This window comes from Pollutimonas nitritireducens (assembly GCF_002849615.1).
Lineage (GTDB): Bacteria > Pseudomonadota > Gammaproteobacteria > Burkholderiales > Burkholderiaceae_B > Pollutimonas > Pollutimonas nitritireducens.
On sequence record NZ_PDNV01000001.1, the window covers coordinates 114326 to 171996 of the forward strand.

Annotated in this window: 55 protein-coding genes and 1 tRNA gene (2 of these 56 running past the window's edge); 32 read left to right on the forward strand and 24 right to left on the reverse strand. The window is 57.9% G+C overall.

Annotated elements, in window-relative coordinates:
- Positions 1-646, reverse strand: the 5' portion of a protein-coding gene (gene hpaI / locus CR155_RS00560) for a 4-hydroxy-2-oxoheptanedioate aldolase (RefSeq protein WP_102068064.1). 116 nt of this gene lie to the left of the window's left edge; only the first 646 of its 762 coding nucleotides appear in the window; it begins with the start codon at positions 644-646; its stop codon lies off the left edge, out of view.
- A gap of 76 nt (positions 647-722) precedes the next feature.
- Between hpaI and CR155_RS00565 the strand changes: the two genes are divergently transcribed.
- Both CR155_RS00565 and CR155_RS00570 read left to right on the forward strand, forming a co-directional pair.
- A tRNA-Thr gene (locus CR155_RS00565) sits at positions 723-798 on the forward strand.
- Positions 799-978: 180 nt separating this feature from the next.
- Positions 979-1770, forward strand: a complete 792-nt coding sequence (locus CR155_RS00570) for an SDR family NAD(P)-dependent oxidoreductase (protein ID WP_233213806.1) — start codon at positions 979-981, stop codon at positions 1768-1770.
- Between the two features lie 22 nt (positions 1771-1792).
- Here CR155_RS00570 and CR155_RS00575 read toward each other — a convergent pair whose 3' ends face one another.
- Positions 1793-3388 (reverse strand): GMC family oxidoreductase, encoded by a 1596-nt coding sequence (locus CR155_RS00575; RefSeq protein WP_102068066.1) that lies wholly within the window; start codon positions 3386-3388, stop codon positions 1793-1795.
- Between the two features lie 3 nt (positions 3389-3391).
- Positions 3392-4195 (reverse strand): shikimate dehydrogenase family protein, encoded by an 804-nt coding sequence (locus CR155_RS00580; protein WP_102068067.1) that lies wholly within the window; start codon positions 4193-4195, stop codon positions 3392-3394.
- A 135-nt stretch (positions 4196-4330) separates the two neighbouring features.
- Here CR155_RS00580 and CR155_RS00585 point away from each other — a divergent pair, with 135 nt between their 5' ends.
- The 8 genes from CR155_RS00585 to CR155_RS21260 all read left to right on the forward strand — a co-directional run bounded on the left by CR155_RS00585 (position 4331) and on the right by CR155_RS21260 (position 13446).
- The gene (locus CR155_RS00585; protein WP_102068068.1) at positions 4331-5077 is read left to right on the forward strand and encodes a GntR family transcriptional regulator; all 747 of its coding nucleotides are present in this window, start codon (positions 4331-4333) and stop codon (positions 5075-5077) included.
- Positions 5078-5223: 146 nt separating this feature from the next.
- Positions 5224-6426, forward strand: a complete 1203-nt coding sequence (locus tag CR155_RS00590; RefSeq protein ID WP_102068069.1) for an ABC transporter substrate-binding protein — start codon at positions 5224-5226, stop codon at positions 6424-6426.
- Between the two features lie 70 nt (positions 6427-6496).
- Positions 6497-7363, forward strand: a complete 867-nt coding sequence (locus tag CR155_RS00595; protein WP_102068070.1) for a branched-chain amino acid ABC transporter permease — start codon at positions 6497-6499, stop codon at positions 7361-7363.
- A 12-nt stretch (positions 7364-7375) separates the two neighbouring features.
- Positions 7376-9157 carry a branched-chain amino acid ABC transporter ATP-binding protein/permease gene (locus CR155_RS00600; RefSeq protein ID WP_102068071.1) on the forward strand — a complete coding sequence of 594 codons (1782 nt, stop codon included), beginning with the start codon at positions 7376-7378 and terminating at the stop codon, positions 9155-9157.
- A complete protein-coding gene (locus CR155_RS00605; RefSeq protein WP_102068072.1) occupies positions 9150-9854 on the forward strand; it encodes an ABC transporter ATP-binding protein in 705 nt (234 codons plus the stop codon). The genes CR155_RS00600 and CR155_RS00605 overlap by 8 nt, the downstream gene beginning before the upstream one ends.
- Positions 9855-9875: 21 nt before the next feature.
- Complete coding sequence (locus CR155_RS00610; RefSeq protein WP_102068073.1) at positions 9876-10874, forward strand: NAD(P)H-quinone oxidoreductase; 999 nt, start codon at positions 9876-9878, stop codon at positions 10872-10874.
- Positions 10874-11635 (forward strand): SDR family oxidoreductase, encoded by a 762-nt coding sequence (locus CR155_RS00615; protein ID WP_102068074.1) that lies wholly within the window; start codon positions 10874-10876, stop codon positions 11633-11635. The genes CR155_RS00610 and CR155_RS00615 overlap by 1 nt, the downstream gene beginning before the upstream one ends.
- 167 nt (positions 11636-11802) lie before the next feature.
- Complete coding sequence (locus CR155_RS21260; RefSeq protein WP_102068075.1) at positions 11803-13446, forward strand: methyl-accepting chemotaxis protein; 1644 nt, start codon at positions 11803-11805, stop codon at positions 13444-13446.
- 92 nt (positions 13447-13538) lie between these two features.
- Here the strand turns inward: CR155_RS21260 and CR155_RS00625 are convergent, their stop codons facing one another.
- From CR155_RS00625 to CR155_RS00685, 13 genes are all read right to left on the reverse strand, one after another.
- The gene (locus CR155_RS00625; protein ID WP_102068076.1) at positions 13539-14420 is read right to left on the reverse strand and encodes a LysR substrate-binding domain-containing protein; all 882 of its coding nucleotides are present in this window, start codon (positions 14418-14420) and stop codon (positions 13539-13541) included.
- 5 nt (positions 14421-14425) lie between these two features.
- Complete coding sequence (locus CR155_RS00630; RefSeq protein WP_102068077.1) at positions 14426-16378, reverse strand: aconitate hydratase; 1953 nt, start codon at positions 16376-16378, stop codon at positions 14426-14428.
- Positions 16379-17677, reverse strand: coding sequence for a TRAP transporter large permease (locus CR155_RS00635; RefSeq protein ID WP_102068078.1), 1299 nt, complete (start codon positions 17675-17677; stop codon positions 16379-16381). It abuts the gene before it with no gap.
- A 1-nt stretch (position 17678) separates the two neighbouring features.
- Positions 17679-18197, reverse strand: coding sequence for a TRAP transporter small permease subunit (locus tag CR155_RS00640; protein WP_102068079.1), 519 nt, complete (start codon positions 18195-18197; stop codon positions 17679-17681).
- Positions 18198-18252: 55 nt separating this feature from the next.
- Positions 18253-19260: a TRAP transporter substrate-binding protein gene (locus tag CR155_RS00645; RefSeq protein WP_102068080.1), complete on the reverse strand. Its 1008-nt coding sequence runs from the start codon at positions 19258-19260 to the stop codon at positions 18253-18255.
- 97 nt (positions 19261-19357) lie between these two features.
- Positions 19358-19999, reverse strand: a complete 642-nt coding sequence (locus CR155_RS00650) for an isochorismatase family protein (protein WP_102068081.1) — start codon at positions 19997-19999, stop codon at positions 19358-19360.
- Between the two features lie 241 nt (positions 20000-20240).
- Positions 20241-21413: an acyl-CoA dehydrogenase family protein gene (locus CR155_RS00655; RefSeq protein WP_102068082.1), complete on the reverse strand. Its 1173-nt coding sequence runs from the start codon at positions 21411-21413 to the stop codon at positions 20241-20243.
- A gap of 353 nt (positions 21414-21766) precedes the next feature.
- The gene (locus tag CR155_RS00660) at positions 21767-22123 is read right to left on the reverse strand and encodes a hypothetical protein (protein WP_102068083.1); all 357 of its coding nucleotides are present in this window, start codon (positions 22121-22123) and stop codon (positions 21767-21769) included.
- Positions 22124-22267: 144 nt separating this feature from the next.
- A complete protein-coding gene (locus tag CR155_RS00665; protein ID WP_102068084.1) occupies positions 22268-22600 on the reverse strand; it encodes a hypothetical protein in 333 nt (110 codons plus the stop codon).
- A gap of 13 nt (positions 22601-22613) precedes the next feature.
- Positions 22614-23105 (reverse strand): GFA family protein, encoded by a 492-nt coding sequence (locus CR155_RS00670; RefSeq protein ID WP_102068085.1) that lies wholly within the window; start codon positions 23103-23105, stop codon positions 22614-22616.
- 7 nt (positions 23106-23112) lie between these two features.
- The gene (locus CR155_RS00675; protein ID WP_102068086.1) at positions 23113-23298 is read right to left on the reverse strand and encodes a hypothetical protein; all 186 of its coding nucleotides are present in this window, start codon (positions 23296-23298) and stop codon (positions 23113-23115) included.
- A 40-nt stretch (positions 23299-23338) separates the two neighbouring features.
- Positions 23339-23899 (reverse strand): RNA 2',3'-cyclic phosphodiesterase, encoded by a 561-nt coding sequence (gene thpR / locus CR155_RS00680; RefSeq protein ID WP_102068087.1) that lies wholly within the window; start codon positions 23897-23899, stop codon positions 23339-23341.
- A 66-nt stretch (positions 23900-23965) separates the two neighbouring features.
- A complete protein-coding gene (locus CR155_RS00685; RefSeq protein ID WP_102068088.1) occupies positions 23966-25084 on the reverse strand; it encodes an NADH:flavin oxidoreductase/NADH oxidase in 1119 nt (372 codons plus the stop codon).
- Between the two features lie 164 nt (positions 25085-25248).
- Between CR155_RS00685 and argE the strand changes: the two genes are divergently transcribed.
- The 9 genes from argE (at position 25249) to CR155_RS00730 (ending at position 35533) form a co-directional block, all read left to right on the forward strand.
- Positions 25249-26397 carry an acetylornithine deacetylase gene (gene argE, locus CR155_RS00690; RefSeq protein ID WP_102068089.1) on the forward strand — a complete coding sequence of 383 codons (1149 nt, stop codon included), beginning with the start codon at positions 25249-25251 and terminating at the stop codon, positions 26395-26397.
- Between the two features lie 117 nt (positions 26398-26514).
- A complete protein-coding gene (locus CR155_RS00695; RefSeq protein ID WP_439650406.1) occupies positions 26515-28068 on the forward strand; it encodes an ABC transporter substrate-binding protein in 1554 nt (517 codons plus the stop codon).
- Between the two features lie 18 nt (positions 28069-28086).
- Positions 28087-29058 carry an ABC transporter permease gene (locus tag CR155_RS00700; RefSeq protein ID WP_102068091.1) on the forward strand — a complete coding sequence of 324 codons (972 nt, stop codon included), beginning with the start codon at positions 28087-28089 and terminating at the stop codon, positions 29056-29058.
- 13 nt (positions 29059-29071) lie between these two features.
- A complete protein-coding gene (locus CR155_RS00705; RefSeq protein WP_102068092.1) occupies positions 29072-29989 on the forward strand; it encodes an ABC transporter permease in 918 nt (305 codons plus the stop codon).
- Between the two features lie 9 nt (positions 29990-29998).
- Complete coding sequence (locus tag CR155_RS00710) at positions 29999-31735, forward strand: dipeptide ABC transporter ATP-binding protein (protein ID WP_102068093.1); 1737 nt, start codon at positions 29999-30001, stop codon at positions 31733-31735.
- Between the two features lie 191 nt (positions 31736-31926).
- Entirely contained in the window at positions 31927-32175 is a 249-nt protein-coding gene (locus tag CR155_RS00715) for a GlsB/YeaQ/YmgE family stress response membrane protein (protein ID WP_102068094.1), read from the forward strand.
- Between the two features lie 128 nt (positions 32176-32303).
- Positions 32304-32672, forward strand: a complete 369-nt coding sequence (locus tag CR155_RS00720) for a YkvA family protein (RefSeq protein WP_102068095.1) — start codon at positions 32304-32306, stop codon at positions 32670-32672.
- 25 nt (positions 32673-32697) lie between these two features.
- A complete protein-coding gene (locus CR155_RS00725) occupies positions 32698-34131 on the forward strand; it encodes a DUF2868 domain-containing protein (protein ID WP_233213812.1) in 1434 nt (477 codons plus the stop codon).
- Complete coding sequence (locus CR155_RS00730) at positions 34118-35533, forward strand: GTPase/DUF3482 domain-containing protein (RefSeq protein ID WP_102068097.1); 1416 nt, start codon at positions 34118-34120, stop codon at positions 35531-35533. Before CR155_RS00725 ends, CR155_RS00730 begins: the two co-directional genes overlap by 14 nt.
- Here the strand turns inward: CR155_RS00730 and CR155_RS00735 are convergent.
- Genes CR155_RS00735 through CR155_RS00745 form a run of 3 tightly spaced genes read right to left on the reverse strand, consistent with a single transcriptional unit; the run spans position 35520 to position 37675 of the window.
- Positions 35520-35996, reverse strand: a complete 477-nt coding sequence (locus CR155_RS00735) for a TPM domain-containing protein (protein ID WP_233213814.1) — start codon at positions 35994-35996, stop codon at positions 35520-35522. The two genes, CR155_RS00730 and CR155_RS00735, sit on opposite strands and share 14 nt — an antisense overlap.
- Before the next feature lie 60 nt (positions 35997-36056).
- Positions 36057-37013: a TPM domain-containing protein gene (locus CR155_RS00740; RefSeq protein ID WP_233213816.1), complete on the reverse strand. Its 957-nt coding sequence runs from the start codon at positions 37011-37013 to the stop codon at positions 36057-36059.
- A gap of 50 nt (positions 37014-37063) precedes the next feature.
- Entirely contained in the window at positions 37064-37675 is a 612-nt protein-coding gene (locus CR155_RS00745; RefSeq protein WP_102068400.1) for a LemA family protein, read from the reverse strand.
- A 276-nt stretch (positions 37676-37951) separates the two neighbouring features.
- Here CR155_RS00745 and CR155_RS00750 point away from each other — a divergent pair, with 276 nt between their 5' ends.
- From CR155_RS00750 to CR155_RS00765, 4 genes are all read left to right on the forward strand, one after another.
- Positions 37952-39373 (forward strand): DEAD/DEAH box helicase, encoded by a 1422-nt coding sequence (locus CR155_RS00750; RefSeq protein WP_102068099.1) that lies wholly within the window; start codon positions 37952-37954, stop codon positions 39371-39373.
- Between the two features lie 43 nt (positions 39374-39416).
- Positions 39417-40046: a LysE family transporter gene (locus CR155_RS00755; protein ID WP_102068100.1), complete on the forward strand. Its 630-nt coding sequence runs from the start codon at positions 39417-39419 to the stop codon at positions 40044-40046.
- A gap of 64 nt (positions 40047-40110) precedes the next feature.
- Positions 40111-41718: a peptide chain release factor 3 gene (locus CR155_RS00760; RefSeq protein ID WP_102068101.1), complete on the forward strand. Its 1608-nt coding sequence runs from the start codon at positions 40111-40113 to the stop codon at positions 41716-41718.
- A gap of 75 nt (positions 41719-41793) precedes the next feature.
- Positions 41794-42444, forward strand: coding sequence for a hypothetical protein (locus tag CR155_RS00765; protein WP_233213818.1), 651 nt, complete (start codon positions 41794-41796; stop codon positions 42442-42444).
- 8 nt (positions 42445-42452) lie between these two features.
- Here CR155_RS00765 and bfr read toward each other — a convergent pair whose 3' ends face one another.
- The 3 genes from bfr to rpoN all read right to left on the reverse strand — a co-directional run bounded on the left by bfr (position 42453) and on the right by rpoN (position 44961).
- Positions 42453-42932, reverse strand: coding sequence for a bacterioferritin (gene bfr / locus CR155_RS00770; RefSeq protein WP_102068103.1), 480 nt, complete (start codon positions 42930-42932; stop codon positions 42453-42455).
- A gap of 203 nt (positions 42933-43135) precedes the next feature.
- Positions 43136-43414 carry a (2Fe-2S)-binding protein gene (locus tag CR155_RS00775; RefSeq protein ID WP_102068104.1) on the reverse strand — a complete coding sequence of 93 codons (279 nt, stop codon included), beginning with the start codon at positions 43412-43414 and terminating at the stop codon, positions 43136-43138.
- Between the two features lie 125 nt (positions 43415-43539).
- Positions 43540-44961, reverse strand: a complete 1422-nt coding sequence (rpoN, locus tag CR155_RS00780) for an RNA polymerase factor sigma-54 (RefSeq protein ID WP_102068105.1) — start codon at positions 44959-44961, stop codon at positions 43540-43542.
- 15 nt (positions 44962-44976) lie between these two features.
- On the opposite strand from rpoN, the gene CR155_RS00785 reads away from it, so the two are divergent.
- From CR155_RS00785 to CR155_RS00820, 8 genes are all read left to right on the forward strand, one after another.
- Positions 44977-45543, forward strand: coding sequence for a hypothetical protein (locus CR155_RS00785; RefSeq protein ID WP_102068106.1), 567 nt, complete (start codon positions 44977-44979; stop codon positions 45541-45543).
- 296 nt (positions 45544-45839) lie between these two features.
- Entirely contained in the window at positions 45840-47531 is a 1692-nt protein-coding gene (gene leuA, locus CR155_RS00790) for a 2-isopropylmalate synthase (RefSeq protein WP_102068107.1), read from the forward strand.
- A gap of 134 nt (positions 47532-47665) precedes the next feature.
- Entirely contained in the window at positions 47666-47941 is a 276-nt protein-coding gene (locus CR155_RS00795; RefSeq protein WP_102068108.1) for a hypothetical protein, read from the forward strand.
- Positions 47942-48075: 134 nt separating this feature from the next.
- Positions 48076-48972 (forward strand): manganese catalase family protein, encoded by an 897-nt coding sequence (locus CR155_RS00800; RefSeq protein WP_102068109.1) that lies wholly within the window; start codon positions 48076-48078, stop codon positions 48970-48972.
- Between the two features lie 116 nt (positions 48973-49088).
- Positions 49089-50159 (forward strand): ABC transporter ATP-binding protein, encoded by a 1071-nt coding sequence (locus tag CR155_RS00805; protein ID WP_102068401.1) that lies wholly within the window; start codon positions 49089-49091, stop codon positions 50157-50159.
- A 12-nt stretch (positions 50160-50171) separates the two neighbouring features.
- Positions 50172-51467, forward strand: a complete 1296-nt coding sequence (locus CR155_RS00810) for an ABC transporter substrate-binding protein (protein WP_102068110.1) — start codon at positions 50172-50174, stop codon at positions 51465-51467.
- 2 nt (positions 51468-51469) lie between these two features.
- Positions 51470-52345: a carbohydrate ABC transporter permease gene (locus CR155_RS00815; RefSeq protein WP_102068111.1), complete on the forward strand. Its 876-nt coding sequence runs from the start codon at positions 51470-51472 to the stop codon at positions 52343-52345.
- Entirely contained in the window at positions 52342-53142 is an 801-nt protein-coding gene (locus CR155_RS00820; RefSeq protein WP_102068112.1) for a carbohydrate ABC transporter permease, read from the forward strand. The genes CR155_RS00815 and CR155_RS00820 overlap by 4 nt, the downstream gene beginning before the upstream one ends.
- A 33-nt stretch (positions 53143-53175) precedes the next feature.
- On the opposite strand, the gene CR155_RS00825 is transcribed toward CR155_RS00820, so the two are convergent.
- Positions 53176-53493 (reverse strand): hypothetical protein, encoded by a 318-nt coding sequence (locus CR155_RS00825; RefSeq protein WP_102068113.1) that lies wholly within the window; start codon positions 53491-53493, stop codon positions 53176-53178.
- Positions 53494-53601: 108 nt separating this feature from the next.
- Complete coding sequence (locus CR155_RS00830; RefSeq protein WP_102068114.1) at positions 53602-53949, reverse strand: DUF1840 domain-containing protein; 348 nt, start codon at positions 53947-53949, stop codon at positions 53602-53604.
- A gap of 106 nt (positions 53950-54055) precedes the next feature.
- Between CR155_RS00830 and CR155_RS00835 the strand changes: the two genes are divergently transcribed.
- Positions 54056-57671, forward strand: the 5' portion of a protein-coding gene (locus tag CR155_RS00835; RefSeq protein WP_102068115.1) for a phospholipase effector Tle1 domain-containing protein. 107 nt of this gene lie beyond the right edge of the window; the window shows 3616 of its 3723 coding nt (coding positions 1-3616); its start codon is at positions 54056-54058; its stop codon lies beyond the right edge, outside the window.

The window sequence follows — 57671 nt, forward strand, 5'->3', positions numbered from 1 at the left end:
AAGTCAGTATGCCTGGAGCTTTGCCGCAAGCGCGTATGCGTCGTATGGCGTCTTCGATGGCGCTCTGGACCTCAGGGTGCTTGGCGTTACCCAGATGGCCCAGGCTGGCCGATAAATCGGCCGGACCGATGAATACGCCGTCCACGCCGTCCACCGATGCAATCTTCTCGAGGTTATCGAGGCCTTCCTGCGTTTCGACCTGGACCAGCAGGCACAACTCCTGTTCGCAGGTATGTGCATAGTCGGCCTGTCGGCCGAAGGCGCTGGCCCGCATCGTCCCGCCCACCCCGCGCATGCCCCTGGGCGGATAGCGCATGCCCGCAACGGCCTGTGCGGCCTCTTCTTCGTTCTGGACGTAGGGAATGAGCAGGGTCTGCGCACCGATATCGAGGTAGCGCTTTTGTTGCACCGGGTCATTCCAGCTGGGCCGCACGACCGGCGACACCGGAAACGGCGCCGCCGCCTGCAACTGTCCAAGTACCGATCCCACGTCGTTCGGGGAATGTTCCGTGTCGAACACCAGCCAATCAAAGCCGGAGCGCGCGACCACCTCCGCACTGTAGGCATTGGCAAGGGACACCCATAAGCCCAGTTGATGCTGGCCGGCGGCCAAAGCGCGCTTGAAATGATTGATAGGTATTTGCATGGACTACGCCTTATTTGAAATCAAGAAAATGAAGAAGAAAAACAATAACGCGAAAATCTAGTAGAATGACGCCTTCGCCGGTTTAGCTCAGTTGGTAGAGCAGCGCACTTGTAATGCGAAGGTCGAGGGTTCAACTCCTTTAACCGGCACCAGTATAGTCAACAGAAGGCCAATCCTCCGGGATTGGCCTTTTGCTTTTTTGCGATGGCGCCGCACGCTATTGGCTATATCGAGCAACAACTTATCAGACATGTCACTTGGAAACCCTACGCATGGAAAAATTAAAGTCCATGCTTAAGGCGACCTCTTGCCGATGAGGCGATAATATTCTTTTGCAAACAACGGAATGGAGCATTCAGGTATTGTCCCTGGGTGATATAAAAAGCATGATCTCTTTCGCTGGAAATACAGTGCTCATTACCGGTGCGGCTGGCGGCATCGGCCGGGCGGTAGCAACCAGAATGAATGGTCTGGGCGCGAATGTGGCGCTTTGCGATATCAACCTCGACGCCCTTGAAGCCATACAAAACGAACTGGATTCCAGCGGAGCAACAGTAAGCATCCATTGCACCGATGTTTCCGACGAAGCATCGTGCGCAACAACCGTAAACGACGTCGCAGCGCGTTACGGAAGCATCAACCATCTTGTGCATTCCGCTGGCATTTATCCCGAGAAAATGGTCGCAGACATGACACAGGTCGAGTGGCGCCGCCTGATGGGCATCAACCTGGATGGCACTTTCTACATGTGCCGCGCCGTTATTCCGCACTTGGCCGAGAATAGCTCCATCGTCAACTTGGCCTCTATGGCTGGCCATCGTGGCAGCCATTCCCACGCGCACTATTCGGCTTCGAAAGGCGCAGTGACCAGCTTAAGCAAAAGTCTCGCACTCGAACTCGCACCCAAGACACGCGTCAATATCGTGTCTCCCGGCATTATCGACACGCCCATGGCGTCCGCTCTGTTGCAGCAGAAAGGCCAGGCCCTGCTTGACAGCACGCCGCTCAAGCGTTTTGGAACCGCCGATGAAGTCGCTGGCGCCATCCTATTCCTGTGTTCAGATTTGGCCAGCTTTGTGAATGGCGAAACCTTGCATGTGAATGGTGGCCTGTATATCGTCTGACCAGGAAGGACGAACAAGCCATTCAGGCCTTTGCGTCTTGCAGGATCATATCGGCACCCTTCTCGGCCACCATCATGACGGCGCCCTGTGTGTTGCCTGAAACCATCAAGGGCATGACGGAGGCGTCGATAACGCGCAGCCCTTCGATGCCACTGACCCGCAAGCGCGGATCTGTTACGGCCTGGGGGTCAACGCCCATACGGCAAGTCCCTATCGGGTGATAGATGGTTTGACCCGTGCTGCGCGCAAAGTCCAGCCATTCGTCGAACGTGTTGACGTCTTCGCCGGGATTCATTTCGTGAGATACATAGTCCTGCATCGCGGGCTGCTTGACGATGCGGCGCGCGATCTGCATGCCTTTGATGAGCGCCTCGCGGTCCGTTGGCGCGTCAAGAAAATTGGGCCGGATGGCCGGGCATTCGAAAGGACTTGAGGACTTGATATGTATGGTCCCACGCGATTCTGGACGGAGCTGTGCAACACCTATCGTCATGCCAGGCTCTTTATCGAGCACCCGATTCGCTGCATTCGCATAGCTGGCGTGGACGAAGAAATATTGCACGTCGGGTGTGGCAAGCTCTGGCGACGTCTTGATGAATCCGTGCACCAGCCCCGTGCCCAGGGTCAATATGCCTTTGCGCTGCAGGTAGTATCGGGCAACATGGCCTGCGAGCGAAACCCCACGAGACATCTCGTTTAACGTTACCGTGTTCTTGACCCGCCAATTCATACGCGTGGCGAAATGCTCGATATAGTTTTCGCCCACGCCCTTCAAGGCATGGACCACCGGAATGCCGTGGGCCTGGATCACTTCCGGATTGCCCACACCCGACAGCTCGAGCAACTGCGGCGACTGAATGGCACCAAGGCATACCAAAGTTTCACGGTTTGCCTTTACGATGACTTCGCGCCCGTCTTTACGGTAAACCACGCCCGTGCACCGCTTATGTTCGATGAGCAGGCGGACCACGTGCGCGTTCGACTCGATCTTGAGGTTCTTGCGGTTCCGGACGGGATTCAGATAGCCATCGGCGATGCTCCAGCGCCTGCCCTTATGCTGCAGAACCTGATAATAACCAAAGCCTTCCTGATCTTGATCGTTGTAATCGTCGTTATACGGGTGACCGTCTTGCGCGGCGGCTTTCAGGAATGCCTCGGCTATCGGGAAACGCTCGGCCACCTGTTCCAGATACATCGGACCGTTCTTGCCGCGCCGCGCATTACCACCCGCGTAGTTTTCCAGCTTGTGGAAATAGGGCTCGACGTCGCGGAATGCCCATCCATGCGCCCCAGCCGCTTCCCAGGCGTTGTAGTCCTGCTCTTGGCCGCGAACATAAATCATCCCGTTGATAAGCGAGGAACCGCCAAGGCCCTTACCCCTGGGCACAGCAATGCGGCGACCCTTCACATTGTCTTCGGGTTCGGTCTGAAAGCCCCAGTTGAACCGGGGGTCTGTCATCAGCTTGCTGAAGCCGGCCGGGATGGCTACCCACATAGACGATGCATCCCGTCCCGCCTCAAGCATCAGGACGCGGTATTGCCCTCCTTCGGTCAGTCGGTTAGCAAGAATGCAACCGGCTGTGCCACCACCGGCGATGATGTAATCGTAGTCGGCCATGATTCAGCCCGCCGCCGTGACGCCAAGAAATTCCGCCATCAATTCGATCTGGCATGCCAGCATGGGTGCCCCGTAATGCACCGCGCAGCCACGTTCACGGGCGGCCTGCAACATTGCGGTTTCTACCGGCTGCATGATCACTTCACAGACTACCTGGCCTGTGCGGAGCTTGGACGCGTCCAGAGGCAGGGCATCGCCTTCCTTCAGGCCCAAAGACGTCGCATTGATGACAATATCGTGACCTGATGGGTCGGACGTACCGATGTTGATGCAGGCTTGCGGGTAAAGATCCAGAACACGGCTTTTTAGGTCTTCGGCCTTGGCGACGGTACGGTTGGCAATAGTCAGGCAGCTAACACCATACCGAAGCAGGGCGAACGCTATGGCGTTGGCGGCGCCGCCGGCACCCACCATATAGGCCGTCTTGCCTTTTACTTCGTGTCCACAGGACCGCAATCCGCGCACGAAACCTTCGCCGTCCAGCATATGAGCAGTAAGCCGCCCGTCAGGTTCCCGGCGCACAACATTGGCCGCTCCGATCTTGCGGGTCAAATCGGAGGCGTCGTCGCATAAAGCCAAAATGGCGGTTTTATGCGGAACCGTAACGATAATGCCACCCAGATTCTCGAGCCGCTTCAAGCCATTGAGCACAGGCGCCAAATTGTCGGACCGCGCATGAAATGGCACGAGCACCCCGTCGTAGCCAGCTCGGGCAAAATATTCGTTCATGCGTTGCGGCGTCTTTACGTGATGGATAGGATCGGCCAGGATTCCGAACAGCTTGGTTTCACCGGTGATTTCTTTCATGACTGGGCTCCTCATGTTCTTATACAATTCCTGCCGATTACTATACCCAGCACGCTCGCCAGCGTTGGTACAATAATATATGATATATAATATACACCGCGAATTGCAAACGTACTACAGTTGGGTAGAGTTCTCATGTCCAGCCTAAAGCCTGTAAAAAAAGAAAACCTTTCCGTCAAGGTTTACAAGCAAATACGCGAAGCGCTTATCAATGGGCAATACGAGCCGGGTGAACGCCTGATCATAGGCGAGCTCGCCAGCGAAATGGGCGTTTCCATCACGCCTGTGCGTGAAGCAATCTTTCGCCTTATCAGCGAGCAAGGCCTGGAAATTCAGGCGGCCACTGCCATCTATGTGCCGTTTCTCGATTCCGAGCGCTTGTCTGAAATTCAGCAGATACGTTTTCATCTGGAAGGCATGGGAGCCGCCGAAGCGGCGCGCAAGATCACCCCCAAAGAGCTCGACGACCTCAGCGCTCTTCAGAAAGAGTTCATCAGCCTCACATCTTCAAATCCCAAACGGGCCAGCTATCTGAATCGGAAATTCCATTTCGCGATTCTGGAGGCCAGCCGGATGCCCATGCTCATCAGTACAGTGGAATCGTTCTGGGTCATTACCGGACCTATCCTCAAGGTATTCCACGTCAAGACATCCGGACTGGACTACTCCGGCGGCCAACACCGGCACGAAGCCGTACTTGATGCGCTCAAGGCACGTGACCCCGACGCGGCGACCAAGGCCATTCAGGCCGATCTCGCCTGGGGCGGCAAGATCATGATCGACTGGCTCGCCGAACGTGAAAAAGAACAGACGTTAAACCAGTCATCCAAGTCAGCGATTCAAAAAAGGTCCTGCGCTTCCAAGCCATTTACCGATCGCTAGGGAAATCCCCGATTCGCTACCCAGCAGTGCTAACTAGAATGATCGGGGAGGCGGTTTCAGCTAGAAGAACATATATCATATATTTTCCCTCCCGAAGACAATGGACGTATCCCCGATTCCTACCTTATAAAAGCAGGAGCCAATACATGTTCAAGTTGAAAAAAATAGCTATGGCGTTCGCCGCTTGCGGTGTTCTGGTAACCAGTGCGGCAACCGCCGAAGTCAAAGTTGGAGCGGTGTATCCGTTTAGTGGCGCACTTGCCTTGCTGGGTCAGGAAAGTTTTCGAGGGCTGGAGCTTGCCGTTAACGAACTCAACGAGGCCGGCGGCCTTAATGGCGAAAAAGTCACCGTCCTGAAAGCGGATGCGGTCGATCCGACGCAAGCGGTGTCCGAGACCAAGCGCCTCACATCCCAAGACGTGGCCGCCGTGTTCGGCAGCTATGCATCAGGCATTTCGTATGCCGCTACACCTGTTACCGAGCTGGCGGGCGTTCCTTATTTCGAACTCGGTGCCACGGCGCACAAGATCACGACACGGGGATATAAATACTTGTTCCGCAGCAATCCGAATACCAGCCTTTATGGCGTGTCGGTGGTGAATGCGCTGCACGAAACCATTGCTCCGGGTATGGGCATGGACAAGGACAACATCGTTATCGGGATCATCCACGAAGATGGCCCGTATGGAACAGACGTAGCTGCCACCGAGAAACAGCGTGCTGGCGAATTGGGCTATAAGGTTGCCGAAGTGCTGCCCTATTCTGCCAAGACAGTCGACCTCTCCTCGCTCATACTCAGGCTGAAGGGCGCAGGCGTAAACGTCGTGCTGCATACGGCTTATCAGAACGATGCTATTTTGTTCTTCAGCCAGGCCAAAGCGGCCGGTTTCAACCCCAACATCATTATTGGTGCGGGTGGCGGCTATTCACTGGCTGACACGGCCAAGGCCGTGGGGCCCGGCATGCATGGCGTCTTCGATCTGGACTTCCCGCAGTCTTCGATCAACCCCGACGGCGCCCCCGGTCTCAAGAAATTCCTGGATGCCTATCAGGCAACGTACAACAGTGGACCACAGTCCGGCCATAGCCTGGCCAATTATGTGGGCGCGAAAGCGTTCCTTGAAGCCATGGCTAATGCCAAATCCACCGACGCGGACAAAATACGTGCAGCGGTGCTTGCCTACAAGAAGCCCGCTGGGTCGACCGCCAATGGCTGGGCTTTCAGTTTTGGTGAAGACGGCCAGAACGAGGCGTCTACTTTCTACCTGATGCAGTGGCAAGACGGCAAGCTGGTAACGATTGCACCCAAGAACCTCGCGTTGGGCAAGCCGATCTTCACCAAGAAATAACGACCGCAGGCTGGAAAAATCAGGCATCCATCGGGATGCCTGATTTTTTCCTACTTCAAGAGGTTGCAATATGGATATTTTTGTACAGCTGCTCATCAACGGCCTGCTGCTGGGGGGCGCTTACACCATTATCAGCCTGGGGCTTACGCTGATTTTCGGTGTCGTGCGGGTCGTCAATTTCGCGCATGGCGATTTCCTGATGGTAGGGATGTATATGGTCTACCTGCTCGCCGCCAATTTCGGCTTGCATCCGTATATCGGCCTGGTTCCCATTGCCGTCATTTTGTTTGCGCTGGGCGCACTGACGCAGAAAGTAATTATCCAACCTTTACTCGACTCTGACGAACATATACAGATTTTTGCCACCGTCGGCCTTTCTACCATTTTGCTGAACCTTGCCCTGGTGCTCTTCGGCGCGAATGTGTTTCGCGCTTCAGTCGAAACCGGCACCAATGCGATTACGGTAGGCGGCTACACCATGGTCACGGGCCAAATCATCACCTTTGTCGTTGCAATCTGCCTGGCCGTCCTCTTGCATTTGTTCATGCATCACACCTATCTCGGCCGCGCGCTGCGCGCTGTCGCCCAGCATCGTTACGCAGCGATGCTGATGGGCGTTAATGTCAAGAACGTGTATATCGTCGCGTTCGGACTGGGAACAGCGTTTGTAGGCATTGCGGCCGGCTTGCTTGCGCCCCAGTATCCAGTCTTCCCGACAGTAGGTACTTACTTTGTCCTGACCGCATTTGTCATCGTGGTGCTCGGCGGCATGGGCAGCCTTTATGGCGCGGTCGCCGGCTCCATGATCATCGGTGTAGTGGACACACTGGCCGGATACTACATCGCGCCCGACTTGAAAGAAGTCGTTTATTTCGGAATTTTCCTGTTGATACTCGTTGTGCGCCCGAACGGCTTGTTTGGCTTTGGCACAGAATAGAAGGAGTGCGCCTTGTTTCCTGATTTCCGTAGCCCTAAGGCCTATGTCAGCCTGATCCTGCTGGCCGTCATGCTCCTGATTCCTGTGATCATGGGCAGTTCCTTCTGGACCAATCTGTTTGTTTTGCTGTTTGTATTCTCGGCCCTTTCGGTCGCCTGGAACATCGTGGGCGGCTACGCGGGGCAGCTGTCTCTCGGCCACGCCGTCTTCTATGGGATAGGCGGCTACACCGCCACGCTTCTCACCCAGAACTTCGGCATTACGCCGTGGATCGGCATGTTCGCAGGCGCCATCATTTCCGGCCTGGTCGCCGTGATCATCAGTTACCCGACCCTGCGCCTGAAAGGCCCGTTCTTTGCGCTGGCGACTATTGCCATCCTCGAGGTCGTGCGCTTGCTGGTCATTCATGAAGAAAGCTGGACGGGCGGTTCCAGTGGCATCAGCCTGCCACTGAACATCGGCTGGACCTGGATCGTTTTCCGCGAGAAGATCAACTACGTTTATATCGCGTTCTTCCTTTTCGTCATGGTGGTCTGGGCTTCATGGTATGTCCGCAAATCCCGCATGGGCCACTATTTGATCGCCATTCGCGAACGCGAGGATGCGGCAAGGGCTGTCGGTATCGCGACCGCCAAAATGAAGATACGGGCCGCGGTGATTTCCGCCATGCTTACCAGCCTGATCGGCACCTTCCACATCACTTACCTGACTTTCGTCGATCCTGCCTCCGCATTCTCGCTTGAACTATCGATCCAGATCGCCATGTTTGCATTGATCGGTGGCCTGGGCACGATTTCCGGTCCTATTGCCGGTGCATTCCTGGTCTTGCCTATTGCAGAGCTCGCTCGCGGATGGTTAAGCAGCGTCGGCAACGGCATGCACGGCCTGGTCTACGGCATTATTCTGGTGGTCGTCGTACTGACTATTCCCCATGGCCTAGCCGGTGCATTCGGGCCCAAGATCGAAAAACTCCTGGCTCGGCTGCCCTATCTGGGCACCCGTCGGACCAAACCCGAGTACCAGCACGACATGGATAGCGGCCATGTTCTGGACGCCAGCAAACCGGTCCTGAAGGCAGAAGGACTGTACAAGAGCTTCGGTGGTTTACAAGCTACCAACAATGTCTCTTTCGAGCTCTACCAAAATGAGATACTCGCCATTATTGGACCGAATGGTGCCGGCAAAACCACGGTATTCAACCAGATGTCGGGCTTTCTTGCACCCGACAAAGGTACCGTCTCGCTGGTTGACCGGGATGGCAACTGGACCCATTGCAAGACCCCCGACGAGTTTGCTCACAAGGGAATGGGCCGTACATTCCAGACGGCTAAGCCTTTTACGGGCCTGACCGTACTCGAAAACATCATGCTTGGCGCCTTCATCAATACGTCTGATCGCGATGAGTCCGAACAAATCGCCGTCCAGGTTGCATCCCAGACTGACCTTACCGCCTATCTGCAAACAGAAGCGCGAAACTTGACGGTGGGCGGCATGAAGCGCCTGGAGATCGCGCGCGCACTGGCGATTCGTCCAAAAATCCTGCTGCTTGACGAAGTGATGGCGGGCCTGAATCCTGCCGATCTGGAGAAAGCGGTGAAGATGTTGCGCCGCATCCGTGATTCTGGTGTGTCCATATTGCTGATCGAGCACATGATGCAAGCAACCATGGCGTTGTCCGACCGTATTATTGTCATCAACGAAGGAAAGGTCCTGGTCAGCGGGCCGCCGAAAGAAGTGGTCGAGAACCCGGCCGTTATCGAAGCCTATCTGGGTAAGGAGTACGCCGATGCTTAAAGTTTCAAACTTACATTCGGGGTATGGAAAAACGCAAGTCCTCGACGGCATTGATTTCGAAGTCAACAAGGGCGAAATTGTTACGCTCATCGGTGCCAATGGTGCAGGCAAGACCACCACGCTGAAGACGCTATGCGGCGTCATACCCACCATGTCGGGCAAAATTGAATTCGAAGGCCGTGACATGACCGGCAGTTCTACGTACGACATGGTCGAAACCGGCATCAGCATGATTCCCGAAGGTCGCCAGCTGTTCCCGAACTTCACGGTACGGGACAATCTGATCATGGGGTCGTTCAAGCGGACCGCCCGTCCAATCGTTCGGCAAAAAATGGACGAAGTACTTCAGATATTTCCCCGCGTCAAAGAGCGTCTCAATCAGCTTGCGGGTTCCTTGTCCGGCGGCGAGCAGCAAATGGTGGCTATTGCGCGCGGCATGATGGCCGACCCCAAGCTGCTGATGTTCGATGAACCTTCACTGGGCCTGTCACCGATACTTGTGCAGCAGATGTTCGATATTGTGCGCGACATTACCAACCATGGCGTCACCGTCCTGCTGGTAGAGCAAAACGTCTACCGAACCCTGCGGCTGGCCGATCGGGGCTATGTACTCGAGAATGGCGCCATTGTCATAAGCGGCACCGGCGAAGAACTGTTGGGCAACGCGCATATCAAGAAAGCATACCTGGGTCACTAATCCGTCAACGAGAATCAATATATGGCTTCTACATTCAAGTTCATCGATCATGGCAAGGGCGGCGCATCCGCCTGCATGCAAATTGGCGTCCGCGACCGACCACAGCCTACGGGCCGGCAGGTCCTTATCGAGGTGCATTATGCGGGCGTAAATCGGCCCGACGTCCTGCAACGGTCTGGCCTCTATCCGCCCCCGCCGGGGGCTTCGTCCTACTTGGGGCTGGAAGTTTCCGGCATGATCGCGGTGATCGGTCCCGACGTGCAAGACCGCAAGGTAGGTGACGCAGTCTGCGCCCTGACGCCGGGGGGCGGCTACGCCGAGTATTGCATCGCGGACGAACGCCACTGCCTGCCCATACCGAAAGGGATGGACATGCTCAGTGCGGCGTGCATTCCCGAAAATTACTTTACGGTCTGGACCAATGTGTTCGAGCGCGGCAAATTACACCACGGTGAAAAGTTCCTGGCTCATGGCGGTTCCAGCGGCATAGGCCTGACAGCCATCCAGCTTGCCCGCGAATTCGGCGCCGAAGTCTGGACCACCGTCGGCAATCAGGAAAAGGCCGACGCCTGCAAAAAGGCCGGTGCCGCGCATACCATTCTGTACAAGGAGCAGGACTTCCAGGATGTCATCCTGAAGGCCACTAAGGGCTACGGCATGGATGTCATTCTGGATATGGTCGGCGGTGAGTATATCAACAAGAACATCCATACCCTGGCGCTTAATGGACGGCTGGTGCAGATCGCTTTTCTTGAAGGAAGCAAAAGCCACGTTGATGCCCTGCCCATCATGACCAAGCGTCTGACCTTCACCGGTTCGACACTGCGTCCACGTAGCGACGAAGACAAGGAACAAATAGCGCAAGCGTTGTGCGAGCACGTTGTTCCGCTGATGGAGCAAGGCCGGTGTACGCCCATCGTCCATGCCGTCTTTCCCCTGCACGAGGCATCAAAAGCGCACGACCTTATGGAAAGCAGCCGGCATATCGGCAAAATTGCACTACAGATCAAGGACGCGTGATGAGATTCAATAATAAAGTCGCGCTGGTAACCGGCGCCCTGGGCGGCATCGGTTCGGCGATCGTAGGGGCGCTGCTTGCCGAGGGTGCCCGAGTGGGTCTGGTCGACGTCAATGCCGAAGCGGGCAAGCGCTTCGACAAGGAATTGAGTGCAGCCGGTCACCAGGTGACGTATGTAAACGCCAATGTATCCAGCTTCGCCGAATGCGAAGCCGCGTTCACTGCCATCAAGGCCCAGCTCGGCGAGGTCGATATTTTGGTCAACAATGTGGGGATTTCACCAAAGCGGGACGGCCGCGCACTGAAAGTATGGGAGATGCCCCCTGAAGAATGGGACACCGTCGTTTCAGTCAACCTGAGCAGCATGTTCTACATGACCCGCCTGGCAACTCCAGACATGATCAAAAAGCGCGAAGGTCGCATCATCAACATGTCGTCAGTCGCCGGTAAAGCATACTGCGATATCGTCGCGGCGCATTATGCGGCTACCAAAGCGGCATTGATCGGCGCAACGCGCCACTGGGCGGGTGAACTGGGCGAATATAACGTGACGGTCAATGCCCTGGCGCCGGGACGCATCAGCACGCCGCTATTGAAGATGGTGCCACAAGAAACCAACGACGCCGTCGCACAGGTTACGGCACTTAAGCGCCTGGGTACGCCCGAAGAAGTGGCCGACGCCTGCGTGTTTTTTGCCTCTGACCAGGCTCGATTTGTTACCGGCCAGACCCTGGATGTTGCCGGCGGGTGGCTAATGACCTAGCGTGCTGGTCATGCATATTTCGAAGGTCGGCATGTAAGGTTTACTAAACTTTACATATTAAATATCCAGGTAGGCCGTAACTCACCTGATCTTTTCTCTCCTCCAGCCGTAAACATCCGTAGAAACCCTAGCTAATCATAGCAAGGACATCTCCAACGGAACTCCGGATGAACAATTTCAATATCGGCACTCGACTGACTGCCGCTTTCGCCTTCATGCTCCTGCTTGTCACCATCGTTTCCGGTATAGGGGTATGGCGCATGCAGGCATCCCAAGCGATGACCGACAACATCATTGATGTGCGTCTGAAAAATGAGCGCGCTATTTCCGAGTGGAATAAGGCGATTGCCCTGAACGGCGTTCGTACCATGGCTGCTGCCAAGACCACCGACCCCGCAGTGGCGCGGTACTTCGAAGAAGATATGGCCAAGACAAGCGCCGTTGTGAACACATTGCAGGAGGCGATACGCTCCAATGTCACGGACGCCGGCGGTATCGAGCTGTTCAAGGTAATCTTGCAGAAACGCGCCCAATACCGCGACGCGCGCGCTGTCGCGCTCGAGCAAAAAGCCAAGGGCAACCTTCAGGCCGCGATGCAATTCTTCGATCGGGACATGCCTGGTTTGCAGGGAGCCTACTTGGAAAGCGTCGATAAATTGCTCGCCTATCAGCAGGAGCTGATCAACAGCGATGCCGCGCGGCTCGACTCCAATAATGAATTCGGGCGAAACCTGCTCATAGGCGTCGCCATCCTGGCAGTATTGGCCGGCCTTGCGCTCGCGCTGCTTATCACCCGGTCCATCACGAACCCGTTGCAACGCGCGCTGCGGCTGGCCCAGACCGTGTCCTCGCGCGACCTTACGAGCTCGGTCGTAATTCAAGGCAAGGACGAGACCAGCAAGCTGTTGCATGCGCTGAAACAGATGAATGACAGTCTCACCAGCGTGGTGCTCGACGTTCGCAGTGGTGCCAACTCCATTGCTACGGCATCGAGCCAAATCGCTGCGGGCAACCTGGACCTTTCCTCGCGCACCGAAGAACAAGCCAGTTCGTTGGCCGAGACGGCGGCGACCATGGAGCAACTCACCACCACAGTAAAGCAGAATGCCGACAATGCGCAGCAAGCCTGTACGTTGGCGGAAACGGCCGCACAGGTCGCGGTAAAGGGCGGCGACGTGGTGGCTCAGGTTGTACAGACCATGGGCGCCATCACAAGCTCGTCCAGGAAGGTGGCCGAAATCATCGGTGTGATCGACAGCATTGCCTTTCAGACCAACATCCTTGCGCTCAACGCGGCGGTGGAGGCGGCAAGGGCAGGCGAGCAAGGAAGAGGATTTGCCGTCGTGGCGTCCGAAGTGCGATCACTGGCACAGCGTAGTGCATCGGCCGCCAAGGAAATCAAGGGCTTGATCGACGCGTCTGTTTCGACAACCGAGGCAGGCAACACGCTGGCTGCGCAAGCGGGTGCAACGATGACCGAGACAGTCGCCAGCATCAAGCGGGTGACCGACATCATGGCCGAAATCACTTCCGCCAGCCATGAACAGAGCGTGGGTATCGACGAAGTCAACAAAGCCGTGGGACAGATGGACCAGGTTACCCAGCAAAATGCGGCCCTGGTGGAAGAAGCGGCGGCGGCATCAGCCAGCCTTCAGGAACAGGCCTCCAGCCTGGCCGGGGTAGTCGCCACCTTCAAGCTCACTGCCCAGGCCAGCGCCGTGGCCAGTACAGGTCGAACGAGTGCTCCGAGTACAGCAGGCCGGCGACCGACTGTGGCACAAGCGGCTTGGAATCTACCAAAATTATCCTGAAGCCCACATTAATATAGCTTGGAGAATTATTCAGGGCCGACTCATTAACACTTGCGCCGATCCGAGAAGGTCGGCGTTTTGTGTTCAAGTACCTACTCATCCCCGACCAACTGTTGCGCCTCTTTCAAGAATGCGCCTAACGCCTTCTTTTCATTGTCCCGGCGCATCACTCCATAGACGTCTGCCTCCACGATGGTGTCGGTGAGCTTGCATGAAACGATCGCCGGGATTCGAGCACGGGTCGATTGTGGCACGATGGCGATGCCGAGGCCTGCAGCAACCAAATACAGTTGTGCTGGCACTTCTTCAACTGTTTGTGCGATATCAGGTATGAATCCCGCTTCGGCACAGCGCTCGAAAATGCGTTTCGCAAAAGGTGAGCCGTCACGACGTAGCAGGACAAACCGTTCTTTACTCAGTTCGGCGATTCGCAGCTCCTGACGGCTCGCCAGCCGATGCCCAAGTGGAAGCGCCACAACAGCCGGATCGTGCCACAATGGCAGACTGCACAAAAGTCTGTCATCTATTGCAGCCCTCGATATGCTGACATCAATCCGACGCTCGAGAAGCGCCTCGACCTGATCGACCGGACGCATTTCATTAAGCGTTACCTGAACGCTCGGATGCGTACGGGAATACTTGAAAATGAGGCGAGGCAGCGGACCAAGAAAATGCGAGCTCGACAAACCGACCTCAATACGGCCAGCCAATCCTTGCTCCAAGGCGCGCACGCGAATGGTGGCGCGTTTTATTCGATCAAGGGTGGTGCGAGTGTCGATCAAAAAGACGCGTCCAGGTTCCGTGAGTTCCACGCGTCTGCTGGAGCGTTCAAACAACTTCACCCCAAGCTCTGCTTCCAACTGGGCAATTTGCTGACTCAGTGGCGGCTGAGAGATATTCAAGCGATCAGCCGCCCGAGTGAAATTGAGCTCCTCGGCCAAGACGACAAAATAGCGAAGCTGACGTAAGTTCAAGAGGATTATTCGTTTTCAGCCGGTCGACGCTGGTTAATTACGCCGCCGGCCTTCAATATTGTCAACTGACGGGTCGATAAAGCATGCCGTAGTTTAATGATCGGCTGGTTCGCACTACTTGTGCGAGCATGCACCTCTTCGCCAGCGGCCAATTGCTCATGTAAGTCGTTGATAGTAAACAAGGTATCTTGTTCGAATGTTGCATAGTCCAAAGGGTTATCGAATACCAGGGGCAGTATGCCAAAGCTGATCAGGTTCTGCCAATGAATGCGGGCAAATTCTTGTGCTACAACGACTCGCAAACCCAATAAGGCCGGGACGAGCGCCGCATTCTCGCGGCTGGAACCTTGGCCGTAATTTTTTCCGCCGATAATTACATGCCCGCCGGTACGGACATGACTCGATGCACGCTCATAATACGTTGGATCGATGGGCTCGAAGGCGAACTTCGCCGTTTCGTACACGTTGCTCCAGTAAGGTAATACTCTTCCGCCAGCGGGAATGATATCGTCAGTGGAAATATTGTCTCCAACAATAAGCAGCACTGGAATCGCAAGGCTATCCGGCAGTGGATCGATGCGCGGAAGAGATGGCGTGTTTTCCGTTTTTTTCAACGACTTCTTGCGAGCCTCCGCAATCGGTAGCGGCGAAATGAACACCGACTCGTTACTACTAATGCGCATCGGATCTTCAATGCGCGGGTACGGTACGTCCAGGCTGCGTGGGTCAGTTATGGCGCCGTGCAGCGCCGACGCCGCCGCCGTTTCGGGGCTGCACAGGAACACACAATCTTCGCGCGTACCGGAGCGGCCGGGAAAGTTGCGCGGAACCGTGCGTAGGCTATTGCGACCAGCCGCTGGCGCTTGGCCCATTCCTATGCAACCGTTGCATCCGGCTTGGTGTAAGCGCGCTCCAGCTTGAATGAGCTGACCAAGCTCTTTTGTTTCCGCCAGCAATTGAAGTACTTGCCGGGATGATGGATTTATATCCAGCGACACGCCGGGGGCTATGCTGCTGTTTTTCATTATGGCGGCCACCACCGCGAAATCCCGGTAGCCCGGATTACCTGAGGATCCGATGTAAGCTTGATAAATAGGCTGTCCTACGACATCTTTTACCGGAACAACACGGTCCGGGCTGGACGGCAGAGCGATAAGCGGCTCCAGTTTATCCAGGTCGATAATATCGTGCATGTCATATGGGCAACCCTCATCCCTCTGCAAAGGCCGCCAATCCCGTTCACGGCCACGTGAACGTAAAAAGCGAAGCGTTGCATCATCGCTCGGGAATACCGTCGTCGTGGCTCCCAATTCGGTACCCATATTGGCCATTACATGCCGGTCCATAGCGGAAAGGCAAGAGAGCCCTGGCCCGTAATATTCAACTATCGTATCTTTCCCACCACTCACTCCGTATCGGCGAAGCATCTCAAGAGCAATGTCCTTGGCTGACACCCAATCAGGCAAGGATCCTTCAAGCCTGACGCCTAAAATACGCGGCATCGAAATATAGAGAGGCTCGCCCGCCATGGCCAGCGCGACCTCTATTCCTCCCGCACCAATAGCCAACATACCCATGGAGCCCGCGGCAGTGGTATGGCTATCGCAACCAATCAAAGACTGACCTGGAATGCCGAAGCGCTCCATATGCACGGGATGGCTGATCCCGTTACCCGGACCGCTGTACCAGATACCAAAACGCTCGCAGGCGCTTTGAAGGAACAGATGCGAATCAGCATTCAAGTGGTCTTGCTGAACCAGAGAATGGTCAATATACTGGACCGTAGGCTGGGTTTTGACCCGATCTATTCCCATTGCCTCAAGCTCGAGCATGACGAGGGTTCCTAGCACGTCTTGAAGCAAAGCCTGGTCCATATGCAACGCAATTTCCCCTCCGGGGACCAGTTGCCCGTCTACCAGCTTGGAACGAAGCAGTTTGGTGCTTAAATTTTCTTTCATCTACATAAGCCCCGGGAGCCAGAGCGCTATTTGAGGAAACAATGACAGAATAAGAATCGCCAGTGCCTCGACAAGCACGAACGGCAAAGCTCCCCGGATGATATCGTTCAAAGAAAGCTGCGGCGCAATCCCCTTGATAACGTAAAGATTCAAGCCCACAGGTGGGGTAATGACCGCCATTTCACACGTTATGATCAGGACGACTCCGAACCATATCGGGCTGAATCCCAACGCCACGATAACGGGAAGCAGGATAGGCGTGGTAATGAGGATGACGGACACGATATCCAGGAACATCCCGATGACCAACAGGAAGATCAATACCAGTAACAGCACGATCCACGCCGGTTGAGTCAGGTCAGAGACCCAACTGATCAACATTTGCGGAATCATGAGCCGTGTCATGATGTAGCCGAACAATAAGGCAGAGATCAGAATAAGCAATATCATTCCGCTCGTGACGATAGTGGCTCGAAAAATATCTATCGTCGTTGCTACGTTGAGTTCTCTATAGAACAGCGCTACAAGAAAAGCTCCCATGGCACCTAGACCCGATGCTTCTGTGGGCGTTGCGATGCCGAAATAAATGGTACCCAGCACCAGGAGTATCAACAGAATGGGAACCCAGACTTCTTTCAACGCCCGAAGGCGCTGCGACCAGTCTATTTGCGCGGATTCCTTTGGCGCCATTCCCGGGCGCAGTTTAATCAACACTGACAGGTACAGCATCATCAGCCCGGTCAATAATAATCCAGGCAAAATAGCAGCTGTGAATAGCTTTCCAATCGATTGATCTGCCATCTCCCCATAGAGAACAAAGCCGATGCTTGGGGGGATTAGAAGAGCAAGGGATCCGGCAGCAGCGACAGAGCCGCCAGCCAGTCCAGCATCGTAGTTGCGTTTCAACATTTCAGGAATCGCTACGCGGCCTATGGTAGCGGCTCCTGCGACGCTGACGCCGCTCATCGCGCCAAAGACGGCGGAGCTGCCAACGCTAGCTACGGCAAGACTCCCCGGCAATCGATTCATCCATAAATAAAATAGCGTATAGAGACGTCCGCCGATGCTGGTGCGCGCCATTACCTCGCCCATAAGAATGAAAAGCGGAATACAAATAAGTGAATAGCTTGCCAGGCCGCGATGAAGAATCGATGGTATGACGTTAAGCCCGTCTGTGCCTCCATGCAAGAACATGCCCAGCATGCTGGATACGCCGAGCGACGCGAAAATAGGAACGCCAAGCGCCAGCAGCAACGCGAACAAGGCCAGTATCAGCCCGAAGATAGATACGGGATCCAATTCAGTTTTCCTTATTCGGTGTTTCAGCGTCTGGTAGCGCCGTCTGCATAAGCCGGCGTAACGCTACTGCGCCCAACAAAAGGGCGCCAAGAGGTATCAAGGTATAAATGATCCATAAGGGAAACTTCAACAGCGAAGCAGATCGGTAACCCCGTTCGATAGAAGTAAGCACGACGTTGGATCCGGACCAAATAAGAACGGCGCAGAACACGAGGATGGTAAGTTCCGAAGTGGCATTGGCGATTCTCTTCCACCTTCCTGTCAGTCGTAGGTTCAACGCTTCCATGCTCACGTGTCGATCAACCTGATGCACCCATCCTACAGCCGCCCAAGCGACCACCAAAAGAATATACGTACTCACTTCAACAGCATAAACACTGGGGCTACGAAATACGTATCGCGCGATGACCGCATAGACTGTTATCAACATGAGCGCCAATAGCGCTGCTTCGGATATCAGGACGGCAATACGATTTATGCCTTCCGAGACCCGGAAAAACCGCTGAGAAAAGGGGCGCATAAATGCTCTAAGTTAAAAGGCATGTGCCAGGAGGCACATGCCTAAACGAAATTTACTAATTTTTAGTCTTTTCGACGATCTCGAGATAGCGCGGACCATCCGGCACTAGCTTGACCCATTCTTCGATGGCAGGTGCTGTCGCATCGCGCATAGCCTGTAGCGCATCCGCCTCGACGCGGTGCACTTTCACGCCTTTAGCTTCGTAAGTTCCGACCGCTTCCTTGACGAAGGCTGCGACCTGATCAAATTGATCGTTATCTCGTTCCTTGGCTGCCTTACGAAGGATTTCCTGAATATCCGGTGGAAGCGAGTCCCACTTCTTTCGGTTAATGGAAAGTATCGACGTATCCACACCGAAGTTCGCCAGAGACAAATGCTTGGTGACCTCATACAAGCTTCGCCCGATGCCGGTCAGCAACGGCCGTGGAGTACCGTCGATTACACCGCGATCAAAAGCCAGATACAGTTCCGATGACGGCATACCAGTGGGCGAACCACCCATGAGCTGTAGCGCACGCGCATCCAGAGAGCCAGTCGTGGCCCATACTTTGCCTTTAAAGTCGTCGACACTCAATATCGGTTTTTCCCGCGTATAGAATTCGTAAGGATCGAACGGCGCGATTCCCAAAATTACAGTGTCATGCTGTTCTTTAAGGTCTTTAGTGATGCCAAGATCCAGCAACCCCTCGTTCAACGCTCGACGCAGATGCGGCACATCCTGGAACAGGAAAGGGAGTGTAAAAATATTGAGCGCCGGCATGGTACCGCTTAAATACGTGCCAGTCATGTTCACCATATCCACGTCACCGCGTGACAAGGCAGCGAGCTCTTCATAGCCATCGAACAATTGCCCAGAGTGAAACACGTTGATTTTCACCCGGCCATTACTTTCTTTATGTACGGTCTCAACAAACTTTTCTATAGGCTTCCACACGTATTCATACGAAGGCGGCAAGTAAGTCGAGAACGTGAGCTGGATGGGCTTTTCTGCGGCAGCAGTAGTGCCCATGCCCATGCCCATGCACAGGGCTATCGCCGCAGTAATTAACCAATGCTTTTTCATAGTGCTCCTCCTGGATTTTCTGTCATAAGAACGATGGTGACGGATTCTGACGGGTTCATAAGAGCCGCAGCAATAAGCTATACCGCCGGTGAATCACTTAATTGAGCGCCGATGGAGTAACCATATCGTTAAGAATGCCTAGCATGGCATCGAGCTGAAAAACCTCGGCATATTTGCTGGACATGTCTATAAGGTTGCTCTCGTGCTGCGCAGCGGAGCGGTCAGTCACGCAGTCCCGGACAACAAATGGTGGGAAACCATATTGCATCGCGTCGACGACGCTCGCCCGAACACAGCCGCTAGTCGTGCATCCGGCAACAATGAGCATGTCGCATCGCGCAGACGCGAGAATGCCAGCCAGTGCTGTTCCGAAAAACGCTGAAGCTTGCGTCTTCTCGAGTATGAGGTCTACGGCTGCATCGTAGTGCAGACGCGGATCAAGCTCGCACGGAGGCGTGCCGCGCACCAACGAGGATAGCGATCCACACTTTTGTCCCCAGCAACCAAGATCGGCCATATTGGCGCTGTATCCGACTACCGAGAAAATGACAGGACCGATACCGCGCATCGCATCGATCAAGGCGTTCGTCGCCGTAACGGCACTTGAACAGTCGGACGCGAGCGGGCTCACCGCTGTTTCAGTAAACCCGCGTTGAAAGTCAATGACGAGCAGTGCGGGCTTTCGTCCTTGCACAAGTGTGCCGTTGAATCCGCTACGTACGTTAGCATCGTCTCTCATCTTGTCTCCGTTCTTCGAATAGTCTTTAAGGAATTATGGCTCGTATATGCTATAGCTTCCAATATTGTTTTAGTCTTGATCCAGACTTTTTTCGAATAGGTTTGGGAGTCCGCAGCCTCGCTTCTGCTACAGCCTTGCTTATCATGCGACTAAGCGTAACGCATCAGCTAACTTGACCAACGCTGCAACAGCGCAGGCACCACGCATCGGTTGGCGTGGGCCTGACCGGCAACCTGGGACGCTATCTACGCACCGACTCCGCGTGGGATCGCAGCAATTGCCCAGCGATGATGAGCTTCTGGATTTCGCTGGTGCCCTCATAAATGCGCAAGGCACGGATCTCGCGATACAGCCGTTCAACCGGATTGCCGGACACCACGCCCAGGCCGCCGAATAATTGCACGGCTTTATCGATTACGTGCTGCGCTTCTTCGGTGGCGAACAGCTTGGCCATGGCGGCGACCCTTGAAGTCCGCCCGCCCACTACATCCTTGACCCAGGCAGCGCGGTAGACGAGCAAGGCGGCGGCGTCGACGGCCGTGGCCATGTCAGCCAGCTTGTCCTGCGTAAGCTGGAAACTGCCGAGGCTGGCGCCGGATATTTGGCGCTGCGTGACCCTCAGCAGGGTGTGATCCAGCGCGCGGCGCGCCATTCCGACAGCCGACGCGCCCACGCTGGAACGGAATACATCCAGGACGCTCATGGCGATCTTGAATCCGTCTCCTTCCTGGCCCACTAGCGCGTCGGCAGGCACCCGGCAATCAGTAAACCGAAGCGAACCCAAAGGATGCGGCGCAATGACGTCTATGCTTGCGCTGACGGAAAAACCGGGAGTATGGGCGGCAACGATAAAACAGGATAAGCCCTGGGCGCCCGACGCTTCCCGCGTCCTGGCAAACACCACGTACTGATGGGCCAGACCGGCATTCGATATCCACGTCTTCTCGCCGTTGATGACCCAGTCGTCACCGTCTTTGTGCGCGGCGGTCAACATTTCAGCGGGATTGGAGCCCGCTTCTTCTTCGGACAGGGCGAACGCGGCGATGCGATCACCCGCGATCACGCCCGGCAGCCACTCCCGGCGTTGCTCGTCGTTGCCGAACAGCGTAATAGCCGCCGTTCCCAAGCCCTGCATCGCGAAGGCAAATTCCGCCAGGCCGGAGCGGCGCGCCAGCATATCGCGGACAAGACACAAGCTGCGCGAGTCGAGCCGTCCGTCCAGCGACGCGGCATGCTCGAGCCAGCCACCGGCGCCCAGGGTCTTCACCATCTGCGGGGCGATTGCGTACACATCGGCGCCGTCGTGTTCCTGCTGGATCAGTGATTGGAGGTCTTGGTCTGCAAAGCGCTCCAGCCCCTTGAGTTCACGATGCCGGGCATCGAAGAATGGCCACTCCAGTGTCTCGTCGAACATATTTCCTCTTTCGTTTTTCGGGCCGGCGGCTTCGAGCCAGTACCGAGGCGCGCTGTGTCGCATCGGGCATAAGGCTTATCGGGTTGAGGAATGGCGGCCTGATTGGGCGGCAAGCGCAATACGCGCCATTTCCTGTAGTTTGGACCGCTGGAAGAGCGTGGCCCGACTCCTTCCGTGAACTGCAGGAAGTATAGAACCTAAAGCTAGACTATAGAACCGGGGTAACTACTGCTTGTCGCCATTGCAGGGCCCTGACCCTGGTCACGGTCCCGACGCTTACATTCGCGATCATGATGCTGCCGCGATGCAGGAGGGGCCAGCCCGCATCGCAGTGGCAAGCAGCCTCAGGCGTACTAGTTGCCGCCCTTCTTCTTTTCTGTCTTATCCTGATCGGCACTCGTGCCCGGAGGCGTCGCATTCTTGGGTGCTATATCCACAGGCACTCCGCCTATACGTTTGCTGGCTTCAGTACTATCTGTCGCGCCGTCAGCCGATTTTTCGCCCGACTTCATGCCTTCGCCCATCGTAGTGCCCGCCGTACCGCTCTTGCCCGAACTGGCGCTGGTGCCGCCCAGGCTTTCCGTTTTAGGCGTCGGCGCCGTGGAAGGTGCCTGCGTACTTGAACCGCTACTCGTACTGCCCTGCCCATACACCGTTGAAACCACGGCGAACGGCAAGGAACAGATCGCAATCGCTAAAAGCTTTTTCATGGTGATCTCCTGGTAGACGACCGAATGGGTCCCTGACCCACGAGCAATTCCTGTGCCCCGGTCGGCACCCTGGGAAGCCGGCCCGGTAGCCCTGTTTGCACGAACTCACGAAACACCCGTCGCCCCGGCATCTGCGGCCATCACCTACTGCCCCGACAACGCCCAAACCGCCACACCAATCGCTACCATGGCAACCACCACCGCTCCCACCGCAAGTCGCCTCAAAAACATGATCTGTTGCTGCAACTGCGCAGCAGCCTTATCGACCCCTTCGATCGTCTCCTTTAACTGCAGGGCCAGCCCCTTCACCGCCTCCGCATTGTGGCTTACCGCCGCCTGGAGTTCACGAATCTGTTGCGGCACCACTTCTTCCAGTTTTCCACCCGGCGGCTTGGTCGTGAACATCGGCACCGCTGCGGAAACGATCTGCGTAATATAAGGAAGCGCCACCTTCAGCACTGGAAGAAAAGCTGCCATGAATTATTCCTGTTCAACTCGATGTCAGTCCCAAACGCCCATGCCAATCGGCAATCGACTCGTCTGGAAAACCATCGAACAATTTATCGCCTGGCCCCGCCTGCACTTCGACCCATGACGCCTTCGAACCCAGTAGCAAGTGAGTATGCTCAGGCGGTACTGGAAGCGGGGTATCTATGGCGGAAGCAAACGGGTGGATCAGCTCGGGCCATTCCGGGCTGAACAGCCAGAGCGCGCTTCCGCAACGTTTGCAAAAATGCCGTTCGGCACTGCTGGTGCGAGCCGCTTGCTGACCAGGCTCTTGAAGCTTGGCATGATACACCGACACATTGGCGCCGCCCCTGACATGCATCGTTTCGGCGTCTCCGGACAGGTTGATGGAATAGCCGCCGCCGCCTTGCGTCTTGCGGCATATCGAACAGTAGCAACGTTGATAGGGATAAGGCCCCGAACTTGAAACCGTGAACCTCACGGCGCCGCAATGGCATGATCCTTCGAGTTGCATCGCGTACTCACTTTTCTTTTTTGTTCTCGCCACCCTCATGCTTGCCACTTTCCGGGCTAGGGTCTTGCAAGAACTTGCTCAGGTATTCGTCCTCACGCTGGGGACGGTCGTCCGCGGGATCCGGCACGACTTTATTTTTCGAGTCGTCCGCTTCCGGATTCTTTGGATGTGACGTCTTGGATTGATCGGGCATGACTGGCCTCCGCATAAGATCATGTATTCAATCTGGCGAGTCAGCAAGTGAGGTGCCTGGTGGGCAGACGGGCCAGGATCTCGTAACGTGACCCGCCTTCGGCCGGGCGCGAAGCCACCAATACGCAGTGCTCCGGCCTCCACGTCAAGGGAGGCCGCGCAAGTGCATCGAGCCCGCATGGCCCGGCCTTGCGCAGCAATGAGACGTGCGGCCTGAATACGGATGCCGGACGTTCCCAGCCGGCGGTCTCCAGGTGCGACCACAGCGTGGCGTAGGCCTCGTCCAGCCACGGGATGCGGTCATCATCATCGGCGGAGGGTCCTGCCCAAACCACGCGCGGACCAGCGAAGCGCCCGAAGCGCTTCAATTGCAGCATGCCGACCGGCATGGACCAATCCGGTGCCGCGCGCACGAGTTCCCGTGTCCGCTCTTGCGGCGTATTGCCCAGGAACGCCAAGGTCAGGTGCAGGTTTTCAGGCCGCATCAAGCGGCCTCCGCATAGTGCATGGGCGTCACGCGCCCACGCCATGATCTCGTCAGCCGTTGCGGCCGAAGGCCACAAGGCGAAGAACAGGCGGCGCGAGTCTGGATTCATAGTCATGCCTCATCGTTTCAGTCGGGCGCCCCCGGCTCCCGAACATAGACGACTGTGCCGTCCTTATTGCTGCTACCGCATACCGAAACTGGTTTCCCCAAAAACCCTGTTCTTGCCTGCGGGCAATGCGCGCCAGTATTGGGACGGGCCTTGCACCTGTCCGCCGAGTTCGGCGGCGGCATGCCAGGCCCAGCGCGGATCATAGAGCGCCGCCCGGCCCAAGGCGACCATGTCGGCCTTGCCCTGCGTGATGATGTCCTGGGCTTGCTGTGCGGAGGTGATCAGGCCGACGGCTATGGTGGGCAAACCGACCTCGCGCTTCAAAGTTTCGGCGAGGGGGACCTGGTAGCCTGGGCCCACGGGAATTTGCTGCTCGGGCGATACACCGCCGCTGGACACATCGATCCAGTCAGCACCCAACTGCTTCACACGCAATGCAAATTCGACCGTCTGGTCCAGGGTCCAGCTTGGTACCGAGTCCACCCAATCCGTGGCGGATACGCGTATGCCCAGGGCCATTCCGTCGGGAATCGCGGCACGGACGTCCTGGAAAACCTCAAGCGGAAAACGCATGCGGTTTTCCAGTATTCCACCGTACTCATCGCTGCGCTGGTTCGAGATCGGCGACAGGAACTGATGCAACAGGTAGCCGTGCGCGGCGTGCAGTTCTATGGCGTCCAGGCCCAGGCGTACCGCGCGCCGGGCCGCGTCGACGAATGCCTTCTTGATGCCAGCCAAGTCCTCGACGGTCAGTGCGCGCGGCGGCGGCTCGCTGTGTTTGTGCGCCAATGCGGACGGCGCCACCGGAAGCCAGCCCCCTTTATCCTGCGCGATCAGCTGGCCGCCGTCCCAGGGAGCGGCGCTGGAGCCTTTGCGCCCGGCGTGCCCTAATTGAATCGCCAGCCGAATGCCCGACGTGGCGCGCAGCACCTTGACGACGGCGGCCAATGCCGCTTCGTTATCGTCGTTCCATAGTCCCAGGCATCCGGGCGTGATGCGCCCTTCTGCAGTCACCGCAGTCGCTTCGATGCACAACAGTCCGGCGCCGCCCAGCGCAAGGCTGGACAGGTGCGCCATATGCCAACTGGTGGCGTTTCCATCAACCGCCGAGTACTGGCACATGGGCGAAATAACGATACGGTTGGCCAGCGCGACGTTGCGCAACTTGATAGGATCGAAAAGCTCGGACATTAGTCTCCCTTGGTGTTGGGGCAGGAAAAAGGTTACATACTTAATAAAAAAGAAATGGATGGTCGCGGTTGCCACTGCGGGCATACCCCAACGTCAACCCATTGACGTTCGAACCGGCACTTCGCTAACATCGGCGATTACCCCTGCCATCGGAGATTTCCGCAGTGAAACCCCAGTCCCTGGCCATGATAACCAAGCTTGTCGGTTTTGATACCGTATCACACAACTCAAACCTACAACTCATTCACTATATACGGGACTATCTTGCCGATCATGGCGTGCAAAGCCATCTGGTCGGCAACCCCGAGGGGACCAAGGCAAATCTGTTCGCTACGGTCGGTCCGAATGTCGAAGGCGGCATCGTCCTGTCCGGCCATACCGATGTCGTGCCGGTCGATGGGCAACCCTGGGACACTGACCCTTTCGTCATCGAACAAAAAGACGGCCGCCTGTACGGGCGTGGCACCAGCGACATGAAGGCGTTTTCAGCCGTGGCCTTGGCCATGGTCCCCGACATGCTCAAGAAAGGCCTGAAGCGCCCCATCCATTTTGCACTCAGTTATGACGAGGAGATCGGATGCTTTGGCGCTCCCTCCATGATAGCCAGGCTGGTCACCGATATTGCCAAACCCGGCGCGGTCATCGTCGGCGAACCCACCAGCATGCGCCCGATCGTGGCACACAAAGGCATTGCCGCCCTGCGTACCACCATTGTGGGCCATGAAGCACACTCCAGCCAGGTGCAGCGCGGCGTAAGCGCCGTAACCACCGCTGCACGGCTCATCACTTTCATCGACGACATGATGGCCGGCAACAAGGCCAGCGCCGACCCTGACTGCCGCTTCGAGCCGCCTTATACCACCCTGCATGTCGGTGTTGTGCACGGCGGTACCGCGCTCAACATTATTTCCCGCGAATGCTCTTTCGTCTGGGACATACGCGCGCTGCCTGGTGACGATTGGCGCAGCTACCTGGACCGGTTCCAGCAGTATGCCGATACCCTGCTGCCGGCCATGCGCGCGATAGCGCCGGCGGCGTCCATCACGACAGAAATCATGGCAGACGCTCCGCCCTTGCAGGACAAAGGCGGGGCCGCCCAGGAACTCATCTTCAGCTTGTGCGGCCACACACATGGCGATGTGGTTCCGTATGCGGCCGAGGCGGGACAATTCCAGGAAAGCGGCTTCTCTGTCGTACTCTGCGGTCCCGGCTCCATCGACCAGGCGCACCAGCCTAACGAATACATCGACATATCGCAGGTGACCGCCTGCGAAAAATTCCTGGAAGAGGTCACTGATCAATTATCACGGTAGTTCTGTTGAACGCATGGCAGTCCTGTTACACGCGGCATTCCTATAAAACCAGCGCAGGAGATCAGCATGAAATTCAAGCAACTCATCAAACACACCGCAATTGCGGCCACACTCGCCATGAGCGTCGGTTTATCGCAATCGGTGGACGCCAAAACACTGCGATGGGCCTATCAGGGCGACATGATGTCACTGGATCCCATGGCACTGAACGAAACGTTCACCTTGGGGTTTCAGAGCTGGTTTTATGAAACGCTGACTGCTTACGATAAGGATCTGAAGCTGGTTCCCATGCTGGCCGAGAAATGGGAGAATCCCGAACCTACAAAATGGATCTTCCACCTGCGCAAGGGTGTCACCTTCCATGATGGCAGTCCCTTCACCGCCGACGACGTGATCTTTTCATGGAAACGCAGCCAGACGGCAGGCTCGGACATGAAAGCATACGGAGCAAAGGCGGCCGACATCAAGAAAATCGACGACCACACGATCGAGGTCACCACTCCTACACCCAACCCGATCCTGCCTCGTGACTGGACTTTCCTCTACATCATGAGCAAGCCGTGGGCCGAAAAGAACAAGACGGTCGAAGCCACCAACGTCAAGGGTGGCGAAAGCAATTATGCCAACCTGCATGAAAATGGTACCGGACCTTTCATGGTGGTTGATCGCGCTCCTGACGTCAAGACGACACTCAAGCGCTATGACGGGTACTGGAACAAGAATATGCCCACGAACGTGACCGAGGTCGTATTCCAGCCCATCACCCAGGAATCGACCCGCGTCGCCGCCCTGATTTCAGGCGAAATGGACATTGTCATACCTGTACCGGTGCAAGACTGGCCGCGCCTGGAAAAAGAGCCCAATGTCCAGGTCATGAACGAACCCGAGGCCCGCACTGTCTTCATCGGTATGGATCAACACCGCGACGAGCTGCTCTTCTCCAATGTCAAAGGCAAGAATCCGTTCCAGGACCAACGTGTCCGCCAGGCCGTCAATCTGGCCGTCGATACGCGGGTCATCAACCAGAAAATCATGCGCGGCGCAGCGAATCCCCTGGGCACGCTCATCGCCGACAAAATCAACGGCTACGATTCTTCATTTGGTGCGCCCTACAAGACCGACGTCGAAAAAGCCAAGAAACTATTGGTCGAAGCCGGCTACCCTGATGGCTTCAGCGTGCAGCTCGACTGCCCTAACGACCGCTATGTCAACGACGAGAAAGTGTGCCAGGCGGTTGCCAGCATGCTGGCTCGCGTAGGCATCAAGATCGACCTCCTGGCGCAAACCAAGTCCAAGTATTTTGCCAAGATCCTGCTGCAGGCGGGCAACAACACCAGCATGTATATGCTGGGATGGACGCCCAGTTCCATTGATGCGGCCAACGCGCTGACTAACCTGGTCGGATGCCGCGACGCGAAGACTGCGACAGGCCAGTTCAATTTGGGCGGCTACTGCAACAAGGAAATCGATGCCTTGACCGCCAAGATCGACGTCGAAACAGACCAGGCCAAGCGCAATGCCATGATCAAGGAAGCGTTCACCATGTTGCACAACGACTTCGGCTACCTGCCATTGCACCAGCAGCCGATGTCATGGGGTGTGCGCAAGGGAATCACGGTAGCCCAACGTGCCGACGACGTGCTCGACATCCGCAACGTGGTCATGCCTTGAACCATCCGTAACCAGGACATGCTTAATTTCATTGCCCAACGGGTGCTCCAGTCGATCTTCGTCATGCTCGCCGTAGGGCTCATTGCTTTTGCAATGTTCCGCTACGTCGGCGACCCCATCAATAACATGGTGGGCCAGGACACAACCCTGGAACAACGCGCCGAGATGCGTAAGCAACTAGGACTGGACGACCCGTTCCTGGTCCAGTACGTCCGATTCATCGGCAATGCGGCACAGGGCGATTTTGGCGTTTCCTACCGCCAGCGCCGCCCGGTCAGCGATCTTATTGAAAGCCGCCTGCCCGCCACGCTCGAACTTTCCCTGGTCTCCGCCCTTATGGCCTTGTTCCTGGGTATTCCCATGGGCATTTATACGGCCCTGAAACGCAATGGTGTGTTGTCGCGCAGTTTCATGGCCTTGTCACTCATAGGTATATCGCTCCCCACCTTTCTGATTGGTATCCTGATGATCCTGGTCTTCGGCGTCATGCTGCGCTGGCTGCCCAGTTTCGGACGCGGCGACGTCGTGCAACTGGGATGGTGGTCCACCGGCTTCCTGACCAAGAGCGGCTGGCAATCACTGATCATGCCTGCCTTCACACTCGCACTGTTCCAGATGACGCTCATCATGCGGCTGGTGCGGGCTGAAATGCTGGAGGTCATGCAGGCCGACTTCATCAAGTTCGCACGGGCGCGCGGTCTGCCTGACCGCCTGATCAATTTCCGCCATGCGCTGAAAAATACCCTGGTGCCCGTGATAACGATCACCGGACTGCAATTAGGGTCGATCATTGCTTTTTCCATCATTACGGAAACTGTGTTCCAGTGGCCTGGCATGGGCCTGCTGTTCATCCAGTCGATCGGCGCGGTCGACATACCCGTGATGGCAGCCTACCTCTTATTGATCGCGTTCTTTTTCGTGATCATTAATCTCATTGTCGATCTATTGTATTTCGCTGTCGACCCACGACTGCGGGTACAGAAAGCCTAGAAGGTATCAATCGATGGCCCAGAATGCCTTCTCGCGCCTGTATCACAGCGATATCGTCTACAGCTTCAGCCGGTCGCCCACCGCCATCATTTCGGCTGCCGTCGCGTTCATCATCATCGTTGGCGCGCTGGGGGCGCCTCTCTTCGCGCCGCATAATCCATTCGACCTGTCCACGCTGGATCTGCTCGACGCCAATATTCCGCCGGCATGGTCGGCCAACGGCGACCCACGCTTCCTCCTGGGCACTGACGACCAGGGCCGCGACATGCTTTCGGCGATCCTGTACGGCTCGCGCATCTCGCTGTTTGTGGGCTTTGCGTCGGTGCTGTTTTCGCTGGTCATCGGCGTGTCTCTGGGACTGATCAGTGGCTATGTGGGCGGCCGTGTCGATAGCGTGATCATGCGCATTGCCGACGTGCAACTGTCGTTTCCCGCGATACTCATTGCACTGCTGATAGACGGAATCGCGCGCGGCTTGCTGCCTCGCGACTCCCAGGACAGCCTTTCGCTGTATGTGCTCATATTCGCCATCGGCATTTCGGGTTGGGTGCAGTACGCTCGCACCGTGCGCGGCGCCACCATGGTCGAGCGCAACAAGGAATATGTGCAGGCCGCGCGCCTGATCGGCATGCGCCCGTTCATGGTGTTGCGCCGTCATATCCTGCCCAACGTGATGGGGCCAGTCCTGGTCATTGCCACCATACATCTGGCCGTGGCCATCATTACCGAGGCGACCTTGTCTTTCCTGGGCGTAGGCATCCCACCCACGACGCCCTCGCTGGGCACGCTCATCCGCATTGGCAACAGTTATCTGTTCTCGGGCGACTGGTGGATCTCCATTTTCCCGGGTATCGCGCTGGTCTTGCTGGCCTTGTCGGTCAATCTGCTGGGCGATTGGCTGCGCGATGCGCTCAATCCCAAGCTCCGCTAAGGCATACCCATGGCACTGTTGGACATTGAGAATCTGCGCATCGAGTTTTCCAGCCGACGCGGTAATGTGGTGGCAATCCAGGACGTTAGCCTGTCACTGGAAAAAGGCGAGATCCTGGGTGTGGTCGGTGAATCGGGCGCCGGCAAATCCACCATAGGCAACGCGGTGATCGGACTGCTCGAAGCCCCCGGCAAGATGACAGGTGGCGCCGTGCTGCTGAATGGAGAACGTATCGACAAACTGTCTGCGGCGGCATTCCGGCTGGTGCGCGGCCGGCGCATAGGAATGATTTTCCAGGATCCCCTTACATCCCTGGATCCCCTGCAGACCATCGGCCAACAACTCGTCGAAACCATGCAGGTGCATCTGCAACTTACTCAGCAACAAGCCTCGGCACGGGCGATTGAGCTCCTGGAAAGTGTGGGCATCGAACAGGCCCGCATACGCCTGCAACACTACCCTCACCAGTTCTCGGGCGGCATGCGGCAACGCGTGGTCATTGCGCTGGCCTTGTGTTGTGAACCGGAAGTCATCATTGCCGACGAACCCACCACGGCGCTGGACGTCTCGATCCAGGCACAGATACTTGACCTCTTGCGCAAGCTCTGCAAAGAGAAGCAAGTTGGCATGATCCTGATCACGCACGACATGGGCGTCATCGCCGAAGTGACCGATCGCGTCGCTGTCCTGTACCGCGGCAAGCTGGTCGAGGAAGGCCCCACCAGGCGTTTGCTGAGCAATCCGCAACACCTCTATACCAAAAGCCTGATTTCAGCGGTACCACGTTCAGATATCAAGCTGCGACGCTTTCCCATGGTCACCTACATCGAGGACGTGATTGCGCCGTCCCTGCGAAGCAACCTGGCGACCGCGACCCGCTGGATGGGCGAGCACCGCGACTATGGCGCCAGCTCGGACAGGCCGCTGTTGCAGGTCGAAAACCTGAGCATGCGGTTCGTGCTGAAGAATGCCTTTCGCAAACGAAATCGCGTCATGCTGGACGCGGTGAAAAACGTCAGCTTCTCCATCAAGGCCGGCGAAGTATTCGGTCTGGTCGGTGAATCCGGCTCCGGCAAGTCGACCATCGCACGCCTGATCGCGGGCTTGTATCAAACCACCAACGGCTCGGTCATTTTCAACGACGTCAATGTCACGCAACTGACCGATGCGAAAACCACGAATGCTTTCCGGCGACAGATCCAGATGGTGTTCCAGGACCCTTTCTCGTCCCTGAACCCGCGTATGCGCATCCTGGACATCGTGGCAGAACCCATACGCTTTCACAAACTGGCCAGGACCGAAGCCCTGACGCGGCAAATCGTCAGCGGCCTGCTCGACTACGTGGGCCTGGGCGACCAGGCACTGTTGCGTTTTCCACACGAATTTTCCGGCGGCCAGCGACAGCGGATATGCATTGCCCGTGCGCTTGCCACCCGACCGCGCTTCCTCATTTGCGATGAACCTACATCGGCGCTCGACGTATCCATACAGGCGCAAATTCTCAATCTGCTGAAAGACCTCCAGGAATCGTTGGGGCTGACGATATTGTTCATCAGCCACGACCTGCCCGTCATACGCCAGATGTGCGATCGCGTAGGCGTCATGCGCCACGGAGAACTGTTGGAAGTCGCTGACACCGAGGCGCTGTTTTCCAATGCGCGGCATGACTACAGCAAGCATCTACTTTCCTTGATGCCCAGCCTGGATTTCCTCTCGCGCGATGGGCTGCAGGTCGAAGCGGGGTAGTTCCATCAGTATGGCGCGCTTCCCGGGGCGTTACACCATCGTGATTGTTTAACGTTTGGACACCAAAATAACAGTGATGGGCTGGACGCTTTCGGGCGGCCTCCCTATGATGGATGCATCCAGGCTCTACCAAACCTGGCCCAGAAATGTTTCATCGTGCACCTTCCATCAACTTTATAGGATAAACCTCCATGGGCATTATCGGCATGATCGTAGTGGGTTTCATTGTCGGACTGATCGCGAGGGCAATCATGCCGGGCGAGCAGAAGTTCGGAATCATTTTGACCATCATCCTGGGGATCGTAGGCGCCGTCGTTGCGGGGTATCTGGGCAGCGCATTAGGTTTATATCAAGCCGGTGAAGGCGTGGGCTGGATCGCGTCCATCATAGGTGCGATTATCGTGCTGTTCATCTATGGGTTGATTGTCAAGAAACGCTGACCGCGTTTGCCTCATGCCGTTTTGTGGGGCGCGCGCAGACAGGTCGTTCAGAGGCACTCCGATACGTCGGAGTGCCTCTGCTTTTGTCTACAATAGGACATCCGCTCAGCCCGCCGCCTGGAGGCATCATGGACGAATCTCGATACCGGACCGAATACACGCCGCGCCGTTTTTGGCACAAGCTGGGACCGCTTGCGCAGTCGGCCGGCCGCGGCACACTGGAAAAGGCGCTCTATCTCTACTATGCCGTGCAAAATGACCACACGCCGAAATGGGCAAAACGTGTCATATATGGCGCGCTGGGTTATTTCATCCTGCCGCTGGATGCCATACCCGACCTTGCCCCTCTCATCGGTTATACCGATGACCTCAGCGTCATGGCCGCCGCTCTGGCAACGGTAGCGTTCTACATCACCCCGGAAGTCAAGGAGCAGGCCCACCGCAAACTTGATATATGGTTCCGCAAGCCCGGCTCCCGCGCCTACACGGATGCCTGACGGGCGGTCACAGGCACGGCCATATGTGCCCGGCTTTGTCGATTACTGGCAAGCCGAGACGCTGCGCCTGCGCGAAGCCCTCTGCGGCCCGCTCGAGGACGCCAGCGAGGTCCGCCACGTCCGCGCGCAGGCAGCCAGCCACCCGCAGAAAATCCTGTTGCGCGCGCGACTGCTTGCCAAGCGCGAGGGTATCGACCAACTCATAGCCAAATGGATACAGGGCGCCAGGCTGACATTGCTGGGCCTCGTGATCGCCGCACTTCTGGCCGGCGCAGCGGCCGCTTCCGGCGCATTGGGCGATGGCAGCCGCCCTGTCAATATATTGCTGGCGCTCACCGCTCTGCTGGGTCTGAATTTACTGGCGTTCGTGTTCTGGCTAGCCAGCTTTCTTGTGCATTCGGGCACCAGCGGTTCTTACCTCGGCGAAATATGGCTATGGCTGACGAGCAAGCTGGCGCGAGGGCCCGATGCCGCCCTGATCCCTCGGGCATTCGTCGAAGTGCTGGGGCGCAACAACACCTTGCGCTGGATGCTGGGCGCCATCAGCCACGGCCTCTGGGCCGTCGCGCTGTCGGGCATGCTGCTTACCCTGCTGGCCATGCTGTCCGCCCGGCGCTATGGATTCAATTGGGAAACAACTCTGCTGTCGGCCGACACGTTCGTGGCCGTCACCGCCGCGCTGGGCTGGCTGCCCTCCTTACTGGGCTTTGCCGTACCGTCTGAAGCCGTCGTGCGTGCCAGCAACGGTTTGCTGGTGCTGCCGGAATCGGCACGCGTCCTGTGGTCGAGCTGGCTGATAGGCTGCGTAGTCACCTACGGTCTCATCCCTCGCGTACTGGGCCTGGCCCTGGCCATCGTCATGGGTCGCCGAAACCGGGCCGCCATCGGTCTTGATGAAAGTCTGCCGGGCTATGTCGAACTGCGCTCCCGCCTTTCACCCCCCAGCGTCAGGATGGGCACCGATGCGCCTGACGGGCCCCAATTCCAATCCCGGATTTACGCACGCCATCCGGGCCGATCCGAGCCGGATCAGTTGTTGCTGGCCGGCATCGAGCTCGCGCCCGATACCCCTTGGCCGCCAGCCATTCTTCCTGACGGCGTTATCGATCTGGGGGTAATCGACACGCGCCTGCAACGCAGCACACTGCTGGACCAGCTGCAGCAACACCCGCCGCTGCGGCTGCTCGCCATCTGCGATCCACAACAGACCCCTGACCGCGGGACTATCGCCCTGCTGGCCGAGCTGGCCAGTCTGGCCGCGCAAACGCACATCGTACTGCCCGCCAGTCACGCAAGCGATGATGCGCTGGTATCACGGGCCGCGGCGTGGCGCGATCGCCTTGCCGCGGCCGGATTCGCGGCGGAGCAACTGCACACAGACGCGGGCCCGGGATTGGCCTGGTTGGCCGGGCCGCTGTGCACCGCCACCGATGCAGGAGCCTCGCATGCCCACTCCTGACGCTCCACTGAGACTGGCCGTTGTCGGTCACACCAACACCGGAAAAACATCACTGCTGCGCACGCTGACCCGTGATCCGGACTTTGGTGTGGTCGAGGACAGCCCCGGCACCACACGTCACGTGGAAGGCGCTCGCCTGCTGGTTGATGGTTCAGTCGCTGTGGAACTCTATGACACACCGGGCATGGAAGATGGCATCGCCTTGCTGGACTATCTTGATCAGCTGGCAAGGCCGGCCGAGCGTATCGACGGACCCGAGCGCATACGCCGCTTTCTGGCCAGTCCTGAAAGCGGCCGCCGGTTCGAGCAGGAAGCGCGCGTGCTGAAGAAGCTTCTGGACTGCCACGCAGGCCTGTACGTCGTGGACGTGCGCGACCCGGTGCTGGGCAAGCATAAAGATGAACTGGCCATACTTGCCAGCTGCGGGCATCCTCTTGTGCCGGTACTGAACTTCACACACAGTCCCCAGCAACGGCTGGCCATGTGGCGCGAAGCACTTGCGCGGCTCGGTCTGCACGTCAGTGTCGAATTCGATACCGTTGCGCCTGCGCTCGATGGCGAAACCCAGCTATACGAAAAGCTGGCGTTGGTCCTCGACGGCCACGCGGGTCCGCTGCAGGCGCTCAAGCACGACGTGGCACAACAGCGCGACGTGCGCCGACGCGACGCCATGCGCATGATTGCCGAACTGCTCATCGATGTTGCCGCCTTCCACCTGGCCAGCGAGCCCGGACAGGAAGCTATCGAGGCAAGCACCCAGGCCTTGCGCAGGAAGGTGCGGGAGCGCGAGAATCTGTGTGTGCAGGCTTTGCTGAAACGCTATAACTTCAACCCGCGCGATTTTCCGGCGTACGCGCTGCCGCTGGAAGGCGAACGCTGGGGCATGGACCTGTTTCATCCCCAGGCACTCAAGGACGTCGGCATCCACGTCAGCAAAGGCATGGCTGCCGGCGCCATGGCCGGCGCGACGCTGGACGTATTCACCGCCGGCATCAGTCTGGGCGCGGCGACCTTGGTGGGAGCCGCCGCGGGCGGCCTGTGGCAGGGCGCTGACAAGCTGGGCAAGCGTGTCGTCGGGCGCTTGAAGGGGTACCAGGAACTAAGCGTGGGTGACGGCGTATTGCGCTTGCTGGCCATACGCCAGTTGGCGCTGGTGCACGCTCTCGAGCGGCGCGGCCATGCCGCTCAGGGGCCAATACGGCTGGACAGCGTGCGTGGCGACACTGCCATCGCGTCCAATGATGGGTCGCTCGAGACCTGGCGCAACGACAAGCTTGCGCCAGAGCTGCTGGAGGCGCGCAGCCAGCCGCAATGGTCCAGCCTTGGCACACATTACGATGCCGGAGCACGGCGCCCGCAGGCCATCCGTACGCTTGCCGAGAGCCTGTTCAAAGAAGTGTAGGATCGTTGGGCAAGTCGTTGGTGTTGATGTAGCCTTGCGCCAAAGGCGGACAGCGCGCACGCAATATCACCTCGATGTCGTCGATTGCCGCCAGTATGCCCGATGCATATTCCTTGCTGCGCAGCCGCGTCCTGAGATTGGCGCAGACGTTTTCCCACATGTCGTCGGTGGCGGCAATTGCGCGGTCGCTGACGATTTCAATGCGGTGCTTGTCGAGCGCCAGGTAAAGCAGCACTCCGGTGTTCAGCGGAGTGTCCCAGACGCGCAAGCGACCGAACACTTCCAATGAGCGACAGCGGCTGTCGGGTTCATGTGCCGGACTCACGGCTTCGATGGCCACCACCAATTCGCCCGTGTGATCGAGTTCGCTTTGTTTGATCCGACTGGCGATCTGCGCGAGGACCTCTGGCGTAAAGTGCCTGCGCCGCAGCCACTGGCCCTCAACGGTGGACCAGCCAGTCATTTGCTTCCACTTCCCACCCTCTTGACGCACGTCATCCCCCTGATTTTTTAACACTACCCATCACCAACTACCCGAAGCACCGCCACCGCCGCTGCCACCGCCGCCGCCTCCGAACCCACCACCGCCGCCAAAACCGCCGCCCCCTCCAAAGCCGCCGCCTGCGCCGAAACCGCCCAGGCCGCCACCCAGGCCGCCGATGACACCACCGCGACGCGAAGCACGGGCCCCACTGCCACGGCCACCAGCTCCGAACATGCGCCCTATGCTGCTCAGGAAAAACGCCACGACGGCGGCAAGAAGGCTGAAGCCTATGCTGCCGAACATGAGGAAGACGAAAACGCCGGCCACCAGAGCAGCAAACCCAGCGGGCATCAATAAAGTCATGAAAGCCAGCGGCGCAAGCATGACCACGGGAGAGTCATCGTCCGACGCGGATTCGGTGCCGGCCACCGGCGCGGGCAAGGGCTCGCCGTCCACCAGCTTGACCAGACTTTCCACTCCGGCAATCACACCACCCGCATAGTCGTCTTGCTTGAATCGAGGCGTGACCTGTTCGCGGATGATCCGCCCAGCGAGCAGGTCGGGTACGGCGCCCTCCAGCCCATAGCCGACTTCGATGCGCAAGCGACGGTCATCTTTTGCCACTACAAAGAGAATGCCGTCGTCGACCTTCTCGCGGCCGAGGCGCCATTGATCGAACACCCGACGAGCATAACCTTCTATCGTGTCTTCACCCGTCGTGGGAACGATCAGCACGGCAATTTGCGCACCTTTGCGCTGCTCGAGGTCGGCCAGCAACTGCTCGAGACGGGCACGGGTATTGGGATCCAGCGTACCGGTGCTATCGGTGACGCGGTTTTCAAGGGCGGGAACCGGCGCCTGTGCAGCGTGTGCGCCCCCAGCGAACGCGAGCGTCAGCAACGCCAGCCCCAACCCGAACCATAAAGCCAGTGACATGGCCATGGCCTTGCTGCGGGAACCGCACAACACTAAAAATCCGGTCGCCGATACGGCCATGGTTCATCCTTGCGCAATGATACTAAAACAATGAAAACCAGGACTTGGCATTAGGGTTTCGCCGTTTCCGGCACCGAAAATTTCACTTCGGGATCCTTGGTGATTTCTTCCTGCCTGGAAACCCCATAGTTTTCAATGGTGTCATAACCAAAAATCTTGGCGGTGATAAGCGTTGGAAACTGGCGCACGATCAGGTTGTATTCCTGTACGGCTTGGACATAGCGTCCACGCTCGGTCGCAATACGATTTTCGGTGCCTTCAAGCTGGGTCATCAGATCGCGAAAAAGCGCGTCGCTTTTCAGCTGCGGATAGTTTTCCGACACGGCAATGAGGCGTGACAGCGCCGATGATAATTGCCCCTGCGCTTCGTTGAAGCGAGCCATGACTTCGGGATTCTGGAGGTCGTTTGCGCTGATCTGGATACTGCCGACCTTGGATCGCGCCTCGGTGACCTGCGTGAGGACGGCGCGCTCGTTGACCATGTAGGCATTGACCGAATTGACCAGCTTGGGAACCAATTCGGCACGACGTTCATACTGGTTCAGCGTCTGGGACCATGCCGATTTGACCTGTTCGTCCAGACGTTGGATGTCGTTGTAGCCGCAGCCGGCCAGCAACAGGGACAGGCAGGGCAGGAGAATTAACAGCAATATACGTTTCATCATCGGAATCCCGGAAAGGCAACAACACAAATTACAGCAGTTTGTACAGGCTTTGCCAATATGCCTGAAATAACGATCTCGTGCGCACAAAATTAAATGGAATACGCAATGCCCTAGCTTTTACGTTACAATACTGGATTACGTGTCGCACCAGTCAACACGTGTCTTGCAAGCCATTCTGTTCTTGCCTGAGCTTTTTCGCTCTCAACTTCTTTTATCGTCTGCCTAGATTGGTATCTCTCGACTCGAGCGATAGGCTGTCGCTGGAGTTATTTCTTGAATACCCAAATTACATTTGCCTCCCTAGGGCTGGCAGAACCCCTTCTGCGTGCTGTTACCGATACCGGCTATGTGCACCCCACGCCCATTCAGGCCCAGGCCATTCCCCAAGTCATGTTGGGCGGTGATCTCTTGGCCGCTGCCCAGACCGGCACCGGCAAGACGGCAGGCTTCACCCTGCCCATTCTGCACCGCATGCTGCAATCCGCCCCGCAGAATCGCAAGGCCGGCCAGCCCCGCGTGCTGATCCTGACGCCCACACGGGAACTGACGGCACAGGTCGAAGAGTCTGTGCGTACCTATAGCCAGCATACGTCGATCGTTTCAATGGTCATGTTCGGCGGCGTCAATATCAATCCGCAGATCAAGGCGCTGCGCAAGTCCCTGGACATTCTGGTGGCCACCCCGGGCCGCCTGCTGGATCACGCTCAACAGAAGACCGTCGATTTGTCGGCCGTCGAAATCCTGGTCCTCGATGAAGCGGACCGCATGCTGGACATGGGCTTCATCCGCGACATCCGCCGCATCATTGCATTGCTTCCCCGCACTCGCCAGAACCTATTGTTCTCGGCTACGTTTTCGGACGAAATCCGCGAACTCTCCAAAGGCGTGCTGACCAACCCCATCGAAATTTCGGTCGCGCGCCGCAACACCGCGTCAGAACTGGTCAAGCAAACCATGGTGATGACTGAACAGTCGCACAAGCGCGATCTGCTCAGTTACATCATCCGCGAAAGCGGCTGGCACCAAACGCTTGTGTTCACCCGCACCAAGCATGGCGCAAATCGTCTTGCCGAGAAACTCGTGAAAGATGGACTTGCCGCCGCGGCCATCCATGGCAACAAGAGCCAGGCTGCCCGCACACGCGCACTGGCCGAGTTCAAAGACGGGAAAGTTGCGGTTCTGGTGGCCACTGACATCGCGGCACGCGGTATCGATATCGATCAGTTGCCGCATGTTGTCAACTTTGAGCTGCCCAACATTCCCGAAGATTATGTGCACCGCATCGGCCGCACAGGCCGCGCAGGCAGTGAAGGTTCGGCACTGTCGCTGGTCGACAAGACTGAAATCAAGTACCTGAATGCCATCGAGAAGGTAATCAAGCGTCCTATCGAGCGTACGACGATCGAAGGATGGTCGGTGGACATGGTGAAAGCCGAACCCGCGCATGTACGTGCCGACGACGACCGCCCGCGCCGCTCGAATGCGCCCCGCAAAAGCGGTGGAAACGCTGGCGCGAGGCCTGCCGGTCGCGCCGGTGATGCCCGCCGCTCCACAGGTGGTCGCTCCGAAAGCGGCGCAGGCCGGCCCGCTGGTTCCGCCCGCACGGCCGCTGGCGCCTCGACAGGACAGCCGCGTCACCGTAGCGGCCCTTCGCGCAACGGCGACGGACAGCGCTCTGCCTTGCTGGGGAAATAAGGCGTAATATCTCAGCCTTCGACACCACGGCCGACACTGCGCAATGTCTCTCAATACCTGGTTTGCATTTTTTGCCGCCTCCTGGGCAATTTCTTTTTCGCCCGGGCCAGGCGCCATTGCCGCCATGGCATCCGGCCTGAAATACGGTTTCAAGCGTGGTTACTGGACGACCATCGGCCTTATCCTGGGCATACTCGTCCAGTTCGTGTTGGTGGCAGTTGGTCTGGGTGCCTTGCTGGCCGCGTCAGAGCTGGCGTTCAGCGTAGTGAAATGGCTGGGCGTCGGCTACTTGATCTACCTCGGGTGGCGACAATTTCGCACCGACTCCGCTCCCGTGGCGGTCGAAGCCGGCCAACCCGAATCGTTCCGCATTCGCGACCTCGTCGCGCGGGGCTGCTTGATCAATATCACCAATCCCAAGGGCACCGTCTTCTTGCTGGCGGTCGTCCCACAATTTCTGGATCTGTCGCAGCCCTTGACGCTCCAGTATGTTGTAATAGCTGCCACCTTGTGCTTTACCGACCTGGTGGCGATGGGGTGCTACACCACGCTGGCTGCTCGCATGTTGAAGCTCCTGCGAAGCCCACGGCACATCCGCTGGCTTAATCGCACCTTCGGCGCCTTGTTCATACTGGCCGGTACGGTTCTGGCCTCGTTCAGTCACCATAAATAAGCTGTTGTGCTGCGACGGGCGGCGGAACCTCAGCCTCCTCGGCGACACACGTTAAAATCAGACCATGAGCATTACCCAAGAAGTCGCACGACGACGCACATTTGCAATCATTTCCCACCCCGACGCTGGCAAAACCACCCTGACGGAAAAGCTGTTGCTGTTCGCAGGCGCCATCCAGATTGCCGGCAGCGTCAAGGCCCGCAAAGCCAGTCGCCATGCCTCCTCCGACTGGATGGAAATCGAAAAGCAGCGCGGCATTTCGGTAGCCTCGTCGGTCATGCAGATGGAATACCGCGACTGCGTGATCAACTTGCTCGACACGCCCGGCCACCAGGATTTCTCCGAAGACACTTATCGCGTGCTCACCGCGGTGGATGCAGCGCTCATGGTGATCGACGCCGCCAATGGTGTCGAGCCCCAAACTCTGCGCCTCCTGCAAGTCTGTCGGGCCCGCAATACACCCATCATCACTTTCATCAACAAGCTCGACCGTGAGGTTCAGGAACCCCTCAATCTGCTTTCCGAGATTGAATCGCACCTGGGGATGGATGCCGTGCCGTTTTCCTGGCCGGTAGGCATGGGCAGATCGTTTGGAGGCGTGTTCGACATCCGCCGCAACCGCATGCGCGTGTTTCGCGCCGGGCAAGAACGCCGTGGCGACAGCGACGATCTTATCGAAGGACTGGACAATCCGGCTATTGCCGAAAAATTTGGCGATGCATTCGTGAAGGCCAACGAAGAGATCGAACTCATCAACGCCGCAGCCCCCGCCTTTGATGCCGATGCTTTCCTGGCGGGCAAGCAGACCCCGGTTTTCTTTGGCTCGGCCATCAATAATTTCGGTGTACAGGAAGTCCTGGACGCCTTGGTGGATTTCGCTCCCAAGCCGGGTTCACGCACCGCCCTACAACGCGAAGTGCAGCCGGACGAGCCCAAGTTCAGCGGAGTCGTCTTCAAGGTGCAGGCCAACATGGACCCGGCCCATCGTGACCGCGTCGCGTTCATACGCGTCAGTTCGGGACGGTTCGAACGCGGCATGCGCTTGAAGATTTCCCGCACCGGCAAGGAAATGCGCCCCAACAACGTGGTGTCGTTTCTGTCGCAGAGGCGCGAGCTGCTGGACGAGGCCTATGCCGGCGACGTCATTGGCATTCCCAACCACGGGGTGCTGCACCTGGGCGACGTACTGACCGAAGGCGAGAACCTGCAGTTCACCGGCCTGCCATTTTTCGCGCCTGAGCTCTTTCAAGCCGTGGAAGTCAAAGATCCTCTGCGCATCAAGCAATTGCGTATCGGACTGACGCAGCTGGGCGAAGAAGGCGCCATCCAGGTATTCCGGCCGGAAGCCGCGGGCGGCGCGCTATTGCTGGGCGCGATCGGCCAGCTGCAGTTCGAAGTCGTCGCGCACCGGCTCAAGACCGAATACGGTGTCGAGGCGCGCCTCATGCCATCGCGTTACAACATGGCACGTTGGATTACAGCCTCGGACCCGAAAGTATTGCGAAAATTCATGGACGCCAATGCCGCGAACATCGCCTACGATGTGGTCGACGCGGTGGCGTTCCTAGCAAGTTCGCCGGCACAGCTGCGCGTTGCGCAAGAGCTCTATCCGGGGATCGAATTCCACGCCATGCGTGAACACGGTGGTCAGGTTTTTGGGCAAAATGCATAAACGGCCGTACGGCCGCCTGCTTTTTTACCAAGGGCTCAGCTTATATACTGGGCTTTCTTTCCCAGACAGAGGGTAATGATGTCCTGGCGTTTCATATTTGCAATTCTACTTGTCGCCGCCGGTGTTTCCGCCTGGGGCGGATTGCGGCTGGGCGACTGGCTCGTGTCACATGGCCCTATCGCTCCACCCATCGAAGATCCAACCACGATCGTAACAACACCTGTGCTCGACGCCAATGGCCTGCCCTTCGTCGCCCAGCCGCCGCAGCCGCTGGTCAACGGGCAGCAGGGCGTGCTCAGCCCGCCCGACCAGATCGCCTGGGAAATCCCCGATCGTTCACTGGATGAAACCAAGAAGTCAGCGGCCATCGAGCTGGCCACGACCACCATTACCATGCAGGAAGCGATAGAGATCGCCGAGTCGGGAACCGGCCAGTCCTTTCAGGGAATCGCCGATGTAGGCGATCTGGTACTGGGTGCTGGCGGAGGGGGTCAATTGCAACCGGTGGAAATGACTCCGCCACCACCACCGCCGCCGCCCATTGCAGGCGCGCCAGCCGCGGGTGGCAACCAGGCCTGGCAAGCCAGCCTGCGGCAGGACTTGCAGGCGTGCAGCGCCCAGAGCTTCTTCGACAGGCCCAGTTGCGCCTGGACGGCCCGCAATAAATATTGCGAGCCCAACAATGCCTGGGGCCGCGCGCCCGATTGCCCGGCTAAAAGCTTCTAAGGTCTGGCCTAGTCGCTCAGTTCGCCCATCTGGGACTGCAGGTAGTTTTGCAGTCCCACTTTTTCGACCAGCTCCATCTGGGTTTCCAGCCAGTCGATGTGTTCCTCGGTATCGTTCAAGATGTCCTGGAACAGGTCGCGTGAAACGTAGTCGCGCACACTTTCGCAGTAGGCCATGGCTTCTTTTACGGTTTCCTGGGCGCTGCTTTCCAGTCGGTGATCACAGGACAGGATCTCCGGCACATTCTCCCCGATCAACAGCTTGTGGAGGTCTTGTAAATTGGGCAAACCATCGAGCATGAAGATCCGTTCCATCAAGCGATCGGCGTGTTTCATTTCACCTATCGATTCGTCGTACTCGTGCTTGCCAAGCTTGTCGAACCCCCAGTGGTTGAGCATGCGCGCATGGAGAAAATACTGATTGATCGCGGTGAGTTCGTTTTTAAGTTGCGCATTCAAATACTGAATAACGGTTTTATCGCCTTTCATGGCCTACTCCTGAGCAAAGGTGAGGATCGATAACAGCATCGGGTGCGCGCGCCCGGCATACCATGTAGCGGCCGCGGCTGATCCGTCCATAAGGCTAACACGCCGACAGACGATTTACGGCAAGGCGCAAGACTATAGGGTCGCGAATTTGGACACTATGCGGCAGGACTTAAGGATGGGAATGGAATCTGGGGCCGGAAGTGTCAAGCCCGGCGAACCGCCACGGAAACCATGGGGGTGACAGCACGCGTAAGCCCCGAGTCGTTGGCCGCAGCGGTGACCACGGCACCGGCCTCTTGGGTGACGGTAGCCTGACCGGCATAACGCCCGCCCGGCAGGTACTCATTAGCGGTCTCGGCGCAGCAACCACAACTTGTGGCCACCCCGAGCTGACCTTGCAGGTCGGCCATGGAGGAAGCCCCGTCCGCTACAGCGGCCTGTACTTGACGCTCGGTGATGGCGTTACAGATGCAAATGAACATGAGAACAATTATTATCTAGATGCCGAAAAAAATCAATCTCGATTCACAAATATTTATCCGGAAGTCCACGCCGCCTGCCCCGCCCACCCTTTCCATCCCTCCTGCGACATGCCACCAGTCTTGACTCAGGCTCCTTGGGACGGTGTTTCGAGGGCTGCCCGCGCTTTGCGCAAAATGGCAGGTTCGATTCCAGCTGCTTCCCGGTACTTTGCCACGGTGCGTCGTGCGATCACCACACCATGCTCGGCCAGGCGCAGGGCGATCTGGCTGTCAGACAGGGGTTTCTTGCTTGATTCCTCACCCACGAGCTTGATGATCAGCGAGCGCACTGCCGTGGCCGATGTCGATTCTCCATCGTCGGTGAGCAGCGCCCCGCCGAAGAAACGCTTGAGCTCGATGACACCCCAGGGACTCTGCAGATACTTCTGCCGTGTTGCGCGGGATACGGTGGATTCGTGCAGAACCAGTTCCTGGGCGATGTCGCGCAATAGCAACGGACGCATGGCGCTCAGGCCTTTCTCGAAATAGTCCTGCTGCCTGTCGACGATGGCCTGCGTGACGCGCAAGATCGTGACGAAGCGCTGGTTCAGGCTTTTGATCAGCCCCTGGGCCTGCTGGAGCTGGCCCTGCATCGCCGGCGCCGCAGCCGCCTGGTCCAGCAGGCTTTCATAAACCGAGTTGATGCGCAGCTTGGGTACGACGGCGGGATTCAGGCTGGCCTGCCAACGGTGTTTCACCTTGCGCACAATCACATCCGGTGTGACGTAGTCGGCCAGCGAGGTCGCCCAATTGCGCGCCGGACGAGGCTCGAGCTGTAGAAGCAGGGCGTGCGCGGCCCGCAGCGTGGTCTGGTCGCAACCCAGCGCGTCGCGCAGCCGGGCCAGGTTGCCGGAAGCCAGCACTGCTAGCTGATCGCGGGCAATCTGCACGGCACAGGCAAGGATCTCGGGTGCCGCCCGAGGCTCGCCCTCGAGCTGCAAGTGCTGGAGCTGAAGGCAAAGACAGTCCGACAGCGACAATGCCCCTACGCCAGGCGGATCGAAGGACTGCAACAGACGTAGGGCGCCACGCAGCTCATCGAGTTCGATGTTCAGCTCGGCCGGCAAATATTGCAGAATATCTTCCAGCGGGGTGGGCAGGTAGCCGTTGGCGTCGAGCTCATCGATAAGAAGCGATACGAGGGCACAATCGCGCGGCTGGGCCCGGGTCATGTGCAACTGCTGAAGAAGATGGTCCTGCAGCGTCTCGGCCAGGGCCGACTCTGGACGCATGGCGTCGTCGTCGGAGTTATTATTGCTGGCCCGATTGGCCGCACCCAGAACTGTCCAGCGTTCTTCCAGTGCCTGGCTGTCATCGGCTACCGCATCGACAGCAACGGTGTCATACTCCTCTTCTTGCTCGAGCATGGGATTTTCAAGCAGTGCCTCGGCCAGCTCTAGCTCCATTTCCTGCGCGGACAGCTGCAGGAATCGTATTGACTGCTGCAGCTGAGGAGTCAATGCCAATTGTTGATGCTGACGAAGTTCTAAAGACTGACGCGATTGCATTTTAAAATAAGTTATATGAAACCAAATAACCAACATCCTACCCGCCAGGACGCAGCCTTATTGCGTAAAACGCTACTTAAGCTTACGGCAGCCCAGAAAACACTGTGTGTCGTCGTCGTGATCCTGGTAGCCCTTGTCTGGTACAAGCTGCTCAACCGCTTGGTTGCTTTCGGTCGAGACATTGATTATGGCGGTTTACACACCTTAGGTGTCCAGACTATTGCCCTGCTGAAACAATACAACCCTTTCTTCTGGTGGGCTGTCGTAGCATTGTGCACACTTATTATTGCCTATTTCCTGTACGTCTTCGTACAGGGCACGCAGCGGCGGGTGCGTGTCAAGCAAGTCAGTGAAGAAACCGTGGCCATGCTGGCCCAGCAATTATCCGAACCCGCCCTTGAAGTGCTGCGCTGGGCATGGACCGATCGCCGCAACCCCATTACCGTGGGCGACCTGCAACGGACCGCGCGTGAAATCGGCCACGGCAGGGCCGCCAAAATAACATTGGTGCGCCGGCATGCCGCCTTGATCGCCCCACCTTCCATCACCCCCCGCCCCGAAAAAACCTTGCCAGAAGTCTGAAAATATGGTTGACTGTAGGGTATGAGATCCGAACACGCCATTCCCCATAACACCCGTTCCCGCAGCGTCGCTGCCGGCGGGTCGTTACGTGTTCAGGGCGTTGTACGCCCCACCCCCGCTGCGCTCGCCCTATCGCTGCTACTACCGATCGGTTGCCGGACCTAGCGTCTCGTGGCAGTTCGGCAGCCTGTTCCAGCCACATCTCCTACCTTCAATTCACCGTTTTGAATGCGCTCCGTCCTTTGACGCTCCGGTGAATACGCCTTCAACGATTCAAATAAGCAAACAGGTGCCCAATGATTTCGAACCCATCTGACAAATACCGTCCGTTTGTACCGTTCACGCGCGATTTTTCCGAGCGAACCTGGCCTAGCAAGCGCATCACCCATCCACCCATCTGGATGAGCACAGATCTTCGGGACGGCAATCAGTCCCTCATCGAACCCATGAGCGTGGACCGCAAGCTGCGCTTCTTCGAGCAATTGGTGAAAATCGGGTTCAAGGAAATCGAAGTGGGTTTCCCATCGGCGTCGCAGACTGACTTCGATTTCGTCCGCAAGCTTGTCGACGAAAACCGCATCCCCGATGACGTTACCATCATCGTCCTGACGCAATCCCGCGAAGACTTGATTCGCCGCACAGTCGAATCGGCGGCCGGCGCCAAACAGGCCATAGTCCACCTGTACAACGCATGTGCTCCGGCATTTCGCAAGATCGTCTTCAATATGAGCAAGGAAGAAGTCAAGCAAATAGCCATCGACGGCACCCGTCTGGTCAAGGAATGCACCGGCCAGCATCCCCAGACATCATGGCGCTATGAGTACTCGCCTGAAGTCTTCAGCACCACCGAACCCGAGTTTGCACTGGATGTCTGCAACGCTGTCACCGACGTGTGGCAGCCCACGTCCGAATCCAAGATCATTTTCAACCTGCCCGCCACGATAGAAGCTACCACACCCAATCTGTACGCGGACCAGGTCGAATGGATGCATAACAATCTCAAGCAGCGCGACTGCATCGTGCTCAGCGTGCACCCGCATAACGACCGAGGCACGGCGGTGGCAGCTGCCGAATTTTCCGTGATGGCGGGAGCTGATCGGATCGAGGGCTGCCTGTTCGGCAATGGCGAACGCACGGGAAATGTCGACCTGGTCACCCTTGCACTGAACCTGTACACGCAAGGCATACATCCCGGGCTGAACTTCTCCGACATCGACGAAGTGCGCCGCTGTGTGGAGTATTGCAATCAGTTGCCTGTACACCCCCGTCATCCTTATGCTGGCGACCTGGTCTTCACCGCCTTTTCGGGCTCGCACCAGGATGCCATCAAGAAAGGTTTTGCCCAGCAAAAACCCGACACCTTGTGGGAAGTACCGTACCTGCCCATCGATCCGGCCGACCTGGGCCGCAGCTACGACGCCGTCATACGTGTCAACAGCCAGTCCGGCAAGGGCGGCGTGTCCTACCTGCTCGAACAGGAACACGGCCTGGTATTGCCACGCCGCCTGCAAATCGAGTTCAGCCGCGCCATTCAGCGCGTCACCGATGAAACAGGATCCGAAGTTACCGCCTCGAAGGTGTTCGACGTATTCACCGAAGAATACCTGGATCGCGATCAGCCATGGAAACTGATTCGGCACCGTATCACGGGCAATCCCAAGGCGAATCCCGGCCAGCAGTTCGCCATTGAAGTGGAACTCGAGGAAAACGGTGAAGTACGCCATCTGACCGGCGAGGGCGACGGTGCCATTTCGGCGTTCGTGGCCGCATTGGACGCCGATGTCCGGATCATGGATTATCACGAGCATGCTATTGGCACCGGCACCAACACTCGCGCGGCTTCCTATGTGGAACTGCGGGTTGGCGATTCGCCCACGGGCTTTGGCGTGGGCATTCATGGCGATATCGTGACCGCATCTTTCCTGGCGATACTGGGAGCAGTCAACCGGCATGCCGTCAATACACCGGCAGAGGCACTGGCTGGATAGAAAAACCAGTAGCACGCGCCGGTGCGCCGGACCGCCGGACCGCCGGTGGGACATAACGAAGGTCAGAGAGGGCAAGTTGCATTGGGTATGCAACTTGCCCTCTCTGTTTTCACCTTCATTTATGGAGAACCAAAATGGACGAATCCACAACGCTGGATAAAACCGTAAGTAGCGGGAGGTCGTTGATCCAATCGATTAAGGAAGCCGACGCGCAGCGCGACGACTTCCCCGGAGAGCATCTTATTGTTTTGGGTTCCGGACTGCTCCTGCTATGGGCGGCCGCACGCAGCCGTTCAACGCTGGGACGCGTCCTGGCGGGCGCGGTCGGAAGTGCGGCCATCGGCCGGGCCGCCAGCGGGACTGGCGGAATAGCACGCGTCGCCCGCGTGCTGAACGGAGGGCGACGCTGAAGTTTTGGCCCTATTCATCCGCAGCGCCAGCGGCATACGGCTTGCTAGTCGTTTCGACTGCATGGTTTCCTTTCTGGCGACGCTTGAAAAACCCTTGCGGATATTACTCAAACGTTAATTCCAAGGAGCACCTTATGTTTGTCCACAATAAGCGGCTGCAGTACACAGTACGTGTCAGCGAATCCAACCCCGGTTTGGCAAATCTGATGCTTGAACAGTTTGGTGGTCCACAAGGCGAGTTGGCGGCGGCCTGTCGCTATTTCACGCAGGCACTGGGGGAAGACGATCCGGGACGCAAGGACATGTTGCTGGATATTGCGACCGAAGAGCTCAGCCACCTGGAGATCATCGGGACTATTGTCGCCATGCTGAACAAGGGGGCCAAGGGCCGGCTGGCTGAAGGCAACGAAGCAGAAGCTGAGCTTTACCGGTCCATCACTGGCGCCGGCAATGACTCGCATGTCACCCAAGTTCTATACGGCGGTGGTCCTCCCTTGGTCAATTCCGCGGGAGTACCCTGGTCCGCCGCCTATATCGATACCATCGGCGAGCCGACAGCCGACTTGCGCTCGAATATTGCCGCCGAAGCCCGTGCCAAGATTGTCTATGAAAGGTTGATCAATGTGACCGACGACCCGGGAATCAAGGATGCGCTGGGCTTTCTGATGACACGCGAAGCGGCCCATCTTAAATCGTTCGAAAAAGCTCTGTATGCGATCAGTCCGAATTTCCCGCCGGGCAAGATGCCGGTCGATCCGGCGTACGCCACCAAGTACTTCAACATGTCCCAGGGGGACGGCGACATGCGCGGTTCGTGGAATAGCGACGAGAACTTCGACTACGTGACGGACGGCGACCAGGAAGTTCCCGCTGATGACGATGACGGCCTGCCGACAGTGGCGCTTAGCGAAAATGACAAGTCCACGCTGGACGCCATGGCGCTGCGCACGCAGTCCGACCCCAAGGTGAATCCTGTGACTGGAGTGGAACTCGGCGAAGAAGATGGAGCGGCACTGGATAAAGGAGTCTAGGGCGCACCGCCTGCTGTCGACAAAGGCCCCGTCAGGGGCCTTTGTCATATTTCTATTGTAATAATGGTGCAATGGACGGTGCTTAATATGAAAACGTTTTCATGTTCAAGCCCACTATGTCTTCCATCACTCTCGATAACATCAGCAAGCAATATGGTGGCGCGCCGCCCGCTGTAGACCGTGTCAGCTTTACGGTGGAGGTTGGAACGTTTACGGTCCTGCTTGGGCCGTCAGGCTGCGGGAAATCAACCACGCTCAGAATGATCGCCGGCCTCGATGAGCCAACATCGGGACGTATCCATATCGGTGAACGCGACGTTACAGAATTGGCGCCCGCGCAGCGCAGGATTGCGATGGTGTTTCAGTCTTACGCCTTGTTCCCGCATTTATCGGTCAAGGAAAATATTCTGTTCGGGTTGCGGGTACGCAAGGAACCCAGGTCCGACTACGCGAGCCGACTGCAACAGGTGTCCGAGTTGCTGGGGCTGGAAAAGTTGCTGGATCGCAAGCCTTCACAGTTATCCGGTGGCCAGCAGCAGCGCGTCGCGCTGGGGCGGGCCGTCATCTCGAAAGCGCCCGTTTGCCTTATGGACGAGCCTCTGTCCAACCTGGACGCACAACTGCGGCATGAAATGCGTCGCGAGATTCGCGCGCTTCAGCAAAGCCTCGGCATCACCATGGTGTATGTCACGCACGATCAGACTGAAGCCATGAGCATGGCAGATCGCGTGGTGCTTCTCAATGGCGGTCGAATCGAGCAGAACGACACGCCGGACACTCTTTATGCCCAACCCGCCACCGAATTCTCTGCGCGTTTCATCGGTACGCCGCCCATGAACCTGCTGAAGCTGGACGCCCGAACCGGCGGCATCCAGGGTCGAGAGGATGCCGGACCGCTAAGCGGCATCGCCCCCGGCGCCGCGAAGGTGGGCCTGCGGCCAGAGCATATATCCATCCATGACAACGGCGGCTTCCCAGCCACCGTCGTGAACGTGGAGTATTTCGGTGCCGACTCCATTGTCATTTGCAAAGTCGGCGCCAACAGCGGAATTGCCGTACGGGCCGCCGGCCATCTGCGCGCCAACACCGGCACCAGCATCAGGCTTCACTGGAAAAACACGAATCAACATTTCTTTGACGCCTCGGGCAAAACGCTGACGCGCGCGCCCCTTACTCTTACTTCTTGACAGGAAAAAACCATGCAACGCACTTTTTCGAAAGCCCTGGCGCTGACCCTTGCCGGCGCGTTTTATGCGGCCCCAGCCTGGTCCCGGGACAAGCCTGTGGAACTCGAATTCTATTACCCCGTGGCCGTCGGCGGCCCGATCACCAAGATCGTCGACGACATGGTCGACAGGTTTGAAAAAGACCATCCAAACATCGACATCAAGTCGGTTTATGCGGGCTCCTACCAGGATTCGGTGGCCAAGGCACTGACCGCCCATAAAGGCGGGAATGCACCGCAGCTGGCAGTTCTGCTGTCCACCGACATGTTCACGCTGATAGATGAGGGCGCTGTCATTCCGTTTGACCCACTCGTACAGACGGAGGACGACAAGAAGTGGCATGCCGGGTTCTATAAAGGCTTTATGGCCAACAGCCAGACGGGCGGCAAGACCTGGGGCATCCCGTTCCAGCGTTCGACCATCGTGATGTATTACAACAAAGACTTGTACAAGGCTGCCGGCCTGGATCCCGAGCGTCCCGCGGCAAGCTGGGCCGAGCTGGTGAGCCATGCCGAAAAGCTGACCAAGACAGACGGCTCGGGCCAGGTCACCCAGTGGGGACTGGAAATTCCTTCCGGCGGAAGCTTTGCCTACTGGCTGTTTCAGGCACTGACGACGCCGAACGATGCCATCCTGATGAACCAGGAAGGCAATGAGGTGTATCTGGACAAGCCGGCCGTCATTGAATCCTTGCAGTTCTGGCACGACCTGGCCTACAAGCACAAGGTCATGCCTCCCGGCACCATAGACTGGGGCACCACGCCCAAGGATTTCCTGGTCGGCAAGACAGCGATTATGTGGACAACCACCGGAAACCTGACCAACGTGCGCAAGAACGCCAAGTTCGACTTTGGCGTGGCACCCATGCCCAAGGCCAAGCGCGGCGGAAGCCCCACCGGGGGCGGCAATTTCTATTTGTTCAAGTCAGCCACGCCCGAGCAGCAAAAAGCGGCCTACACCTTCGTCAAGTGGATGACCAGTCCGGAAAACGCCGCCGCCTGGAGCATCGATACGGGATATGTTGCGGTCACCCCTGCGGCCTGGGAGACCGAACAGATGATAAACCATGTCAAGAAAGTGCCTGCCGCTGCCGTCGCCCGGGATCAACTCGACGTCAGCGTGGCCGAGTTTTCGACCCATGACAACCAGCGCGTCACCAAGCTGCTCAATGACAACATCCAGGCTGTCCTGACCAATTCCAAGTCGGCCGACCAGGCCATGAAAGACGCACAGCGCGATGCAAATCGCTTGCTGCGTTCTTATAAGTGAACATGAAAGTATCGCTACATGCGGTGTATGGCTGGCTGCTTCTGCTGCCGGCCATCGTGTTGCTTGCCGCCTTCACGCACTATCCCGCGCTGGCGACGCTTTGGCACAGCTTCTTTACGACGCCCAAGGCAGGCAGGCCGGCTTCCTTCGCCGGCTTGGATAACTACGCGGCGATGCGCGACGACCCGGTGTTCTGGCAAGCGCTATGGAATAACCTGTTTTTCGCGCTGGGCACCATACCGACATCGGTCGCCATTGCGCTGATCATGGCCTTGTGGGTGAATCGCAAGCTGGCCGGGCGTAGTCTCTTGCGCCTGGCCTATTTCACTCCCACCATCCTGCCCATGGTCGCCGTGGCCAATATCTGGCTATTCTTCTACACCCCGCAATATGGTCTTGTGGACCAGATCGCCGGCGTGTTCAATTTACCAGGCATGAACTGGCTGGGGAATCGGACAACGGCACTGCCGGCGCTTATGTTAGTGACCATCTGGAAAGAGGCCGGCTTCTTCATGATCTTCTACCTGGCCGCGCTGCAGCAGATCCCCCCTTCGTTGCGCGAAGCCGCCCTGCTGGAAGGCGCTAGCCGCTGGCAGTACTTCTCGCGCATATTGCTGCCACTGCTGATGCCGACCACACTGTTTGTCCTGATCAACGCGCTGATCAATGCGTTCCGCATGGTCGACCACGTTCTGGTCATGACCAAGGGCGGCCCGGACAATGCCAGCACGCTCCTGTTGTTCTACATCTATGAGGTGGGTTTCAGCTACTGGGACACGTCATACGCCGCAACACTTTCGGTCGTCCTGCTGCTGATCCTGTCCATTACCGCTATCCTGAAATTCCAATGGCTGGACCGCCGGACCCACTACCAATGACCCATAAACTCGACACTGTCGGCGCCTGGCTCCTGGGCATACTGTGGTTCCTGCCGCTGGCGTATACCTTGTGGGCCGCCTTCCATCCCTCGGCCTACTCCACTCACTTCGACCTTGCGGCGCCGCTGACACTGGAGAACTTCGTGGCGGCGTGGAGCATGGCGCCGTTCGGCCGCTATTTCCTGAACACCTTCATTCTTGTCACCATGGTGCTGGTGGCCCAGTTCATCCTCTCGACTCTCGCGGCGTATGCGTTCGCGCGCTTTGAATTCCGCGGGCGCGACGTCGTCTTCATGCTGGTCCTGCTTCAATTGATGATCATGCCGGACGTACTGATCGTAGAGAACTACCGCCTGATGTCCTGGCTGGGCGTGCGCGACACGATTTTTGCCGTGGGCCTGCCCTATTTTGCCTCGGCCTTTGGCATATTCCTTTTGCGCCAGACCTTCAAGACCATACCCCGCGAACTTGAAGAAGCCGCGCGCGTCGAAGGCGCCAGCCGCTGGCAGATCCTCCTGAAGGTGTATGTGCCGCTGGCCAAGCCGATTTACGTGGCCTATGGACTCGTGTCGGTCAGCTACCACTGGAACAACTTCCTGTGGCCATTGATCATCACCAATTCCGTGGAATCACGGCCATTGACGGTGGGGCTGCAGGTATTCGCCTCGACGGACCAGGGCATAGACTGGTCCATCATCACGGCGGCGACTCTACTGAGCGCCGCCCCTCTTTTGATTGCCTTCCTGTTGTTCCAGCGGCAATTCGTTCAGTCGTTCATGCGGGCCGGCATACGATAGCGGCCTGCTGTGGCCACCGTATCGCGCCCATGACTAGTAGCCCACCACGAGTCCGGGGAGATCCACGGTTATTCGGGATTTTTCCAGCGCCATCGCCGCCTGACGGGCGAATTCGCGAGCCGTGTCGCCATCGTTAGCTAGTTCGACATAACCAAGCGCGTCCGCCACGCCGAGTATCTTGTCCAGCATCAATACCTTGCCACTGGCGCGCAAGGGTTCGCAACCCAAACGGGTCCATGTCGTTTCAAACCACTCGCGCGCCGCCGACGAGGCGGCGCCCCCCGGCTCGACATCGACCGCCAGCTCTACCGATTGTCGGGCGTTGAAAATTACGGTGACCACACTGCGCATAAGCACTCCATTCAAGCATTTGAAGACCATGACCAGGCGCAAGCGTACGCAAAGCCAGTCTCAGTGACTGTCATATGAATGACAATGCCCCTTATCGCATCACGAGCGTTACCAGGTGGGCGCGGGTTCCCAGATGACATCGGCATCCTGCTCGCGCGAGAGCCGCAACATGGCCAGCAAGGGAAAGGCACGGCGCCGGAAGCTTACCGGCTGCGCAATAGGGTGCTCTTTCGAATCGTTGTCATCGGTGTGGTCGTCGGGATATTCAGATTCGACGTCGGCGGCAATGGCGGCTTCGATGCCTTTGATCGCAGCGTCGAGCTGGTCGCGTGTAATAACACCGCGCTCGGGCAGCGTATCGGTATAGGGCTTGCCAGCAGCCCGAAGAATAGGCAGAGCATGTTTCGAGAACATGAGCACTTCGGCAGCGGCCTTAGAGTGAAAGACAACTAACATATTCGGTTTCCCTCAATAGACACATCCATACACTACCCTAACTTCCGAATGCTGCCAAGCGGCACCATGGCGAGACCTGTTTCATTGGACTCGAGGTCGAATCGTAATGCGGAGACTGTCATGTTGTCTGCTCGTCCTGCTGGCATTGCCCGGCGTGCCTTACACCCGGGCGGCGGGCACTTGCGGCCCCTCGCTGCTGGGCCAGCCCTGCGCCACGGGCGGCCTTGCCGTGGCAAGCCGCCCCGAGCCCACTCTGAACCTGGGCGCCGGCAACCCCATACACATTGTCACTGGCAATAAATACCAGCAGGAAACCGACCTCCCTGCCAACCTAAGCACTCCCGGTATCGAGATCGTGCGCCACTACAACGCGCTGGACCGCCGCGCATCAACCGTGGGGATAGGATGGCAGCTTTCCTACGACACCCGGCTTGCCTACGCAGGCGACCGCTGGCAGATCATTCAGGCAGACGGAAGCCGTGTCGATTTCTTCGTCACTGCGGGCAAACCCACCGCCAATCAGTATGGAAAGCTGGAGTCCGTCGGCAAGGATAGGGTATGGACATGGCCCACCGGCAGGCAGTTGTGGTTCAACACAAGCGGCCACCTGGTGCGTCTGGCCGCGGGGCGGCACCTCGCGCTGAATATTGAACGAAATGTCCAGCCCGGGCCGCTGGAAGGAACAATAAGCAAGGTCAGCAACCAGCTGGGACACTCATTGTCATTTTCCTATCATGTCAGCGACGGGCGGGCGTATCTCGCCCATATCGACACCGCACTGGGACGCTTTCGATACCAGCACGAACCTTCCGCTACCGGCTCGTCGGGCCTGCAGCGTCTGACACAGCTGACCCGGCCGGATGGCATGCAAAGGCGCTACCTGTACGAACCGGCGTTGCAAGCAGGAAATGTCGGGGCGATCACCGGCATCGAGACCCTCTCAACCGACGCGTCGCAGGCGATACGCAGCCACAGCTGGGGCTACGATGACCGGGGAAGAGCAGTACTGTCCGTACACGGCGCGCCGTCAAGCCAGGTGGACAGGATCAACGTCCGTTATGTGCGGCAGGCCACGACGCAGCAAACCGGACTTACCGTCGTCACCAACGCCGATCAGCAGGAAACGCGTTTTGAAACAGCAATAAACGGCGGGCGTTTCGTCCTGACCAGCGTGACCGGGGCAGGATGCACGGGCTGCGCCCCGGTCGGAAGCACGGCGCGCTACGACCAGGATGGCAGGCTCACCACAATCAACGGCACACGCTTGGCGCGAGACGCCGCCGGCCGCATCCTCAGGCTGGCACCGCAACGTAGCGGTTGGCCAGAGCTGGCCTTGCATTATGATTCCCGGGGCCTTCGCAGCGCTTGGCATTCCAATTCAACAGGCACCGAGCGCATCCTCTACAACACCGACTCCCTGCCGGCGCAGCGCATCTGGGCCAACGCGGACAGCGTGCATTACCAGTACGACGCACTGCGCCGCCCGATCCGGCTGCTTGAAACGAATAAAAACGGCACACTGAAAACAACCCTGCGTTGGCGCGCAGACCGTTTGACGCATATACGCCACCCCAACGAAACAGAATCACGCCGGTACGATCGCGCGGGCCACCTGATCCACCGGAAGGTCGAGCGCCCGTCACAGTCGACCATGCCGCTGCGGTATTCCGAATCATTCAACTACGACGCGCAACACCGTCTGACACACCACCATTTACCCGAGGGCGGTTCGCTGGCCTATCGGTGGGGCGCCGACAGCCGTTTGCTGGGCATTACCTGGCACGATGCGCAAGGCATGGCACACACCGTGATAGAAAGTAAACCGGGAAATGCGGGCTATTGCCACGGGAATGGCCTATGTGTGCTTAGCACCAACGACAGCCAGGGGCAGGCCAGCCAATTAGCCGTATACCAGGGCGACCAGGCACTATGGTCATTGGCCCATGCCTACGACCAACAAGGCCGCCTGCGGCACGAACAGTACCAGACAAAAGTTCCAGGCGCGCACACCATGAACTGGCACTATGCCTACGACAAGAACAGCCGGCTTATCGGGGCTCAGGCCAGGCCAACATCCGATCCCAGTCCGGTCAGCAGCGGCACCCGCCTCTGGTATGCCTGGAACGATGATGGATCGCTGGCGGCAAGGCGTAGCCATGGCGTCACGCACAGGCCTTTCATCCGTCGCGATGCGTCCGGTCTGCCGGTGGCGTCTGGCGATACCGTGCTTGAATACGGCCCAAATCGTCGCCTCGTCGCCGTGCATCGCCCGGGAAAGGCGCCAACCCATTATCAGCACAATGCCTTCGGGCACCGTATCGCCCAGCAAAGCGAACATGGCACTATCCACTATCTTTATCTGAACAATCGACTGGTTGCCGAATCCCGTCCAGGTCCGGTAGCCGAAAACGTCAAGGCCAACACCACACTCACCATCACCCGCCGCTATATCTATGCCCACCATGTGCCGGTCGGCTTTATCGATTATCCAGACACAAGCCTGGGTACGGGTTCCGCACAGCTTTTCGCCGTCCATGCCGATTTTCTTGGTGCACCGCGCCTGGTGACCGACGCACGCCAAGCAATGCGCTGGCTGGCCAGTTATAGTCCAACAGGCGCCGCCACTCGCCTGGCTGGCGACCTTGAACTGGATCTGCGGCTGCCCGGGCAGGTTTTCGATCGCGCCACGGGCTGGCACGATAATGTCATGCGCACCTACGCGCCCGAAATCGGGCAGTACCTCGAACCCGATCCGCTGGGGCCCATACCCGGCAACCAGGCATTCGGCTACGCCGACCAGCAGCCGCGCCGCTATGTCGATCCGCTGGGACTGGTGCTTTTCGCCTTCGATGGAACCCGCAATGGACCTGAAACGCTTAGCAATGTGTGGAAGCTCAGCCAGGCGTACACAGACGGACCGGTCTACTACCATACCGGGCCTGGCAATTCCATGTACCTGGACTGGGACGGCGTCACCGGCCGGGATGCCCCGCAAATCATCGAAAACCAGTGGCAATCCTTGCTGAATACACTGGAACGTGCCGGCGACCGCAGGCAACAGGTGCCGATAGACATCATCGGCTATTCGCGCGGCGCCGCACTTGCCCGGCATTTTGGAAACCTGATCAACCAGCATACCCGCGACGGACTATTCTCCTATCGCGACGGTGCCAGGCGGTCCGTGTCCGCCTGCGTGGACCTGCGCTTCATGGGCTTGTTCGACACCGTGGCGCAATTCGGCATTGCCGGTTCGCATGACGCCAACTACGACCTGACCATCGCGCCAGCCTGGGCCTGGGTCGCGCACGCTGTCGCCTTGCATGAACGGCGCTGGATGTATCCGCTCACCATCGCGAGCGATGGCGGGGGCTATAACCTTGTCGAGGCACCGTTCATAGGTGCCCATGCCGATATCGGCGGAGGTGCCATGCGCAGGGATGATGGCCGGCCTTCCGTACGTGGCGACCTTGCGGACGTAACCCTCAACTGGATGCTGTGGCAGGCACGCGCCGCCTCGCTGCGCTTCGGCACCCTGGCGGAAGGTGACCGTGAAATTTCCGATCCCATCCTGCACGATGGGCGCTCTTCCATCGCCCGAACCATACAGAATGGCGACCGCCGCATCGATCAGGCCGATGGCTCCTTACTGCTCGACTATCAGGATGATCATGGCCAAATAGGACATACTCAGCGAGCCGCCACCGAGTCCATGATCGCCCGGC

What these genes read in the sequence shown, in the direction of transcription:
- CR155_RS00575 (WP_102068066.1), bottom strand. Translation starts at nt 3,388, where the DNA reads ATGGCCGACTACGATTACATCATCGCCGGTGGTGGCACAGCCGGTTGC.
- CR155_RS00580 (WP_102068067.1), bottom strand. Translation starts at nt 4,195, where the DNA reads ATGAAAGAAATCACCGGTGAAACCAAGCTGTTCGGAATCCTGGCCGAT.
- CR155_RS00585 (WP_102068068.1), top strand. Translation starts at nt 4,331, where the DNA reads ATGTCCAGCCTAAAGCCTGTAAAAAAAGAAAACCTTTCCGTCAAGGTT.
- CR155_RS00590 (WP_102068069.1), top strand. Translation starts at nt 5,224, where the DNA reads ATGTTCAAGTTGAAAAAAATAGCTATGGCGTTCGCCGCTTGCGGTGTT.
- CR155_RS00595 (WP_102068070.1), top strand. Translation starts at nt 6,497, where the DNA reads ATGGATATTTTTGTACAGCTGCTCATCAACGGCCTGCTGCTGGGGGGC.
- CR155_RS00605 (WP_102068072.1), top strand. Translation starts at nt 9,150, where the DNA reads ATGCTTAAAGTTTCAAACTTACATTCGGGGTATGGAAAAACGCAAGTC.
- CR155_RS00610 (WP_102068073.1), top strand. Translation starts at nt 9,876, where the DNA reads ATGGCTTCTACATTCAAGTTCATCGATCATGGCAAGGGCGGCGCATCC.
- CR155_RS00615 (WP_102068074.1), top strand. Translation starts at nt 10,874, where the DNA reads ATGAGATTCAATAATAAAGTCGCGCTGGTAACCGGCGCCCTGGGCGGC.
- CR155_RS21260 (WP_102068075.1), top strand. Translation starts at nt 11,803, where the DNA reads ATGAACAATTTCAATATCGGCACTCGACTGACTGCCGCTTTCGCCTTC.
- CR155_RS00630 (WP_102068077.1), bottom strand. Translation starts at nt 16,378, where the DNA reads ATGAAAGAAAATTTAAGCACCAAACTGCTTCGTTCCAAGCTGGTAGAC.
- CR155_RS00640 (WP_102068079.1), bottom strand. Translation starts at nt 18,197, where the DNA reads ATGCGCCCCTTTTCTCAGCGGTTTTTCCGGGTCTCGGAAGGCATAAAT.
- CR155_RS00645 (WP_102068080.1), bottom strand. Translation starts at nt 19,260, where the DNA reads ATGAAAAAGCATTGGTTAATTACTGCGGCGATAGCCCTGTGCATGGGC.
- CR155_RS00650 (WP_102068081.1), bottom strand. Translation starts at nt 19,999, where the DNA reads ATGAGAGACGATGCTAACGTACGTAGCGGATTCAACGGCACACTTGTG.
- CR155_RS00655 (WP_102068082.1), bottom strand. Translation starts at nt 21,413, where the DNA reads ATGTTCGACGAGACACTGGAGTGGCCATTCTTCGATGCCCGGCATCGT.
- CR155_RS00660 (WP_102068083.1), bottom strand. Translation starts at nt 22,123, where the DNA reads ATGAAAAAGCTTTTAGCGATTGCGATCTGTTCCTTGCCGTTCGCCGTG.
- CR155_RS00665 (WP_102068084.1), bottom strand. Translation starts at nt 22,600, where the DNA reads ATGGCAGCTTTTCTTCCAGTGCTGAAGGTGGCGCTTCCTTATATTACG.
- CR155_RS00670 (WP_102068085.1), bottom strand. Translation starts at nt 23,105, where the DNA reads ATGCAACTCGAAGGATCATGCCATTGCGGCGCCGTGAGGTTCACGGTT.
- CR155_RS00675 (WP_102068086.1), bottom strand. Translation starts at nt 23,298, where the DNA reads ATGCCCGATCAATCCAAGACGTCACATCCAAAGAATCCGGAAGCGGAC.
- thpR (WP_102068087.1), bottom strand. Translation starts at nt 23,899, where the DNA reads ATGACTATGAATCCAGACTCGCGCCGCCTGTTCTTCGCCTTGTGGCCT.
- CR155_RS00685 (WP_102068088.1), bottom strand. Translation starts at nt 25,084, where the DNA reads ATGTCCGAGCTTTTCGATCCTATCAAGTTGCGCAACGTCGCGCTGGCC.
- CR155_RS00695 (WP_439650406.1), top strand. Translation starts at nt 26,515, where the DNA reads ATGAGCGTCGGTTTATCGCAATCGGTGGACGCCAAAACACTGCGATGG.
- CR155_RS00700 (WP_102068091.1), top strand. Translation starts at nt 28,087, where the DNA reads ATGCTTAATTTCATTGCCCAACGGGTGCTCCAGTCGATCTTCGTCATG.
- CR155_RS00705 (WP_102068092.1), top strand. Translation starts at nt 29,072, where the DNA reads ATGGCCCAGAATGCCTTCTCGCGCCTGTATCACAGCGATATCGTCTAC.
- CR155_RS00710 (WP_102068093.1), top strand. Translation starts at nt 29,999, where the DNA reads ATGGCACTGTTGGACATTGAGAATCTGCGCATCGAGTTTTCCAGCCGA.
- CR155_RS00715 (WP_102068094.1), top strand. Translation starts at nt 31,927, where the DNA reads ATGGGCATTATCGGCATGATCGTAGTGGGTTTCATTGTCGGACTGATC.
- CR155_RS00720 (WP_102068095.1), top strand. Translation starts at nt 32,304, where the DNA reads ATGGACGAATCTCGATACCGGACCGAATACACGCCGCGCCGTTTTTGG.
- CR155_RS00730 (WP_102068097.1), top strand. Translation starts at nt 34,118, where the DNA reads ATGCCCACTCCTGACGCTCCACTGAGACTGGCCGTTGTCGGTCACACC.
- CR155_RS00735 (WP_233213814.1), bottom strand. Translation starts at nt 35,996, where the DNA reads ATGACTGGCTGGTCCACCGTTGAGGGCCAGTGGCTGCGGCGCAGGCAC.
- CR155_RS00740 (WP_233213816.1), bottom strand. Translation starts at nt 37,013, where the DNA reads ATGGCCGTATCGGCGACCGGATTTTTAGTGTTGTGCGGTTCCCGCAGC.
- CR155_RS00745 (WP_102068400.1), bottom strand. Translation starts at nt 37,675, where the DNA reads ATGAAACGTATATTGCTGTTAATTCTCCTGCCCTGCCTGTCCCTGTTG.
- CR155_RS00755 (WP_102068100.1), top strand. Translation starts at nt 39,417, where the DNA reads ATGTCTCTCAATACCTGGTTTGCATTTTTTGCCGCCTCCTGGGCAATT.
- CR155_RS00760 (WP_102068101.1), top strand. Translation starts at nt 40,111, where the DNA reads ATGAGCATTACCCAAGAAGTCGCACGACGACGCACATTTGCAATCATT.
- CR155_RS00765 (WP_233213818.1), top strand. Translation starts at nt 41,794, where the DNA reads ATGATGTCCTGGCGTTTCATATTTGCAATTCTACTTGTCGCCGCCGGT.
- bfr (WP_102068103.1), bottom strand. Translation starts at nt 42,932, where the DNA reads ATGAAAGGCGATAAAACCGTTATTCAGTATTTGAATGCGCAACTTAAA.
- CR155_RS00775 (WP_102068104.1), bottom strand. Translation starts at nt 43,414, where the DNA reads ATGTTCATTTGCATCTGTAACGCCATCACCGAGCGTCAAGTACAGGCC.
- rpoN (WP_102068105.1), bottom strand. Translation starts at nt 44,961, where the DNA reads ATGCAATCGCGTCAGTCTTTAGAACTTCGTCAGCATCAACAATTGGCA.
- CR155_RS00785 (WP_102068106.1), top strand. Translation starts at nt 44,977, where the DNA reads ATGAAACCAAATAACCAACATCCTACCCGCCAGGACGCAGCCTTATTG.
- leuA (WP_102068107.1), top strand. Translation starts at nt 45,840, where the DNA reads ATGATTTCGAACCCATCTGACAAATACCGTCCGTTTGTACCGTTCACG.
- CR155_RS00795 (WP_102068108.1), top strand. Translation starts at nt 47,666, where the DNA reads ATGGACGAATCCACAACGCTGGATAAAACCGTAAGTAGCGGGAGGTCG.
- CR155_RS00800 (WP_102068109.1), top strand. Translation starts at nt 48,076, where the DNA reads ATGTTTGTCCACAATAAGCGGCTGCAGTACACAGTACGTGTCAGCGAA.
- CR155_RS00805 (WP_102068401.1), top strand. Translation starts at nt 49,089, where the DNA reads ATGTCTTCCATCACTCTCGATAACATCAGCAAGCAATATGGTGGCGCG.
- CR155_RS00810 (WP_102068110.1), top strand. Translation starts at nt 50,172, where the DNA reads ATGCAACGCACTTTTTCGAAAGCCCTGGCGCTGACCCTTGCCGGCGCG.
- CR155_RS00815 (WP_102068111.1), top strand. Translation starts at nt 51,470, where the DNA reads ATGAAAGTATCGCTACATGCGGTGTATGGCTGGCTGCTTCTGCTGCCG.
- CR155_RS00820 (WP_102068112.1), top strand. Translation starts at nt 52,342, where the DNA reads ATGACCCATAAACTCGACACTGTCGGCGCCTGGCTCCTGGGCATACTG.
- CR155_RS00825 (WP_102068113.1), bottom strand. Translation starts at nt 53,493, where the DNA reads ATGCGCAGTGTGGTCACCGTAATTTTCAACGCCCGACAATCGGTAGAG.
- CR155_RS00830 (WP_102068114.1), bottom strand. Translation starts at nt 53,949, where the DNA reads ATGTTAGTTGTCTTTCACTCTAAGGCCGCTGCCGAAGTGCTCATGTTC.